This is a genomic window from Mycolicibacterium thermoresistibile, from assembly GCF_900187065.1.
Classification (GTDB): domain Bacteria; phylum Actinomycetota; class Actinomycetes; order Mycobacteriales; family Mycobacteriaceae; genus Mycobacterium; species Mycobacterium thermoresistibile.
The window spans coordinates 2,523,711-2,579,507 of sequence record NZ_LT906483.1; the positions used below are offsets into that span (position 1 = coordinate 2,523,711).

Here is a 55,797-nt window from a genome sequence, read left to right on the forward strand (position 1 = left end):
CCACCGCATCGGCTTTCCGCAGCGGTTTCGGTGACGACTACGGCATCGCCATCGCCGACGGCCCGATGGCCGGGCTGCTCGCCCGCGCGGTCGTGGTGATCGGCGCGGACGGCAAGGTGGCCTACACCGAACTGGTGCCCGAGATCGGTTCGGAACCCGATTACGACGCGGCGCTCTCGGCTCTGCAGTCGGCCTGAGATCGGCTTCGGGTTCTCGAGGCGATGACGCGCTGATCCGGGCCTGATCCGGGCCCGAATCAGCCGGCATCATGGGAGATCCGGTCCGACGGTCAACGTCCGGTCACGGTATGGCATCTCATTGGCCATGGGGCCCCGCGGAATTGGTTTGACCGGTACCCGGAGTTGTACAACTGGTTGGCGGTGACAGCCGGTCACCGAATTGGCCGATCCGTGGTGCCGTGCGCCACGGGCAGAGAAAGTTGACACCCGGATGAGACGCGTCTTCGCCCTCGTGATCAGTCTGGCGGTTCTGGTCGCGACGCCCGCGGTGGCGGTCGCGTACCCGTCCTACCCGACACGCAACCACCAGGCCGTCAAGGTCGTGTTGGAACGTGCGCTGTCGCAGCAGGGGGTGCCGTTCTCCTACGGTGGCGGCGACGCCTCGGGGCCGACCCGCGGCAGCGGCACCGCCGCCAACGCCATCGGCCTGGACCCGGCCGGGCGGGTCGTCGGGCTCGACCCGGCCCAGAACATCGTCGGATTCGACGCGTCGGGGCTGATGGTCTACGCGTTCGCCGGGGTGGGCATCAAGCTTCCGCGGTCGTCCGGTGAGCAGTACAAGGTGGGGTACAAGGTGACGCCCGACCAGGCGCTGCCGGGCGATCTGATCTTCTACGGCCCCGAAGGCACCCAGAGTGTGGCGTTGTTCCTGGGCAACGGGCAGATGATCGAGGCCACCGACCCGGTGGTGCGGGTGTCTCCGGTGCGTTTCGACAACATGGCCCCGTACCTGTCGCGCATCATCCCCTGACCCGATTCCCTGACCCGTCGACCGGCCCTGCTTGACACCGGCGGGTGGTGCTTGCACGCTGTGCGGCGTGACCGTCGACCGGGACAGGGATCGCGACGAGCTGGGCCGGCCGCGTAACGCCCGGCCCCGGGACGCGCTCGGCCGGCCGTTGCCGCCGGGTTCCGAAGGGGTGCCCGGCATTCCGGAGGATCTGGATCTGCCTCCCGCCGAGACGGTGCGCTGGGCGCAGGATCTGCTCGACCGGGGACTGGCGTTCAACGCGCACGAGGTGTTCGAGGCCGCCTGGAAGAGCGGTCCCGACGCCGACCGGATGCTCTGGCAGGGCCTGGCGCAGTTGGCCGTGGGCATCACCCATGTGCAGCGCGGCAACGTCACAGGTGCGGGCGCGTTGCTGCGCCGGGCCGCCGAGCGGCTCGCCACCGTCGATCCACCCACCCGCCACGGCATCGACATCGCCGGGCTGGTGCGGTACGCCGGCGCCCTGATCGCTGATCTCGAGGCCGGTGCCGCGATCGGCCCGGAACGACTCCGCCCCGTCCTGGTGGCGCCCTGACGGACCTGCCCGGCCCTAGACTTCGCATGTGGAGTGCGAATTTCGCCGGGCGTCGCCGCCGCCTGAGGGGTTGCTTCGCATCGAGGACTGTCTGGACGCCGACGGTCACATCGCGTTGCCGCCCGATGTCACCTTGCTGTCGCTGATCGAGCGCAATATCGCCGCGGTCGGGGACACGGTGGCCTACCGCTACCTCGACCACGCCCGCGACACCGTGGTCGAGCTGACCTGGGCGCACCTGGGTGTGCGGGTGGAGGCGGTCGGCGCACATGTGCAGCGGGCCACCGCCCCGGGCGACCGGGTGGCGATTCTGGCGCCGCAGGGGGTCGACTATGTCGCCGGCTTCTTCGCCGCGGTCAAGGCCGGCGCGATCGCGGTGCCGCTGTTCGCGCCGGAACTGCCGGGCCACGCCGAGCGCCTCGACACCGCGCTGCGCGACGCCCGGCCGGCGGCGGTACTGACCACCGCCGCGGTGTTCGACACGGTGTCGTCGTTTCTGACCCGGCTGGCACCGGCACAGCGCCCCCGGATCATCGTCATCGACGACGTCCCCGACGCGTCTGCAGCGGAATTCGCGCCCACCACACTGGATCTGGACGATGTCTCGCACCTGCAGTACACCTCGGGGTCGACCCGGCCGCCGGTCGGGGTGGAGGTGACGCACCGGGCGGTCGGCACGAACCTGGTGCAGATGATCCTGTCGATCGATCTTCTCGACCGGAACACCCACGGCGTCAGTTGGTTACCGCTCTACCACGACATGGGCCTGTCGATGATCGGCTTCCCCGCGGTGTACGGCGGGCACACCACCCTGATGTCGCCGACGGCGTTCGTGCGCCGGCCGCAGCGCTGGATTCGGGCACTGTCGGATGAGGCACGCCACGGCCGGGTGGTCACCGCCGCGCCGAACTTCGCCTACGAGTGGACCGCCCAGCGCGGCCTGCCCGGGCCGGACGACGACATCGACCTGCACGATGTGGTGCTGATCATCGGCTCGGAACCGGTGAGTATGGCGGCGATTTCGGCGTTCACCACGGCGTTCGCACCCTACGGGCTGCCGCCCACCGCGTTCAAACCGTCCTACGGCATCGCCGAGGCCACCCTGTTCGTGGCCAGCATCGCCCCCGACGCCGAACCCACCGCGATCCACGTCGACCGCGCCCGGCTGGGGGAGGGGTGGGCCGTGCCGGCGCCGGAGCCCGGCGACGACACCGTGTCCGTGGTGTCGTGCGGTCAGGTCGCCCGTAGCCAGTGGGCGGTGATCGTCGACGCCGACACCGGTGCGGAGCTCCCCGACGGTGCGGTCGGGGAGATCTGGTTGCACGGCGACAACATCGGCCGCGGCTACTGGCGGCGGCCGCAGGACACCGAGCGCACGTTCGGCGCGATCCTGCGGACCCGGTTGCCGGCGGGCAGCCACGCCGACGGGGTGCCGGACGGCTCCGCCTGGTTGCGCACCGGCGATCTCGGTTTCCATCTCGACGGTGAGTTGTACATCACCGGCCGCACCGCCGATCTCATCTCGGTGCACGGGCGCAGCCACTATCCGCACGACATCGAGGCCACCGTCGCCGAGGCGACGCCGTTCGTGCGGCGCGGTTACGTCGCGGCGTTCACCGTCGACCCGGACGACCGGCTGGTGGTGATCGCCGAACGCGCGGCGGGCACCGCGCGGGCCGACCCGCGGCCGGCGCTCGAGGCGATCCGGGACGCCGTGACACGGCGGCACGGCTTGCCGGTGTCCGACATCCGGTTCCTGCCGGCCGGTGCGATCCCGCGCACCACCAGCGGCAAATTGGCCCGCCGTGCGTGTCGTGCCGAATATCTCAGCGGCGCATACGATCCCTCGCCAACGGGTCAGACCGGCCAGGATTCCCGTCGGTAGGCCGAGTCCCAGAACATCCACTCGTACCGCGAGGTCGCGACGAAGTGCCTGCGGGCCTCCGCCTCGTCGGCGGGTGTCAGGGTCGGGCCGATCCGGTCGGTCAGCGCCAGCACCTCGGCACACGACTTGGTGAAGTCCTCGCCGGAGTAGCTGTCGATCCAGCGCCGGTAGCGCGGGTCGGTCGAACCACGGTCCAGCAGTTCCAGCCCGACCCGGGCGTAGATCCAGTAGCAGGGCAGCACCGCGGCCAGCCCGTCGACGAAGCTGCCGCCGAAGGCGGTGGCCAGCAGATAGCTGGTGTAGGCCTGGGTGGTCGGCGACGGCGGGGTGGCCGCGATCGCCGCCGGATCCAGGTCGAGATCGGGCAGCAGCGAATTGTGCAGTTGCAGTTCGACGTCGTAGATCTCGGCGGAGTGCCGGGCGAACATCGCGGTGTCGGCCTGGGTGGGTGCCTTGGCGGACACCACCGACAGGGCGCGCGCGTAGTCGCGCAGATACACCACGTCCTGGGCGACGTAGTGGGCGAACACCTCCGGATCCAGGCTGCCGTCGGTGAGCCCCTTGATGAACGGGTGGTCCAGGATCGCGGCGTAGATCGGTTCGACTTCGGCCCACAGGCGGCCGGACCAGGATTGCGGATCGGGTGCGGTGATCGACTCGTGCTTCACGCCACCATCATGGCCCGTCACCTGCCGATCAGGGGCACCACCCCGGTGGCACACCGGGCGGCTATCCGCCCCGCAGATAGTCCGCGAGGTGCCGGCCGGTCAGCGTCGACCGGGACGCGACCAGGTCGGCGGGGGTGCCCTCGAAGACGACGTGGCCGCCGTCGTGACCGGCGCCGGGACCGAGGTCGATGATCCAGTCGGCGTGGGCCATGACCGCCTGGTGGTGCTCGATGACCAGCACCGACTTACCGGCGTCGACCAGCCGGTCCAGCAGTGCCAGGAGCTGCTCGACATCGGCCAGGTGCAGGCCGTTGGTCGGTTCGTCGAGCACGTAGACGGTGGCCGCGTCCGCGCCCTTGTCACCGAGTCTGGCCGCCAGCTTCAACCGCTGCCGCTCGCCGCCGGACAACGTGGTGAGCGACTGTCCCAGACCCAGGTAGCCCAGCCCGACGTCGGCCAGTCGTTCCAGTATCCGCCGCGCCGCGGGCAGCGGGTGGGCGTCGGTGAAGAAGTCCAGCGCCTCGGTCACCGGCATGTCCAGCACATCGGCGATGTTGCGGCCCGCCAGTTCGTAGGCCAGCACCGACGCCTGGAAGCGTCGTCCCTCGCATTCCTCACAGGTGGTCTCCACGGTGGCCATCACACCCAGCTCGGTGTAGATGATCCCGGCGCCGTTGCAGAGCGGGCAGGCGCCCTCGGAGTTGGAACTGAACAGCGCCGGCTTGACGCCGTTGGCCTTCGCGAACGCCTTGCGGATCGGGTCGAGCAGCCCGGTGTAGGTGGCCGGGTTGCTGCGCCGGGACCCGCGCAGCGGGCTCTGATCGACGGTGACGACGCCGTCACGCCCGGCCACCGACCCGTCGATCAGGGAGCTCTTGCCGGAACCGGCCACCCCGGTCAGCACCACCAGCACACCGAGCGGGATGTCGACGTCGATGTGTTGCAGATTGTTGGTGTGGGCGTCGCGGACTGGGAGCACCCCGGTGGGGGTGCGCACCTTCTTCTTGAGCGCGGCCCGGTCGTCGAGGTGCCGTCCGGTCAGGGTTGCAGCGGCCCGCAGACCGTCGAGCGAACCCGCGAACACCACCTCACCGCCCTCGGCGCCGGCTCCGGGGCCGAGATCGACGATGTGATCGGCGATCGCGATCACCTCCGGCTTGTGCTCGACCACCAGCACCGTGTTGCCCTTGTCGCGCAGTCGCAGCAGCAGCTGGTTCATCCGGTCGATGTCGTGCGGATGCAACCCAATCGTCGGCTCGTCGAACACGTAGGTGACGTCGGTGAGCGGGGAGCCGAGGTGGCGGACCATCTTGACCCGTTGCGCCTCACCGCCCGACAGCGTGCCGGCCGGGCGGTCCAGCGACAGATATCCCAGCCCGATGTCGACGAACGACCGCAGGGTGTGGCGCAGCGATCCCAGCAGCGGCGCCACCGAGTCGTCCCGCAGGTCGTCCACCCAGTCGATGAGATCGCTGATCTGCCACGCCGAGACCTCGGCGATGTTGCGCCCGTTGATCTTCGACGACCTGGCGCGTTCCGACAGCCGGGTGCCGTCGCAGTCTGGGCAGGTGGTGAACGTGACCGCCCGTTCCACGAACGCGCGGATGTGCGGCTGCATGGCCTCCACATCCTTGCTGAGGAACGACTTGTGGATCTGCGGGATCAGCCCCATGTAGGTGAGGTTGACCCCGTCGATCTTGAGTTTGGTGGGCTCCTTGTACAGCAGCGCGTCGAGTTCCTTGCGGGTGAACTCGCGGATCGGTTTGTCCGGGTCGAAAAAGCCGCATCCCCGGAAGATGCGGCCGTACCAGCCGTCCATGGAGAATCCGGGGATGGTCAGGGCGCCCTCGTTGAGCGACTTGCTGTCGTCGTAGAGCGCGGTGCGGTCGATGTCGTTGATCACGCCGCGGCCCTCGCACCGGGGGCACATCCCACCGACGATCTCGAACTCCCGCCGCTCCTTCACGGTGCGGCCCCCGCGCTCCACGGTGACTGCGCCGGCGCCGCTGATCGATGCGACGTTGAACGAGAACGCCTGGGGGGAACCGATATGCGGTTCGCCGAGCCGGCTGTACAGGATCCGCAGCAGCGCGCCGGTGTCGGTGACGGTGCCGACGGTGGACCGCGGATCCGCGCCCAGCCGGTTCTGGTCGACGATGATCGCCGCGGTGAGCCCGTCGAGCATGTCGACGTCCGGGCGGGCCGGCGTGGGCATGAAGCCCTGGATGAACGCGCTGTAGGTTTCGTTGATCAACCGCTGGGACTCCGCGGCGATGGTGTCGAACACCAGCGAGCTCTTGCCGGACCCGGAGACACCGGTGAACACGGTCAGCCGGCGTTTGGGGATCTCGACGTCGATGTTCTTGAGGTTGTTCTGCCGGGCGCCGAGCACCCGGATGAGGTCGTGGCGGTCGGCGGGGTGGCTGTCAGTCGTCATCGGCGGCTGTCGGCGTTGACCGGTTGCACGGCGTTCAGTGTGCCGTCAGACACCCGGGCGCGCAACGTCCTGCGGTCGAACTTGCCGCTGGGCAGTGTCGGGATCTGGTCGGCGCGGGCCACCACCCAGCGGGTCGGCACCTTGTAGCTGGACAGCTGGCTACCGACCTGCGCCGCAAGCGAATCCACGTCGAGGCCGTGGTCACCGGAGTGCGTCGGCACCACGACGGCGCAGACCTGTTCGCCGCGGTCGGGATCGTCGACCCCGACCACGACGCACTGCGCCACCGCGGGGGACTGTTCGATGACCGCCTCCACCTCGAGCGGCGAGACGTTGGCACCGCCGGACTTGATCAGCTCGGTGGTGCGGCCGACGTAGAACAGCCGCGGATCGCCCGGTTTGCGGTAGACCCGGTCGCCGGTGTGGTACCAGCCGTCGGCGTCGAACACCTCCCAGCGTTCCCGTTTGTTGTAGCCGGCCATCACGCCGATACCGCGGACCAGCAGTTCGCCGACGGTGCCGTCGGGGACCGGGTCGCCGTTCCCGTCGACGATGCGCATCTCGGTGAACGCGAAACCGCCGGCGGTCTCGGACATGGTGCGGTGCACGGGGAAGCCGTCGGGCACATCGGTCATCGCGATGTCGAGCGGGCCGTGGCGCAGCATCGGCGCGCTGCCCAGGTCGCGCTCGTCGAAGGTGGGGTGGTCACGCAACCGGCGGGTGAAGGCCGGCCAGCCGACGACACCGGTGGCCCGTTCGGTCTCGATCAGGTCGAGCGCGGTCCCGGCGTCGAGCTTCGGCAGCACCAGCAGGGTGACGGGGTCGTGCAGGGCACCGGTGGCGGCCAGCAGACCGCCGATCCAGAAGAACGGCATCGCGCACAGGATCCGCGGCTCATCGGCTGTGCCGGCTCCTGATTCGGCTCCGGTGTGGGACCCGGTACCGGATCCGCGGGTGACCGCCCAGATCGCCGCCGGCCAGGTGGAGGTCTGCCGGACCAGGGTGCCGTGGGTGTGCAGCACCCCCTTCGGGTCGGCGGTGGAGCCGGAGGTGTGCACCATGACCGCGAGGTCGGCGGGGGACACCTCGGCCTCGACCGCGGACAGCAGTTCCGGCGCCGCCGTCGCGGCGTCGGGTTTCCACCGGGCCGCCCAGGGCCGGTCGGTCGGTTCGGTGAGCACGATGGTGCGCAGGTAGGGCGCCGCCGTCAGCGCGAGCTGTCCGGCCCGCTGCCCGGCGAGCTCCGGCCAGGCCTGCTCGAACCGGGCGGGGACGTCGATCGACAGCACGGTGCCCGGCGCGATCAACACCGCGATGTCGGCCAGCCGGACCACTTTCGCGATCTCGGCCGGTTGGTAGAGGGTGCTCAACGGGACCGCGAGCGCGCCGATGCGGGACACCGCCAGCCACCACACGATCCAGTCGGTCCCGTTGGGGAAGAACAGCCCCACGCGGGTGCCCTTGCCGACGCCTTCGCGCAACAGCCACCGGGCCAGCCGTGCGGACCGGTCGGCGGCCTGGCGGTAGCTGAGCCGTTCGGCCGGCGTCACCACGTAGGTGCGGTCACCGAACGTCTCCGCGGCGCCGGCCAGCAGCGCGGGAACGGTCAGCGCCGTCACCCGGTTCACCGGCCCCGCCACTGGGGGGTGCGCTTCTCCTGCCAGGCGCGGATGCCCTCGGCGACGTCCTCGGTGGCGCCGGCCACCTTGCGCATGGTCTCGCCGAACCGGACCGCTTCGATCCAGCCCATGTCGGCGCTGCGCCACGCCACCTCCTTGGTGGCGCGTTGCGCCAGCGGCGCGGCCTCGGTCAGGGTGCGGGCCCACGCCAGCGCCTGCTCCTGCAGCTCGTCCGGCGGCACCAGTCTCCACACCAGGCCGATCTCCTCGGCGCGCTGGGCGGTGATCGGTTTACCGGTGAGCAGCAGTTCCATAGCGTCCGCCCAGCGGACCCGCTGTGGGAGCCGGATCGCCCCGACGATGGTGGGCACCCCGATCCGCACCTCCGGGAAGCTGAACGTCGCAGTGGTGCTGGCGATGACGAAGTCGCAGAACAACACCCCGGTCAGCCCGTAGCCGACGCACGGTCCGTTCACCGCCGCGATGGTGGGCTTGAACAGTTCCATCCCGGATTCGAAGCTGTTGATGGTCGGCTTCTCCCAGAACGTGCCGCCGAAGGTGCCGACCGCGCCTTCGCTGTCCTTGAGGTCCGCACCGGCGCAGAACACCTCGCCGTTGGCGGTGAGGATGCCGACCCAGGCGTCCTCGTCGTCGCGGAACCGGTTCCAGGCCGCGTTGAGGTCCTGGCGCATCGCCCCGTTGATGGCGTTGCGCGCCTCGGGGCGGTTGAGGGTGATGGTGGCGATGTGGTCCCGCTGCTCGTAGGTGACCAGGCTCATGGTCTGCACCCTAAGCCCCGGACCCCAGTGCGGTGAGCACCTCGGCGGCCGCCCGTTCCCCGGAGGCGACGGCGCCGTCCATGTAGCCCATCGAGCGCACCGCGGTCTCCGCGCCGGCCCAGTGGATCGGACCGACCGCGCGCCGCAGCGCGGGGCCGACCTGGGTCCAGGTGTTGGGCGGCAGGAACGCGCCGTAGCAGCCCCGGGTCCATTGGTCGGCGGCCCACACCTTTTCGACGTAGTCGACGGGCCGGGCGGCGCGCGGACCGAACATCCGCGCGAAGCAGCCGATGACCGCCTCGCGGCGGGTGCGGGTGTCGGCTCGGCCCAGCTCCCGCGCCTGGCTGCCCTCCAGGAACCCGAGCAGTACCCCGGGGCGGCCCGAGGGTGGGGAGTTGTCGAAGAACACCTTCACCGGACCGGTGAATCCGACGCCCTGTCCGGACAGCCCGTCGGCCCGCCAGAACGGTTCGTCGTAGATCGCCATGCATTTGACCACCGAGCCGTTCGGCATGCGTTGGGTGAGCTGGTCCCGGTCGGCGGGCAGCGGTTCGTCGTAGTGCAGCCGGCCGGCCAGGGTGGGGCTCATGGCGACCACCACCCGTTCCGCCCGCACCGTCGCGGTGTCGGCCACCACCTGCACCCCGTCGCGGGTGCGGATCTCCCGCACCGGTGCGCCCAGCCGCACCGCGTCGCCGAGTTCGTCGGCCATAGCGGTCGAGATCTGTTGGGCGCCACCGATGATCCGGCTCTGCTGGGCGCCGCCGCGGGTGGTGATGAGTTGGCTCAGACCCTGATTCGAGCTGGTGTAGGTGAGCAGATGCAGCAGCGAGAGGTCGGCGGCGTCGGCGGCCCAGACGGCCTCACAGACCAGTTCGATGAACGCCCGGCCCACCGCGGTGCGCACATGGCGGTCGATCCAGCCGGCGACGGTCTGCCGATCCCACTGCGCGGCACGGGGGGCGGCCCACGGCGCGGCCGGGTCGATCCGCCGGGCCATCCGCTCCAGCCGGGTCAACGCGATCTGCAGGTCGGCCAGGTGCAGCGGGTTGGCCCTGGGAATCTCGCCGGTGTAGCGCCGCACCCGCCCGTTGTGCTCCCACAACTTCGCGCCCCGGTCGTAGGTGTCGAAGGTGGACAGGCCCAATTCGTCGATCAGGGCGCGGATTCGCTGATGACCCGGCCCGATCCACTGGCCGCCGAGTTCGACCACCGCGTCGTTTTCCGGGTCGGGGCCGTGCTCCAGGAAGTGGTTCAGGGTCCGGCCGCCTACCCGGTCGCGGGCTTCGAGCACCACCACATCCACCCCCGCCCGCCGCAGCGTGCGCGCCGCCGTCAACCCGGCGAGCCCGGCGCCGACCACCACCACATCTGTCCTGTCAGTCATCGTGCCTCCTGCCCGGTGAATGTAGTGAACCCGGCCGGTCCGTACCGTCGACTCTGTGCGCTGGATCGTCGACGCCATGAACGTCATCGGCAGCCGCCCGGACGGCTGGTGGAGGGACCGGCGCCGGGCGATGGACGATCTGGTGCGACGGCTGGAGCGGTGGGCCACCGCGGAAGGGCACTCGGTGACGGTGGTGTTCGAACATCCGACGCCGATCGAGTCGTCGGTGCTCACCGTCGCCCACGCGCCGCGGGCCGCCGCCGACGCCGCCGATGACGAGATCGTGCGGCTGGTGCGCACCGCCGACGACCCCGCGCTGATCACGGTGGTGACCTCGGACGCGGCGCTGGCCGAACGGGTCCGGTCACTGGGTGTCGCGGTCCATCCGGCCGCGAGGTTCCGCGCCCTCATCGACGGTCGGGGCGACGGCGGGTCTGCCGGGCGGCCGCGGCGGTCGCGCGATTCGCCGGATACTGACTACCGTTCAGGACAATGACCCAGGATCGAAGCACCGGCCGGGCGCGCCTCCGCGGCGGTCTGCGATTGGCCCTGCGCGGCACTCGCGATCCGGCCCCCGGCGCGGGTCAGCGCCGCGCCGCCGGCGGTCTCGATGAACTGCACACCCGCAAGGTGCTCGATCTCACCATCCGCCTCGCCGAGGTGATGTTGTCGAGCGGGTCGGGCACCGCGGACGTCGTCGCCACCGCACAGGACGTGGCCGAGGCGTATCAGATCAAGGACTGCGTCGTCGACATCACCTTCACGACGATCATCGTGTCGGCGCTGCCGAACGCCGACCATCCGCCGGTGACGATCGTGCGGTCGGTGCGGACCCGGTCGACCGACTTCACCCGGCTGGCGGCGCTCGACCGGTTGGTGCGTGAGATCACCTCCGGCGGGGTGTCGGTGCATCAGGCCCACGAGGCCATGGACGAGTTGTCCGAGCAGCCGCATCCGTACCCCCGCTGGCTGGCCACCGCCGGATGGGCCGGCTTCGCCTTCGGTATCGCCATGCTGATGGGCGGCACCTGGGTCACCTGTTTTCTGGCCGCGTTCACCTCGGCGGTCATCGACCGGGTGAACCGGCTGTTGAACCGGGCCGGCACACCGTTCTTCTTCCAGCAGGTGGTGGGCGCCACCATCGCGACGGTGGTCGCCGTGGCCGCCTACCAGTACGCCGGGCAGGGGGTGACCACCCTGGTGGCGACCGGCATCGTGGTGCTGCTCGCCGGGCTGACCCTGGTCGGTTCGATGCAGGACGCGCTCACCGGCCACATGATCACCGCGCTGGCGCGGCTGGGGGATGCGGTGTTCCTCACGGCCGGGATCGTGGTCGGCATCCTCGCCGGCCTGCAGATCGCTTCGCTGGCCGGGGTGGAGATCCAGTTGCGCGTCGACGTCGGGCAGACCTTCGTGGTGCCGACCGAGCCGAGAACGATCACCGTCGCGATCGTCGGGTCGGCGCTGGCCGGGATCTGCCTGACCATCGCCTGTTACACACCGATGCGCTCGGCGCCGATGACCGGGGTCGCGGCGGCGCTGGCCACGGTGGTGATCTTCGGTGTCGGTGCGGCCGGTCTGGGCCAGATCATGGCGACGTTCGTGGCGGCGATCAGCGTCGGTCTGCTGGCCACCCTGGTGTCGATCCGGCGGCAGGCGCCGGCGTTGGTGATCGCCACCGCGGGTATCACCCCGCTGCTGCCCGGCCTGGCGGTGTTCCGGGCGGTGTTCGCGTTCGCCGTCGAAGGACGGTTCAACGACGGTCTGGCGCAGCTGATGACCGCGTCGGCGATCGCGTTGGGCATCGGTAGCGGTGTGGTGCTGGGTGAGCTGGTCGGCTCCCCGCTGCGGTACGGGGCGGGCCGGGTCGGCGCGTTCTTCCGCAAGGACGGTCCGCCCGGGCTGCGTCGCGGTGTCGGCCGGGTGGTCCGGTTGCGGCCGAGCCCGGCCGCACCGCCGCAGGCCGGCAAGCTGGAGCCGCGGCTGCGGAGCCTGCCGCTGGAACCGGAATCCGAGATCGAGGCCGAGGACGCGCAGGCCGACAGACCCGCCGCGGAGGCCGAACCCGACGACCGGCCCGACAGCGAACGTCCCCAACCCCAGGACAGGCTCGAGGACAGGGCCGATCCCGGGGCCGATGACGGGGCCGGGCAGGAGCCCGGTAAGAACGGCGAGCCGCCGGACCGATAGCCACCGAGCCAGTACGCTGCGGACGTGCACGTCGATGTGATGGTGGTCCCGCAGCCGCTCGGCCGTGTCGGCGACACCGCCCGGCAGGTGCAACGGTGCGGTTTCTCCGGGTTGCTGTTGACCGAAACCGGCCGCACCGCCTATCTCAACGCCGCGGTGGCATCGCAGGCGGCACCCGGGTTGGAGTTGTCGACGGGGGTGGCGGTGGCCTTTCCCCGCAGCCCGTTCGTCACCGCGGCCGCGGCGTGGGAACTTCAGGAGGCGACCGGCGGAAAGTTCCGGTTGGGACTCGGGACCCAGGTCCGCACCCACGTGGTGCGCCGCTACGGTATGCCGTTCGACCGCCCGGGCCCCCGGCTGCGCGACTACGTGCGCGCGGTCAAGGCGTGCTTCACCGCGTTCCGGACCGGCACCCTGGACCACCACGGCGAGTTCTACGAGCTGGATTTCATCACCCCGCAGTGGAGTCCGGGCCCGATCTACGCACCGGACCCCAAAGTCGATGTGGCCGCGGTCAATCCGTGGATGCTGCGGATGGCCGGCGAGGTCGCCGACGGGGTGCACGTCCATCCGATCGGTGAACCCGGATACCTCACCCGGCATGTGCTGCCGAATGTGGCTGCCGGGGCGGCCAGATCGCAGCGGTCGCCCGATGACATCGCGCTCATCGTGCCGGTGCTCACGGTCGTCGGCGACACCGACGAGGAACGGCACACCGAACGGGAGCGGGCGCGCGCCGCGCTCAGCTTCTACGGCAGCACCCCGAACTACGCGTTCATCTGGGATGAGGCCGGTTTCGAGGGCACCACGGCGCGCATCCGCGAGAAGCAGAAGGCCCGCGACCACGCCGGCATGGCCGCGGTGATCACCGACGAGCATCTCGCGGTCTTCACCACCGAGTCGACCTGGGACGGTCTGGCCGACGCGCTGCGCGCCAGATACGGGGGCGTCGCGACCCGGCTCGTCTTGTACAACGCACAGAACACGCCGGAGCAGCTGGAACGGTACGGGGCGGTGGCCCGGCAACTTTCGGCCGACTGAAGCGCCGTTTCATCCGATGTTTGCCGTCCGGGGTGGGCGGTTATGGGTTGACCCGAACCCGGTTGCTCGGGCGCCGGTTGTCGTCGGGTAGTGAGGATGAGTTCTTGGCGCGTTATCTGCTGGCGGCCACCCCGCTCTCCGGGCATGTGGCGCCGCTGGTGCAGATCGGTGCGACGCTGCGATCGCGCGGCCACACCGTCACCGTGCTGACGACCACCGAGTTCGCCGACGCGGTGACACGAGCCGGTTTGCGGTTCACCGCACTGCCGGCCGGCACCGCCATCGACCCGCCCGCGGCCCCGCCGTGGTGGGCCCGGTACCTGCCGTCGCAGGCCCGGCGGTTCCTGCTGGGACGAGCCGAGCTGGACTCGGTGTACATCCGGCCCCTGGGACATCAGGCGGCGGCTCTTCGCTCCGTGCTGGACCGCGAGCCGGCCGACGCTGTCCTGGTTGACATGACGTTCACCGGTGCGGCGGCGCTGCTGCTCGACGATCGCCCACGCCCACCGCTGTTGGTGTGCAGCGTGGGCCCGCTGACCCTGTCCAGTGCCGACACCCCGCCGTTCGGGATGGCGTGGCAGCCGCGGCCCGGCGTCGACTACCGCGGTATGACCGCGGTGGCGCACCGGGTGATCATGGCGGGCAGCCGGCGGCGCTTCGACCGGGCACTGCGCACCGCCGGAGCCGGGCCGGCGCCGGTGTTTCTCAGCGATTGGCCCGCCTTGGCGGACCGGCTGATCCAACTGGGCGTGCCCGGCTTCGAATACCACCGCGGCGATCTGCCGTCCACCGTCGACTTCGCCGGCCCGGTGCTGCCCACCGGCCTCGACGGGGTCACCCTGCCCGCCTGGTGGGACGACATCCGGAGCGCCGCCACCGTCGTTCACGTCACCCAGGGCACCTTCGACAACACCGACCTCGATCAGTTGGTCGTGCCGACGCTGGAGGCGCTGACTGACCGGCCTGACGTGCTGGTGGTCGCCACCACCGGCGGCCGGCCGGGACAACGCTCGGGATTCCGGGTCCCGGGTAATGCCCGTGTCACCGGCTGGCTTCCGTACCGGATGCTGATGCCCCACGTCGACGTGATGATCACCAACGGCGGGTACGGCGGCGTGCAGTACGCGCTAAGCCACGGGGTGCCACTCATCGTGGCGGGGGAGACCTCCGACAAGGCCGAGATCGCGGCCCGGGTCGAGTTCTGCGGCGCCGGAATCGATCTCGGCACGGCAACGCCGACGGTGCGGGCGCTGCGGGCCGGTTTCGACCGCATCCGCGACCAGGACCGGTACCGCACCGCCGCACGTCGGCTGGCCCGCGAGATACGGTCCGCGGCGCCGTTGGACTCGATCGCCGCGACCCTCGAGCGGATCGTCGCCGCCGACGCGCTCAACCGGTCGGCGCGCACCGGAAGTGCCGGCGCACCAGATCCAGACTCAACGGATGATCGACCAGCGCCGCGGCCAGCACGGCCCCGAGTTCACTGATCGCCGGGTCCGCCTCCACACCGCGGGCGGCCAGCAGTTCGGACAACCACACGGCGGTCTCGGTGATCGGTCGGGTGTCCCCGGTGAGCAGGGCCGCCGACACCGCGTGCAGGGTCTGGGGCAGTGCCTCGCGCGCGACGGTGCGCAGCGAGGTCACCGCGGGGCCGGACGCCGCGCCGGTCGTCACCGTCCACTGCCGCCGGATGCCGTCGAGCAGCCGTGGCTGATCGAGGTCGAGGGCGCGTTGTTCGCGCGCGGGCGCGGCGGGCAGCGGCGGCGCCGGCGGCACCACGGTGGCCAGGGTGGTGATGACGTCCCGGGCTGCCCGGGCGTCGGGCGCCCACGCGGTAGCTCCCAGTGCGGCCGCCCGGAGTTCGTCGGCGCCCAGGGCCGCGCCGCCGACCATGACGGGCACCCCGGCCGCGGTGGCGGCCTCGATGAACCGGCGGGTGGTGGGCAGCGCGCCGAGCACCGAGCAGCTGGCCGCCACCGCGTCCGGCCCGAGATCCTGGATGTACCGGCTCAACCGCATCGGCGGCGTCGCCGGCCCCAGCTGGGTCGTCCGCCACCCGTCGGCCCGCAGCACGCAGGCGATGATCGCGGCCGGCAGCCAGTGCCATTCGCGTTCCGCGCAGGTCACGATCACGTGACCGGCGGTGACCGGCAGCTGGTTCAACCGCCGCGCGACGACGTCGGTGGCCGCCATCGCCATCGCGGTCGCGGCGTGTTCCTGCGCGACCGTCCATTCGCCGCGCTGCCAGCGTTCACCGATCGCGCGCTGCACGGGCGCCACCACCCCGGTCAACACGTCCGGCGGCGCCACCCCGTCGTCCAGCAGACGCTCGACCAGCCCGGCGACGGCGGTCCGGTCGTCGGCCGCCAGGGCGTTCTCGTAGTGCTGCCGCGCTTCCCGCAGCGGTGTCAGCGGACGCATGTGACGGCCACCATCGCCATGTCGTCGTGCGGGCGGCCGTCGAGGTACTCCATGACGTCCTGCTCCACCGCCTCGCACACCACTTCCGGTGCGGCGCCCGCGTACGCCGGCAGCAGGGCGTGCAGCCGCGCCATCCCGTACTGACCGCCGGCGCCCCACGCCTCATCGATGCCGTCGGTGAACATCACCATGGTGTCACCGCGGTGGAGTTCGAGAGCCGTTGCACCGTAACGCATGCCCGAGACCAGGCCGGCGGCGGTCCCGTACACCTCGGCCTGTTCGACGCGGCCGTCCCCGCGCACGATCAGCGGGGCCGGGTGGCCCGCGGTGGCCAGGTCCACCCCGACGCCCCCACCCGGACGCGCACGGATCCGCGCGCACAGCACCGTGACGAACTGCTTCACCCGCAGATCGCACAGCACACTGTTCACCGCGCCGAGCACGACGTCCGGGCTGCGGTCGAAATGTGCTGCGGTTCTGAGACTCTGACGGGTCTGGCCGGTCAGCGCGGCGGCCTCGACCCCTTTACCGCACACGTCGCCGATGGCGATCAACCAATCGTGGTCGCTGCCGGTGACGTCGTAGAAGTCGCCACCGATGTCGAGGTGTTCGGCGGCGGGCCGGTAGCAGGCCGCCAACCGGACACCGGGGATGTCCGGCAGGGACGGCGGATGCAGACTCTGTTGCAGCACCGACGCCACCCGGGCCTGCTCCTCGTAGAGCCGCGCCGAATCGAAGGCCACGGCCGCGCGGTCGGCGACCCGCGCCACCACGTCGAGTTCGTCGGCGCGGAAGCCGGTGTCGCCCCGTCGCAGCACGACCAACGCGCCGAAGGTGCTGCCGCGGGCGGTCAACCCCACCGCGACCACCTCGGCCGGCGCCAGCGCGACGGCGGACTGCTGGAACGGTTCGACGGGGATCAATCCGGCCAGGTCGGTGTCGTGGATCTGTTCGACGGATCCGCTGCGCAGCACCCGGCCCAGCGGCAGATCATCGAGGTCGGCGCGGCGGAGCGGAACCCCGGCCGGGGCCGCGTCACCCACCGCGACGAGCACACCGGCCCGCGGGTCCGGCAACACCACCATCGCCCAGTCCGCCAACCGGGGTTGGATGAGCGAGATCAGTCGCAGCGCGGTGCGGCGCAGGTTGAGCGATCCGCCGAGGGTTTCGGCCACATCGGCGATCACGCTCTCACCCATCGATGCCGGTGCGGTGTCGCCGATGTCGGTGTGGGCGCTCACCCGCGCCCGTTCTCAGCGGGTTTCCGCACCGATGACTCCAAGCGGGCTGGTTGTGCAACGAACCCGCACCACACTACCCGTGTTCGCCGGTCTGGCGCGCCAACCAGTCCTCGAACGTGGTGGGAGCGATCCGTGCGTCCGGTCCGGGCAGCAGCACGTTGCCGGCCATCCGCTCGTCGAAGATGCCCGACCAGGTCGGAACCAGCTCGATATCCCGGCCGCGTGCCGCGAACGTGCGCCGCGCCATGTCGACGAGGTCCTGGGTCTGCGGCCCGGCCACGTCGACGTGACGGCCCCGCGGTTCACCAGTCGCGATCTCAGCCAGAACGGCGGCGACGTCGTCGGGGTCGATCGGCTGGACCAGCAGCGGCGCGATGGTGGCGACCCCGTCCGGTTCGGTCCAGCCGGCCACCATCGCGGCGAAGTCGTGGAACTGGGTGACCGGAACGATCGTCCATCCCACCGGGCTCTCGGCGATCAGCCGTTCCTGTTCCCGTTTACCGGCGTAGTGCGGATTGCCCTCGACCCGGTGGATGCCGACGATCGACAGCAGCACGTGGTGGCGCACCCCGGCGCGCTGCTCGGCGGCGAGCAGATTGGCCGTGGTGGTGCGGAACTAGTCGACCGTCTGGTCCCGGCTGCCGGGCGGGGCGCTGATGGCGTCCACGACGGCGTCGACCCCGGTCAGGGCCGCGTCCAGACCCTCACCTGAGACCAGGTCGACACCGTGGGTGCGGCTGATGCGGACCACCTCGTGGCCGTCCCGCTCGAGCACCGACACGGTGCGACTGCCGATGTTCCCGGTGGCGCCGGCGACCGCGATACGCATGGTGGTGACTCTATCGGGCCGAGCCTTCTCGACCGGGCGTCACAGGCGGCCTGCCCGGAACTTCTCCAGCATGCGGCGGTCGCGTTTGGTGGGCCGCCCGGCACCGCGGTCCCGCACCGCCACCGGCGGCAGCGGCACTGCCGGTTCCGGTGGGGTGCGGTCGAGATAACAGGTCACCGCGTCGGCGGCCCCGACCCGCTTCTGGATCACCCGCACCACCTCGACGATGCGGGTGCGGCCGCCGATCCGGGCCTTCACCCGGTCACCCGGGACGACCGCCGAGGACGGCTTGGCCGGTTTGTCGTTGATCCGCACGTGTCCGGCCCGGCACGCTGCGGCGGCGTCGGGCCGCGTCTTGGCCAGCCGGACCGACCACAACCATCGGTCCACCCGGGTCGACTCCATGGCTCCCATGATGGAACATCGCCGCGAGATGCGTCACCGGCGGCCGGACTGATCATGGGCCGCAACACGTTCAGCCCGCACCGCGGCGCGTGTGTGCAGCCGCCGCTGTGCGGTCTCACAGGCGAGGGTGAGTCGGTGGTGTTGATCGTGCCGCCACTGCGGGATTCGGCCGGTTTTCGCGCAGTGGCCGCACATCCGACTGCGTGACCGCACACCCACCTCAGCCAGCGCACAGCCGGCTCAGCCGGTGCACCGTCGGCTGTTCGGCGATGAGTTCCGCGCCCGCACCGGGTCTGTGCCGGCGTGATCATCGTTGCGGGACACATCACCGTCGATCCCGGACAGCGAGCGGCGTACCTCGCGGGCCGTGTCAACGTCGTCGAACGGTGGGAATCGCCCCAGGCTCTCGAGGCGTTCCGGGACACGCCCATTGACGGCGAGCAACCCTCGAACCGTTTCGGACAGGGGCCTGAGGTAACACTGTGGCCATGAGTTCCCTGTTCCGTACCGCCGCGGCCACCGCGGCATCGGCCCTGGCCGCTGTGGCAGTCCATGACGTGTTCCAACGCCGGCGCGCGATCCTGCGCAACTTCCCGGTGATCGGGCACGCCCGCTATCTGCTCGAGTCCATCGGACCCGAACTGCGGCAGTACATCGTCGCCGGCGACGACGAGGAGCGCCCGTTCACCCGGGATCAGCGCCGTTGGGTGTACGCCTCGGCGAAACAGGAGAACAACTACTTCAGCTTCGGCACCGACAACGACATCGAGTACACCTCCGGCTACCCGGTGATCCGGCACCGCACCTTCGGCCGCTCGATCCCGGCGTCCGCACCGCGGGCAGCGCTGGACGTCGAACTGCCGGCGGCGAAGGTGATCGGCGCCGCCCGCAACCGCGCCCAGGCGTTCCGGCCCCAGTCGGTGGTCAACATCGGCGCGATGAGCTTCGGGTCGCTGTCCGGCAAGGCCATCGAGGCGCTCAACCGGGGCGCGGCGCTGGCCGGTTGTCTGCACAACACCGGTGAGGGCGGCATCTCCCGGTACCACCGACACGGCGGTGAACTCATCTTCCAGATCGGCACCGCCTACTTCGGCTGTCGTGACGCCGAGGGCCGGTTCGACCTCGCCCGGCTCAAGGATCTGGTGGCCGGCGCACCGGTCCGGGCGTTGGAGATCAAACTGAGCCAGGGCGCCAAACCGACGCTGGGCGGGGTGCTGCCGGCCGCCAAGGTGTCGGCGGAGATCGCCGCGACGCGTGGCATCCCCGAGGGCCGCGACTGCGTCAGCCCGTCGCGGCACGCCGAGTTCACCGACGCCGACAGCATGCTCGACTGGGTGGAGATGCTGGCCGCCGAGACCGGGCTGCCGGTGGGGATCAAGTCGGCGGTGGGCGATCTCGACTTCTGGGAGCAGCTCACCGATCTCATGCGCGACACCGGTCGCGGGGTCGACTTCGTGAGCATCGACGGTGGCGAGGGCGGCACCGGCGCGGCGCCGCTGATCTTCACCGACACCGTGTCGCTGCCCTTCCAACTCGGTTTCGCCGAGGTGTACCGGATCTTCGCCGAACGCGGTCTGCACGAGCAGGTCACGTTCATCGGCAGCGGCAAACTCGGCCTGCCCGACAACGCGGTGGTCGCGTTCGCGCTGGGCTGCGACATGGTCTACGCCGCGCGGGAATCGATGCTGGCGCTCGGCTGCATCCAGGCCAAGAAATGTCACACCGACACCTGTCCTACCGGGGTGGCCACCCAGAACGCCTGGCTGACCCGCGGGTTGGTGCCCGACGACAAGGCTCCGCGGGTCGCCAACTACATCAGGACGCTGCGGCGCGATCTGGTCAAGGTCGCCGAGGCGTGCGGGGTGGAACACCCCGGGCTGATCAGCGGCGATCTGATCGACATCCTCGACGGGCATACCAGCGCGAGATCGCTGTACGAGGTGTACGGGTACCAGCCGGGCATGGGTCTGCCGTCGGCCGAGGACCGCGCCGAGATCCTGCGGCTGATGGCGGACCGCGCCACACGGGGTGGGTCGGCCCCGCCGTCGCATTCCGCGCCGGCCCGGTGAGGCGTCAGGCAGGCGCGGCTGCCCGCAGATGTCGTGGCGTCACGCCGTCTTGCGGTGCAACCGACCGCCGATCCGCAGCCAGCGCACCTGTCCGGTGTCGTCGCGGACGAAGTCGGCGCGGCTGGGCAGCGGTTCGCCGTCGCGGTCCAGTTGCAGCACGTAGTCGTCCCGGTAGAACGCCAGATACGCGGGGGTGCCGGGCGGCGGGTCGGTGACGGGAGCACCGTCGTCGGAGAGCATCTGGTAGCGCAATCGGCCACGGTCGGCGGTGAGGACGGTGTCGGTGGCGTCCACCGAGCCGTCGACGCCGGTCTCGTAGGCGTGGTAACGCCCCTCGTAGTCGGCCAGTTCGGCGGGGGAGAGGTCGCGGACGGGCGCCGGCAGATTGTGCAGCCCGGCGAAATGGTCCAGCGCCCAGTCGGTGTACATCAGGTCCGCGACCAGCATCGCCCCGCCGTCGGAGTTGGTCAGCACCGTCATCGCGAAGTCCCGGTCCGGCACCAGGTAGAAACCCGAATGCTGACCGGACCAGGCCCCGCCGTGCTGGACGATGTGCACACCCTCGGCGCTGGGCCGCAGATGCCAGGTGACTCCCATCCCGTCGATCTCGACAGCCAGGGTTCCGCCCGGCCCCGGATCCGACCGCATCGCGGTCAGGGATTCCTCGCTCAGCAGGCCGAGATCCGGCAGTCCGCCGCCGTCGCCGAGATGGAAACGGGCGTAGCGCAACTGGTCGCGGGCGGTGGAGATCAGCCCGCCGGTCGGGTTGAGGCAGCGAGGCATGTACCAGGCGGACCGGTCGAACCTCGGAGCGCCGTCCGCCATGGTGTGCGGTTCGGCCACCGGCGGGCCTTCGAGGTTGTCGACGCTGAAACCGGTGTGCTGCAGGCCCAGCGGCTCCAACAGTTCGGTGCGGACCACACGTTCGTAGCCGGTTCCGGTCACCGCCTCGATGATGCGGCCGGCCAGGGCGATGGCCGCGTTGTTGTAGGCGAACGTGGTGCCGAGCGGCGTCTGCTGCGGCAGTGTGGCAATCGCCGCAACGTATTTCGCCAGTGCGTCCTCGCCGGAACCGGTGTCGACGAAGTAGTCGCCGTGCCAGCCCGGCGTGTGGTTGAGCAACTGCCGCACGGTGACCCGCTCGGCGACCGTCGGGTCCGCGGTGGTGAAGTCGGGCAGATACGTGCGCACCCGTTCATCCAGGTCGATCCGGCCGGCCTCGACCAGCCGCATCACCGTGGTTCCGGTGAACGTCTTGGTGGTCGAGCCGATGCGGAACAGGGTGTCGGGGGTGACCGGTTCGGGATCGTCGACGTTGGTGACCCCGAAACCGCGGAGGTGTTCCACACCGTCGTGCCACACGCCCACCGCCACACCGGGCACCCCGTGGCGGTCCATGAGGTCCTGGATCTTGGCGTCGAGTTCGGCGAACAACCGGTCGCCCGAATCGGAGTCCTCGCGACGTCCGCATCCGGTGGTGGCGCCGGACACCGCACCGGCCAGCAGCGCACCCGCCACCACACCCCCGGTGGCGCGGAGCATCGACCGCCGGGACAGCCGCATCACCGGGCCGCCCCTGTGGTGGGGTACGTGTTGGACGCGCTAATCATGTTGCACCGCCTCGGATCTGCGCATATTGACTTCGCCGTCGATAATTGCCACATCATAGCAACGGACGTGCTCGCCGACAGTGCATCTCGCCCGACTACGCGTGAATGTCTTGCGACAAGTGGCCTGTGCGACACTGGCGGCCATGGCGGATCTCCAGATGTCAGAGTCGATTTTCATCGCAGCGTCGCCCGAGCAGGTGTACGCGCTGGTCTCCGATGTGACCAGAACCGGCGAGTGGAGCCCGATCTGCAAGGCGTGCTGGTGGGACGAGGGCGACGGACCGGAGGTCGGCGCTTGGTTCACCGGCCGCAACGAGACCCCCGAACGCACCTGGGAGACCCGCAGCCAGGTGGTCGCCGCGACCCCGGGCCGGTCCTTCGCCTGGCAGGTCAACGGCGACTTGGTGTATTGGGCCTACACCATGGAACCGCGGGACGGCGGCACCCTGCTGACCGAGTCCTGGAAGGTGCTGCCCGCGGGCATCGCCGCCTTCCGGGAGCGCTTCGGGGAGCAGGCCGAAGCCGAGTTGGAGGCCCGGCGGCTGGCGGCCGAGACGGGTATTCCGGCGACGCTCGCCGCGATCAAGGCGATCGCCGAGGCGTCCTGACCGCCAGACCGGCCGGTCCTCTCACTCCGTGAGATCTCAGTCTGTGGCGTCGAGGATCGAGATCGCGAAGATCAGCGAGTCGCCCGGCTGGATGCCGGCGGCGGGCTGACCGTCGGGGTAGCCGTCCTCCGGCGTCATCGCCACCGCGACGGTCGATCCGACGGTCTGGCCGGCGATGGCCTTCTGGAACCCGGTGATCACCCCGTCGAGCGGGAAGTTCACCGGGGTGCCCCGTTCGAAGCTGGTGTCGAACACCGTGCCGTCCCGGCCGTTGACGCCCAGGTAGCACACCAGCACGTCGGCGGTGTCCGCGACGACCGGCCCGTCGCCGTCCTGCAGCACCTCGACCCGGGTCTCGGAGACGCTGAACGGTCCCTCGACGGTGACCAGCGGAGCAGCCTCATCGGTGGGTCCGGTGACCGCGATGCTGCCGGTGTCACCGGTGAACGTCCAGTCCGGTGCGACGTCCTCGCCCGGTGCGGCGGTGGGGCAGCTCTGTGCGACGGCGGTGCCGGTGGGTGACGTCGTCATGGTCGACGTGGTGGTGTCCGATGTCGTGGTGGCCGACGTCGAGTCGCTGTCGGAACCGCACGCGCTGAGCGTCAGGGCCAGCGCCGCGGCGCCGGCGACGATCGCGCCGGGAATCGCGAGGGGAGAAGACACACGAGATGAGTTCACGGTCAGCCACGCTACCGCCGTGTCGAACCCCGGTGCCGCCAGCCCCATCAGCCGGGTGGAACAGCACCGTCGCTTGACTCCGCCCGCTTCGGGCAGGCGGTGGGCACCGGCGATAATCGTTCGGATGGACGTTCGGTTGGACAGCGTGGGTAGTGACGCCGCACGCGCCGGGGCGATGGCGCAGGTGCGGCGCCGGTTCGCCCTCACTCCCGGCGAACTGGCCCAGGCTGCGGTGTTCGCGGCGCTGATCGCGGCGCTGGGGCTGCCGGGCACGATCACGCTGGGCGCCAGCGGGGTGCCGATCACTTTCCAGACGCTCGGGGTGATGCTGGCCGGGTCGATCCTGGGGCCGCGCAAGGGTGTGCTGGCGGTCGGGCTGTTCACCGTCCTGGCGATCGCCGGGCTGCCCATTCTCGCCGGTGCGCGCACCGGGCTGGTGTCGTTGGCGTCGCCGACAGCCGGGTTCTTCGTCGGTTGGCTGCCCGCGGTGTTCGTGATCGGGGCGCTGACCGCGCTGATGATGCCGCGCTACCGGGTGGGCTGGGGCATCGCGATCAACATTCTCGGCGGCATGGCGGTGATCTATTGCTTCGGCGCCGCCGGGCTGTTGATCCGGACCGATCTGTCCTGGTGGGCGGCGGTGACCAGCAGCGGCATCTACGTCCCCGGTGACCTGGCCAAAGCGGTCATCGCCGGTGTTGTCGCCGCGCAGGTGCACCGCACCCGGCCGGGACTCGTCGCACCGTGGCGGCGGCGCCGCTCGTTCGATGGTTGACCAACAGCCGGACTCGGTTGTCTTCGAGGACGTTTCGCACTCCTACGGCGACCGGAAGGTGCTCTGCGACGTGTCGCTGGTGCTCACCGAGCGCCGGATCGGCATCGTCGGCGCCAACGGCAGCGGGAAGTCGACGTTCGCGCGGATGATCAACGGTCTGGTGCTGCCCGACCGGGGAACGGTGCGGGTCTGTGGGCTCGACACCCGCCGGCACACCCGCCGGGTCCGCCGCCTGGCGGGGTTCGTGTTCACCGACCCCGACCGGCAGATTCTGATGCCGACGGTCGCCGAGGACATCGAACTGTCGCTGTCACGGCACCGGCTGACCACCGACGAGCGGCGGGATCGGGTCCACGAGGTGTTGGGCAGGTTCGGGTTGGCCGGTCACGCCGACCATCCCGCCCATCTGCTCTCCGGTGGGCAGAAGCAGCTGCTCGCGTTGGCGTCGGTGCTGGTCACCGAACCGCGCATCGTGGTGGCCGACGAGCCGACGACGCTGCTCGACCTGCGTAACACCCGGATGATCCGGGATGCGTTCGCCGCCCTGGACCATCAACTCGTCGTCGTGTCTCACGATCTGACGCTGCTCGACGACTTCGACCGGGTGATAGTGTTCGACGAGGGCAGGGTGGTCGCCGACGACGCACCCGCCGCGGCGATCGACGCCTATGAGCGGATGATGCTGCGATGAGCACGTTCGGGCAGTACCAGCCCGGCTCGTCCCCGCTGCATCGGCTGCCGGCCGGGGTGAAACTGGTCGCGCTCGCCGTGTCGATCGCCCTGATGGCGGTGTGGGTGCAGACCCCGGCGGATCTCGCGGTGGCCGCGCTGGGCGTCGCGGCGCTGGTGGCGGCCGCCGGTCTGCGGCCCCGGGCCCTCACCGCACAGCTGCGGCCGGTGCTGTGGGTGGTGGCGGTCATCTTCGGCTTTCAACTGCTGTTCACCGACTGGCGGCGCGCTCTGGTGGTGTGCGGCATCCTGCTGTTGTCCGTCGTGCTGGCCGCCGTCGTCACCGTCACCACCCGGGTGACCGCCATGCTGGCGGCGTTGACGGCGCTGATGAGGCCGCTCGGGCGGGTGGGTTTTCCGGTCGATCAACTCGCCCTGGCGTTGGCGCTGACCCTGCGCACGATCCCGTTGATGATCGACACCGTGCGGCAGGTCGAGGAGGCCCGCCGGGCGCGGGGTCTGCGGTTCTCGCCCCGCATCGTGCTGGCGCCGGTGATCACGGCGGCCCTCGACACCGCGGACGGTTTCGCCGAGGCGCTCACCGCACGGGGATTGGACTGACCCGAGCCCCGGTCACCTCTCACCACACCGCGTCGACGTTCTCGCCGATCTGCTGGGCGATCCGCACCGCCGAGTCGCCCGGATCGGCGCTGCACGTGTTGACGTCGCCGATGATGTTGTTGCGCAGGACCAGCGCACGCCCGCATCCCCAACCGGGATGTCCGGCGTCACGTTGGACCGTGATGGCTTTCAGGATGTCGCCGTCCCTGGTGAGCTCGGCGACGTACCACTTGGTGCCGCTCTGGGTGTGGCGGTACTCGTGGCAGGCCGGCCACTGCTCGGCGGACGCCTCGAAGAACGCGCGCGCCGTCTCGGCCAGCGGGAACAACACCACGGCCTGTTTGGCGTAGTGGGTGAAGTTGTCGCCGTTGTTGAGGCTGTGATCGCGGGCCGCCCGGTATCCGCTGTCGGCGTAGACGTCGGCCTCACCTGCGCCGTCGAGGGCGAGGCACTCCGGCGGCGCCATCGTGTTGCTGTGATCGCTCAGCGAGGTCTGACTGGAGATGATCGCCATGTCGGTGGTGCCCATCGCGGCGTTGACCTGCTCGGGGCTGAGCAGCAGCCCGGGCAGTTCACGCTCGACCAGTGGCCGTGGAATCAGGGTTTTCGTCGTGCTCGGCGCGGTCGTCGACTCGGCGTGACCTGTGCTTCCACAGCCCGCGACGAGAACACCCATGACTGCGACGGCAACGGCTGCCAAAGACTGCCGCATACGTCCCTCCCCAGTCCAGTCCGTGTGCGCCCGGCAGGTCCCCTCGAATGGGCGCACAACCTGAATTGTGCTTCAGAATTTCCGGCCCGGAAAGGAGAGGGGGGGGTCATTTCGTCATAACAATGGCGGTCCTTCTTGATGACGATTTTCGTTCACTCGTGCAGATGCAGCCGTTCTCCGTGCGGACCGAGAATCATGATCGCCTCCACCGGGCCGTCGACCGCGCCGAACCAGTGCGGCGTCCAGGTCGAGAACTCCACGGCCTCACCGGGTTTGATGACGAAGTCGCGGGAGTCCAGGATGAGCCGCATGTGCCCGGAGAGCACGTAGACCCAATCGTGGCCCTCGTGCACCGGCAGTCCGGCCGGGGGAGTGCGGCGGCGCGCGCTGATCCGGATCTTGAACGCGTGCAAACCGCCGGCCGGGCCCTGCCGGGTGAGCGGCCAGTAGGTGACGCCGTGGCTGGTGTGGGCGCTGCCGCGGACCCGCGGATCCTCGGTGTCCGGCGCGCGCAGCAGGTCATCGGTGCTGACCGACAGGGCTGCGGCGAGGCGGGGCAGGTGATCGATGGCGAGCCTGCGCTTGCCGGACTCGAGCCGGCTCAACGTGGACACGTCGATCTGGGCGCGGGTGGCGACGTCCTCGAGGGTCAATCCGCGCTGTTTGCGCAGTTCCCGCAGGCGTTGCCGGATCCGGTCCTCGATCCGGCCCTCCCGCTGATTTGCCTCCATGGCAAATAAGCTTGGCATCCTGCGGGTCGGTGGGCAAGCTGGGCGCATGACGATGTCAGAAGCACGGCAGCATTGGGAAAGCCGGTACGCGGAGAAGGATCGGATGTGGAGCGGGCGGGTCAACGCGCGGCTCGCGGAAGTGGCGGGGGAGCTGCCGCCGGGACGAGCGTTGGACGTCGGTTGCGGTGAGGGCGCCGACGCGATGTGGCTGGCCGAGCGAGGCTGGCAGGTCACCGCGGTGGACATCTCGCAGACGGCGCTGGACCGCGCGGCGGCCGAGGCGGCCTCACGTGGCCTGACCATCGACTTTCAGCGGCACGAACTACCGGCCACCTTTCCGGACGGACAGTTCGAGCTGGTGTCGGCGCATTTTCTGCACTCCGAGGTGGAGCTGGACCGGGTGCGGATTCTGCGGCGGGCCGCCGAGGCGGTGGTTCCGGGTGGGCTGCTGCTGATCGTGGATCACGGCGCACCGCCGCCGTGGGCTCCCGATCATGTCCACGAGTTCGAGTTCCCGTCGGCCCAGGAGGTGGTGGAGTCGCTGCAGCTTCCCGAGGGCCAGTGGGAGCTGCTGCGGGCCGAGCCGGTGAAACGGGATGCTGTCGGCCCGGACGGGCAGCAGGGCACGTTGATCGACAATGTGATCATGCTGCGCCGCCGGTGAGATGTCGGTGAGATGTCGCCGGTGCGAAGTCACGGGAACGAGTGGCCGCACCGCTGACCTTGCGGCTCACCTCGGCTGACCGGATCAGCCTCCACGAGCGCTCTCCACAGTCACAAGGTCAGTCGGTGCGTCAGCAATGACGTTAGTGCCTCGCCGAGGGTGGGTCGGACACCAATTTCGGTTGCCGGCCTCAGAACACCATCGATGTGGTCCGGCGGGACGCAGATGAGGCTGAAGCGCGCGACGACCACGGCGCCGTCAGCCGGACCGCGTCGTATCCCGGTTGCGTCACCCGCACGGTATCGGCCATCGGGTGTTGCGACGACTTCCACCGGATTTGCGGGATATGCTCGGCCCGACGTGAGCACGGCCGGGGTGGGCGCCGGCAGTGCTTGGCGACGACGGAGGTTGCATCATGCGGGCCGTACGGACTCTCGCCGCGCTGCTGCTCGCGGTGTTCGCTGTCTCCGCCGGCCCGTCCGCGGCCGGGCAGCCGCCCGACCTGGCTGCGGCGCTGGACCGGGCGATCGAGCTGCGACTGGACCAGATGGGTGTTCCCGGCGCGATCGTGAGCCTGTCGATTCCCGGCAAGATCGAGTACACCAGGGCCTTCGGGGTAGGTGACACCGCGACGGGCACGCCCATGCTGGTGGACAACCATCACCGCATCGGAAGCGTCACCAAGACCTTCATCGGAACCGCGATCCTGCAGCTGGCCGATCAAGGCCGAATCCGGTTGAGCGATCCGATTTCCCGGTATGTCGAAGGGGTCCCGTCCGGTGATGTGATCACGCTCGACATGCTGGCTCGGATGCGCAGCGGCCTGGCCGACTACACCGAGACCGACGAGTTCGTCGAACGGTTGTACCGCGAGTCACCGTCGGGTCCGGATGCGTTCGCCGTGACGCCGCGGGAACTGGTCGAGTCCGCGTTCGCGCGACCGTTGAACTTCGCACCCGGAAGTGAGTTCGAGTACTCCAACACCAACACCGTGCTGCTCGGCATGGTGGTGGAGAGGGTGTCGGGCGTACCCCTGGCGCGGTATCTGCAGGACAACATCTTCGGCCCGGTGGGGCTTACGCAGACCAGTTATCCGGCCGACGGCCGGCTACCCGCGCCGTATACGCACGGGTACAACCAGGGGCCGGACGGTGCGATCGTGGACACCACGCTGTGGAACCCGGCGTGGGCGGACGCCGCGGGCAAGATCGTGTCGAACGTGCACGACATGCGCACGTGGGCGAGGGCGCTGGGCAGCGGGGCGCTGCTGCGGCCGGACACGCACGCCGAGCGGATCCACGGCGGATCGTCGGTGGTCCCGGGTGTCGACTACTCGTTCGCGATCTTCAACGCCCAGGGCTGGCTGGGGCACAACGGTGACATCCCGGGCTACGCGACGGTCGTGGTGTACCTGCCCGAGCGCGACGCGACCCTGGTCGTGTTTGTCAACTCCGATGTGCCCGAGCCGCATTCGGCCGGTCAGATCGCCTACGTCGTGACGGAAATGGTCACCCCGGAGCACATCTACGAACTCGGGCCGCAACCGCCGCAGATGCTCGACGAACCGGCCGCCTGAGATTCCTTCGGCGCGAATCGCCTCATCGCTGCGGTGAGTGGAGGACAATCGCGGCATGTCCACCGCACTCTGGATCATCGTTGCGGTATTCGCCGTCTGTCTGGTCGCCGCCGGGCTGCTGCGGATGCGGGCCTGGCTGCGGCGTCCGGCACCGCCTGAGGTGATCGAGGCGGCACGCCGCCGCCGCGAGGAGGAAGACGACGAGCGACGGTAGCCCGCCGGTCCTGTCAGCGATGTTCCGGCTGCCTGCCGCCCCACTGAAACCAGCCGCGCAATGCCTGCTCAGGCTGTTCCACCGCAGCAGACGCCCGGGTCGCCGGCCTCGGTCTCGGCGCGGGTTCGAGGACCGGCGCCGAAGGTCTCGGAGTCGGCGAGCACGGTGTAGACCTCCCACTTCTCCCCGGCTGGGCCGGTCACCCACACCTTGTCCTGGGTGGCGAAGCAACAGGTGGTCCCGAGCTCCTCCTCGGTGAACAGACCTTCGCCGGCGAGCCGGGCGATCTCGGTGTGCACCTTGTCGCTGGAGTCGACCTCGATGCCGAGATGGTTGATGGTGCCGCCCTTGCCGGGGTTCTCCAGCAGCACCAGCTTCAGCGGCGGCTCGGCGATGGCGAAGTTGGCGTAGCCGGGCTTCACCTTCGCCGGGGGGACACCGAAGAGCTTGCTGTAGAACGTGATGGCCGTGTCGAGAGCGTCGACGTTGAGCGCCAACTGGATGCGCGACATGATCAGACTCCCCACTGGGATGAGACATATATCGAATTGATCCCCGCGTCCAGAATCCCACCTTTTCGATATATGTCAAGACTTATGGCATTGTGTATTCATGCCCAAAGCACTGCCCGTGATCGACATGTCCGACCCGGTGTGCTGCGCCCCGGTGGCCGCGGGCCCGCTGAGCGACGCCGACGCCCTGGAAGTGGCGATGCGGCTCAAGGCACTGGCCGACCCGGCACGGGTGAAGATCATGTCGCTGTTGTTCAGTTCGCGCTCGGGGGAGGCGACCAGCGGGGATCTGGCGGCGACGCTCGACCTGGCCGAGTCCACCGTCAGCCACCACATCGGCCAACTCCGGAAGGCCGGCATGGTGGTCTCCGATCGGCGCGGGATCAACGTCTTTCACCGGGTGAAGCCGGAGGCACTGCAGGCGCTGCGTGCGGTGCTCGACCCGAACTGCTGCCGGTAGAGCGTCGGATCGCCGGACTCGGTGCGACTGCGACAGGGCAGAGCGACCGACGCGGTGACGATTCACCCGACGCTGCTGACGATCGCCATGACCAGTCCGCCCAGGGTCAGCACGCCGACCATCACCGCGGCGGCGATCGCCAACTGTCGACGGTGCCGGCGGGCGGCGGCGATCGCCACCGCGATACCGGCGAGGATCAATGCCGAATACGCCGCCAGACCCACCGTCAGCGTCGCCGTTGCCGCGGCACTGGCCAGAGTCACGTTGTGCATGCCGTGAGCCTACGGCGCGACCAGGAGCACCTCGCCGCGGGACAGCGCGCCGGCGGGAGGAGGCCCCGTCGTCCGGGGGTGGTGTGGAGATCCGTGCGATGCGGAATCCCGCCCCGCTTACTTGGCCCGCTTACTTGACATAATGTGGCTTATCGGCGTTTATGGTAGGCCGACACAGATTGGGTCGAATCCCTCGATCCCTTGGCGGATCCGCGTCGGTCGCGTAGCATCCCTATCTTCGCCATCGAGCGCGGAGTCACCCCGGAGCGTCGACGATGCCCAACCACCATCCATCGCGATCATGGCGCGGGTGCGCCATGTGCAAGCCGCACAAGCGCCGCGGTTACGGCCGGGCCGTCAAGGACCCGGTTGCCGTCAAGCGCCGCCTCGGCCTGAAGCGCCGGTACTCACGGCGCACGGTCGGGACCGACTGAGCTTCCCCGCAACCCCCGTCCGCACCGTCGGTAATTCGTCACAGTGACGAAACCATGGCGACTGTCGGGATGGCGAATTCTGTTGCTTTCCTGTCGAAGTCGCCGCTCATGACGCCCAGCCCGATTCAGAACCCGGCCCGATTCAGAACTTGCCGTCGAGGTACTCCGCGTACGCCGGCAGATCGAGCTGACCGTGCCCGGACAGTCCGATGACGACGACCTGCTCGCGCGGGTCGTCGGCGACCTGCGCTGCGGCCGCCGCGATGGCATGCGTCGATTCCGGCGCGGGCACGATTCCCTGGGACCGGGCGAACTGCACACCTGCGGCGAACGCATCATGTTGCGAAATAGCAACGGCCTCAACCAAACCGAGTTCAACGGTATGGCTGAGCGCGGGCGCCATCCCGTGGTAGCGCAGCCCGCCGGCGTGGATCGGGTCGGGAACGAAATCCATGCCGAGGGTGTGCATTTTGAGCAGCGGGGTCAGACCGGCCACATCACCGTGGTCGTAGCGGTACTCACCCTGGGTGATCGACGGGCACGCCGCCGGTTCGGCGGCCACCACCCGCGGATTCGAGCGGCCGTGGATCTTCTCCCGCAGGAACGGAAACGCCAGCCCGGCGAGGTTCGAACCGCCGCCGGCACAACCGAAGACGGCATCGGCACCGCCGGGTTCCACCAGCGCGAGCTGATCGACGGCCTCCTGACCGATGACGCTCTGGTGCAGCACTACGTGGTTCAACACGCTGCCGAGCGCGTAGCGGGTGTCCGGCTCGGACGCGGCGACCTCGACCGCCTCGCTCACCGCCATGCCGAGGCTGCCGGTGGTGTTCGGATCGGAGGCGAGGATGGCCCGCCCGGCCTCGGTGAGATCCGACGGGCTCGGATGCACCGTGCCGCCGTAGGTACGGATCAGGTGACCCCGGTACGGCTTGGAGTCATAGGACGCGCGGACCTGCCACACCTCGATGTCGAGGCCGAACTGGGCCCCGGCGAATGCCAGCGCGCTACCCCACTGCCCGGCTCCTGTCTCCGTGGTCAGCTTCCGGACACCGTCGATGCTGTTGTAGTAGGCCTGCGCCACCGCCGAGTTGGTCTTGTGGCTGCCCACCGGGCTGACGCCCTCGTACTTGACGTAGATCCGCGCCCCGGTGTTCAGCGCCTGCTCGAAGCGACGGGCCCGGATCAACGGCGACGGCCGCCACATCGCGTAGATCTCCCGCACCGGTTCCGGGATCGCGATGTAGGTCTCGGTGGACACCTCCTGCGCGATCAGCCCGCTGGCGAACAGCGGCGCGAGGTCGTCCGGTCCGACCGGTTCCCTGGTGGCGGGATGCAGGTGCGGCGGGATCGGCTCATCGAGTTCGGCCGCCAGGTTGTACCAGTGTGTCGGCACCCCGACGGTGACCAGATCCGGATGGGTGGCGTCAGCCTGCTGAGTCATGCCGGATACTGTAATCCTCCGGTCTTATCACCCGGACCGTACCCGCATCCGGCCCGCCGTGTCCGCCCCTCCCCTCGCACAGCCCCGGTTTCCGTGCGCTATGTCGTCACTGTGACGATAAGGGAGTCTTGCCCCCGGGTGCTGTCAGGCCGGTCCCGAACCGTACGGACGCGTGATGATCTCCAGGTAGTGCCCGGCGGGGTCCTGGAAGTACACGCCGCAGCCGCCGTCGTTGTGGTTGATCTCGCCTTCGCGCATGCGGCGGGGATCGGCCCAGTGCCGGATACCTTGTTCGCGGATGCGCCCGTAGATCGCGTCGAACTCGTCTTCGGACACCAGGAACGCGTAATGCTGCGGGCGGATGTCGTCGCCGTCGGGGACCTGGGCGTAGTCCAGGGTGACGCCGTGGTTGAGTTCCACGGCCAGGAAATGACCGAACTCCCGCGGCGCCGGCAGTCCGAACAGGTCGGTGAGGAAGTACGCCGACTCCGCCCGGTCGTAGGCGGCGACGATGGTGTGGTTGAACGTGATGGCCATGCGGGTCCAGTCAACCACCGCGACGGCCGAACGACAACGACGTCCCGACGGGTTGCCGAGGTCAACCGCTCACCAGCGCAGCAGCGCGGCCACACCCTCGGCGTCGCGAAGTTCACCCTTGGCCGCCCCTTCCACGGGGCTGACCGTGGCCCGGGTTTCCAGCGCCCGTTCGATCAGCCGCTCGGTGAAGCGCGGATCCTTCGAGGCCTCTCCGGTCGGTCCGACCTCATCGCCGGCGTACAGCGATCCGTCCGCACCGACCGAGCCCACGTACCGGACCTCCGGGTCATACACCAGGTGGGCGACCCTGCCGGCGTTCAACGCACCGGCCACCTCGGACAGGCCCAGGGCGCTGCGGCGATGACCGGTCGCCTCGCGGATCCGGTCGACGAGCTGCTTCTCCCGCTCCCGGTGCTGTTCGTGCGCCCACTCGGTGACGGTGGCGGCCAGCTCGGCGTCGTCGAGGCCGCTGAGCACCCGGGTGTCACCGAACACGTTGTCGCGCAACGGCGGCGGGAACTTCGCGACCGCCGATTCGGTCCACCGCGGCCCGCCACTGAGCAGAATCCGTTCCCACCCACGCTGCCCGGCCAGCTCGGTGGCCACCCCGATGATCTCCTCGACGAAACGTTCGGTCAGCACCCGCTCGCGGGCCTGACGCTGCTCCCGGACCGGGGCGTTGAACTGTCCGGGTGGTCCGCCGCCGATCTGTCCGGCGCGTTCGTGCGGCGCCTCGACATAGGGCTGCTCCATGACGCTCACGGTCTGCAGGGTCCCGACCCGCCATTCGAGCAGCCGCGCCTCCTGGGTGGCGAGGATGATGACACCGGCCGGCCGGCCTTCATCGAGTGCCTCGAGCAGTGGGTGGATGAACGGGCCGTCGTCCAGGACCAACCGGTTGGCCACCGGCATCGCGATCTCGTGGCGTTCGGTCCAGCCGTCTCCCAGCCCGAAGAAGGCGACCCGGCCGCGGCCCGGGAACATGGGGCTGGTCATCCACTCGATCTGCGTCCACACCCGTTCCAGCGCGGCCGTCACGTCACGGCCGCGTTCCGATTTGTCCTCGGCCATCCGGCGCTGCAGTTCACGGAACCTGTTCTTCAGGTCGGTGGCCACCCCGCTCAGGTTGGGGTCGGGCTTGGGGTCGGCGTCCACATACACCGACAACACACCGATCTTGTCTGTCCGCCGGGAAAGGTCCCGCAAACTGTCCGCGTCGAGCCGCTCGAGGGCTACCACGACCCACCCCCTGCTCCGTGTCATCCACCGTCAACCGCTGTAGTCGGCTGTCTTCATCGACTGTCGACGTGCACAACGCCGACACGTCCTACGGTATGCCGGGCGTTGCCGTGCCGACGGGGAATTTGCCAACGAACCGAAAGCTCTTGAGAATTCCCCCTCTCGGTGCATAGCCTGGAGTATGGCTCTGCGTTGGTATCGCCGACCTCGGCTGGTGGTGCTCAACCCCAACGATCCCATTCTGGAGGCAGCGCGCGCCATCGAGGAGAACCGGATCGGCGCCGTGGTCATCCAGAAGGGCGGCCGGCTGGTCGGCATTGTGACTGACAGAGATCTCGCCGTTCGGGCGTTGGGCCGCGGGCTCGACCCGAACACGACCAAGATCGCCGAGGTGATGACGGAGTCGCCGATCACCCTCACCCCACGGGACAGCACCGACGACGCGATCCGGCTGATGCGCGAACGCAACATCCGTCGCATCCCCCTGGTGGAGCATGACCGGGTCGTCGGCATGGTGACGCTCGACGATCTGATCCTCGACGAGGCCGCGCCGCTCGAGGAGCTCGCCGCGATCGTCGAAGCGCAGATCGGTGAGGGCGGTCCCGCCGACAGCGACCGTTCACCGGCGCGTCGGCGCCGCCTGGTGCGCGCCGAGGCCACATTGAACCGCCTGGTCAAACAGGTCCAGGAAGACGCCGGATTGGAGGATGCCGATCAGGCCCGCGCGGCACTCGACATCGTCGTCGGCGCGCTGGTCCGGCGGCTCACGCCGGGCGAGGCGAAGGACTTCATCTCGCAGCTGCCGTCGCTGTTGAAGCCGCACCTGCAGACGTTGCCGCCGGGGCCGGATCGGTCCGTCACCCGGGAGTCGATCGAAGGCGACCTGGTCGCGCGGTTGGGGGTGGACCAGTCCCGGGCGACGTCCGTGCTCGCGTCGGTCGCCAACACCGTGCTGGACAGCATCAGCCCGGGTGAGGCCGACGAAGTGCGCCGCCAACTGCCGAAAGAGCTGCAGGACGTTCTCGCCGCTCCCGCTGCGGGTTCGTGACAGCGCGACCGGCCCGGCGACGTCCCGACGACCGGGCGGTGTCACCACTGGCCGTCGGTGACCACATCTGACCCGGAACCGCCCAGGGTGATCACCGATGTCGGCTCGACCGGCGTGAACGGCTCCTCCTCGAGGCCCAGCACATCGCCGACGGTCTTCACCGTCGCCAGCGCGTCCGGAGCCGCGAGATCGTCAGCGTCGGCGTCGTAATAGTCGAACCACGGCAGACCCGCCTCCACATAGGCCTCCCGGTCGACCGGCGTCGGCGGCGGCGCTTCCCCGGTGATGGCGGTCCACTGTGCGGCCGAGCACAAGTGGACGAACACCCGCCGCGCACTGTGCTCGTCGTAATCGGACAGCGGCCGGTCATCGGCATAGACCTCCTGGCGCATCCGCCCGCCGGCACCCAGACCCATATCGGCACCGCCGGTCGCGGGTGGCCCGGCGTAGATGTCCGGGCAGGCGAGCACCTCGCACGCGAGGGCATCCCGCCACTCCCGCAGCGCCCGCTGCGTCAACCCCACGGCCCGGAGTTGCACTCCGCCATGGGTTTCCTGCCCGGTGACCTGACCTTCGACGGTGGCGCCGGAACCGAGCGGCGCGGCGACGAACTGACGGATGAACCCGTCCCCGGCGTTGATGCCGTCCAGCCACGGCTGGTCGGGCAGCACGACGTAGTTCTGCGGGTCCCCGACGAGTCGGTCGATCCAGGGCAGGCCGCTGACGGCGCAGACCTTGCCGACCCCGACCTGCAGGGCAGCAGGTTCCTCGGCGGAGAACGACAGCCACATGGCTTCGCGCTGATAGATCGGCAGCATGACACCGCCGCGGGCCAACCAGTCCGCCGGTGCGGTGTCCGGATAATCGGCCACTCTGCGCAGCGGGAAACGGCCCAGCCCGGGCGGAAGCGGATGCAACCCGGTCTCGGGAATCCTCAGCGTCCGCTGGAATGTCACTCGCACCGCGCCGAGCGTCAACTGATCCCCGGCGATCCGCACCGCCCCGTCCGTCATGAAATTCCTCCCGTTCGACGTTGCGGTCATGAAAGCACGCGGCACCGACAACACCGGTCGATGCGGCCGAGCAGGCGCCGTGAACTCCGCCCGCGGCCACTCCCGTACTACGAGTGGTAGTAGGAGCCGTTGTAAAATCCGGCCGTGAGCTATCCGACCATCGGTGCAGGCAGGCTGCGCGGCGCCCTGGTCGGTTTGTGTTCAGCCGTCTTGTCCGCGGCGGCGCACGGCATCGCCGGCGGCCATCTGCCCGGTGGCGGGGCGCTGCTGCTGTTCGCGTTGACGTGCGCGGTCATCGGCGCGCTATCGAGCGGGGTGTTCGCCGGGCGACCCTCACATCACATCCTGAGAGTCAGCGGCGCGCTGATCGCCGGTCAGGCCGGGGGCCACTTCGCTCTGGTCGTCGCCGACGGTTCCGGTCTGCATTGCCCGACGGCTTTCTCACCGGAGATGCTGGTCGCCCACGGCCTCGCCGCACCGGTGTGCGCGTTGTTGATCAGCCTGGTCGAGCACCTCTACGCGGTGTGTGTATCGGCGCTGTCCTGGCTGCGGTTGTTCTTCGTCGACAGCAGCCATCCGCCGGCCGTCGCACCGTCCCGGCCTACCGAGTCTGTCGCGGTGCGCCGCTTCGTGCTCACCCCGTGCGGGATGCGCGCACCCCCGGCCTTCGCCTGCGCGTAGCGCGCTCCCCCTGAAATTCGGTGTGTCGAACCGCGACTGCGAGCGGTGCGACACCCGGAGGTTTCTCACCCTGTTCCCCGTGGTTTCCCGGGGCGGGGGATCTGACCACAGTCCATCGGTGTGGCACCGCCATGCCACCGACGAGTTTCGCGTCGCCTCCAGCCGGCGACGCCACGAGGAAGGTCGATGTTCGTTTCCAAGAAGATCGCCGGGTCAGTGCTCGGACTCACCATCGCCTCGACGACGGCGCTGGGAACGTGGACGTTCTATGACCCGCCAGACGACGGTGTGACCGCAACGCACACCGCCGACCACCCAACCGCCGCCGGGCGGGACGACTCCCACCGCCACGGGTCGGGGCACGCCGGCCACGTCCACGGGGGCCATGAAACCCACGGCCACAGGCATCACGCCGACCACCTGTCACACCACCACCACGGCGGCGACGGTCACCACCGGCATGGTTCCCACCACGAGCATTCCGCCGGGGGCCACGATGGTCACGGCGGCTCACACGGTGCTCATGCCCACGGGGACCACGCGATGATGGCTGCGGGGCACGGCGGTCACGGCCATGGCGGGCACGGCGCCCACGCTGAACACGGCGGCCATGAGGGGCACGGGGGCCACGGCGGGCACGGCACCCACGCTGAACACGACGGCCACGGGGGGCACGGCGGCCACGGCGGACACGGCAGTCACGGAGGACACGGCAGCCACGGAGGACACGGCGGTGGCAGCGACCATGACGACCACACCGACCATGGCGACCACTCCGATCACGGGGACCGCGGAGGGCACGGCGGCGATCACGACCATGGTGATCACGGTGATCACGGTGACCATGACGATCACGACCACCATGGCGACGGCGCGGGTTCGGACCATGACACGCCCGGCGGCTCCGACGACTTGGACACCGAAGAGCCCGACCTCCCTGGTCACGACCACGATCAGGGCGGTGACCACCACACTCCGCACCCCGGATCCGGCGGCAGCGCCACGGCTGAATCCGGTCCCCGGCCGGTCCGCGCGCAGATCCGGACATCGCGCCCCTCGACCCCGGTTTCCAGAGGTCACGACAGCAGCCGATCCTCGCCGGAATCATCTGCAGCCGGCAATGATTCGCTCACGAAGCGGGATCCGGACGACTGACTGGCGACCGTTGGTGAGCGGGGTGGAGATCGTCGCACCTCCGACCCTCCGCCCCGCTCTCAGCCGCGCTACTCCAGCCAGTCGTTACCCGCCAGCCCCAGCTGCGTCACGTCGAGGCTCGGCGTGATCCCGGATTCCGGTGCCAGGCCGTGCTTCTCCAGCACCGACCGCAGGATCTCGGCGGCGTCGATGTTCAGCGGGCTGGACACCCACATCGCGTACGGCAGGTTGATGAACCGGTTCTCCCGGACCGCCCGGAGGTTGCGGCTGGCCGGATTGGCGCGCAGCGCCGCGATCTTCTCCTCGACGGTCTGGCCCGGATAGTCGACGAACACGATGAGATCCGGGTCCGCGGTGGCGATGCGCTCCCAACTCACCGTGGTCCAGGTGTCGCGGACGTCCTCGGTGGCATTGCGCGCGCCGGCGGCGTCGATGATGCCCTGCGGCCCACCGAACATCCCGGACGAGAAGATGGTGTCGGTGCCGCTGTCGAACAGGAAGACCGTCGGCTTGCGTTCGGGCTGCGGTGCGGCGCGCAGCTTTTCGAGTCGCTCGGCGATGTCGTCGGCGGCCCGGGCGCCCTGTTCGGCGTTGCCGGTGATGATGCCGATGTTGCGTAGATCGGTGTCCAGCGCGACCCAGGGATCCATGGTGCCGCGAGCCGCCTGGCCCGGCATCTGCCGGCACGCCTCGGACAGCTGATACACCGCGATCCCGTACCGGTCCAGAATCTCCGGGGTGATGCCGCGTTCCTCCCCCATCCCGTAGTTGTACCCGGCGAACAGCACCTGCGGTTGGGCGCCGACGATGTTCTCCAGCGTCGGACGCGACGGTGCGACCTCGTTGAGATCGTCGACCTGCGAACCGTATTCGAGGCGCAGCACGTCGACGTCCCGGGCCATCGAGCTGACGGCGACCATCGAATCCCGGGCGCCGGCGGCCAGCGTGATGGCGATCATGCCGCCGTCGTTGACGAACAGCCGCTCCACCGGATGCGGGAAGGTGACCTGCTCTCCGCAGTTGTCGACGGTGACGGTATCGGTGGTAACCGCCCCCGAATCCGAACCGCATCCCGCCATCAGGCTCGCGGCGATCCCGAACACCGCCAACAACCGAGAAGTCTGTGCCACAGTCATCTTCCTCTGTCAGATTTTCGTCGCGGATCGCGACACCGAATCGGCGTGGGAGAACAGCAGATGCGCACGCCCCGTCGTGGGGTGGCGGACGACGTCGCCGACGACGTCGAACACCTGTCGGAGCAACTCGGGCTCCAACACCTCGGCCGGCGGTCCGTGAGCGAGCACCCGGCCGTCGGCGACGACCGCGACCGCATCGAAATACCGCAGCACCAGGTCGAGGTCGTGCATCGCGGCGACCACGGTGCAGCCGAGCTCGTGAAGGATCTGCAACAGCCGCAGCTGCCATGCGGCATCGAGATGGTTGGTGGGTTCATCCAGCACCAGCACCGGCGTCTGCTGCGCCAACGCCCTGGCCAGCACCACCCGGTGGCGTTCCCCACCGGACAGCCGCGAACAGGGCCGGTCGGCCCAACTGCCCAGACCGACGACGGTCAGGGCCGCCCGCACGACGGTGCGTTCGGCCAGATCGGATCCCGACCACGGCGTGCGGTAGGGAATGCGCCCCAGGCCGACCGCCTCCCCGACGGTCAGCTCGCCGGACGGCTGTTCCTCCTGCCCCACCACCGCGATGGTTCTGGCCCGCCGCCGCGCCGACATCCGGTGCAGATCCTCATCACCGACCCGGACGGTGCCCGAAGCCGGTGTGTCCAGACCCGACAGCACCCGCAACAGCGTGGACTTCCCGGCCCCGTTCGGACCCACAACGGCCAGTCGGGTGCCGGCGGGAACCATCAGATCGACTTCGGACACAATGGTTCTGGCGCCCCGGCGACAATCCACACCGTGTGCGCTGAGCGGTGCGCTGGTCAGCGTGGCGATCATGTGGCGCCTCCGAACTCGTAGCGGCGCCGCCCCATGAGGAACAGGAACACCGGAGCGCCGATGAGACCGGTGACGATGCCCAGCGGCATCTCCCGCGGTGCGGCCAGTTCCCGGGAGACCACATCCACCCACACCAGAAACAGCGCTCCCGCGCACACCGTCACCGGAAGCATGGCGCGGTGCGTCGCGCCGACGATCAGCCTGGCTGCGTGCGGCACGATCAGCCCGATGAAACCGATGCCGCCGGCCACGGCCACCAACACACCGACGAGCACGCCCTGCATCGCGAACAGCCCGTTGCGCAGGGCCCGCACCGGGACCCCGAGCGATGCCGCGGTGTCGGACCCGGCCGCGTACGCGTCCAGCCACGAATGGATCAGCAACGCCCCGACCAGACCGATCGCCACCACGGCCGCGGCGAGCGGAACTTTGGCCCAGGTCGCCCCGGCGACGCTGCCGAGCAGCCAGAACATCACGCTCTCGGCCGCATGCGGATCCCCGGCGGTGAACACCAGCAGCGAGGACACCGCCATGTAGGCCGAGGACAGCACCACACCGGACAGGATCAACCGCAGCGCGGTGAGTCCGCCCTGGGCGCGGGCCACCGTGTAGACGGTGAGGGTCGCCGCCATCGCGCCGAACAGCGCCCCACCCGACAGCGCCCACACGCCGAACCCGGACAGCACGCCCAGCGTCATGACGGCCGTGGCGCCCACCGCCGCACCGGCGGACACCCCGAGCAGGTACGGCTCGGCGAGCGGGTTCCGGACGAGGGCCTGCATCAGCGCGCCGGCCAGGGCCAGACCGGCGCCCACGACGGCCGCCAGGATCGAACGCGGTAACCGCAACTCCCAGATGATGACGGCATACCCCGCATCGACCTCGGCGCCGGTGAGCCGTCCGAGCACGGTGCGCCACACCTCGCCCAGCGGAATGTGCTCGGCCCCGAAAGCGATCGACACGATGATGCTCACCACGGTGAGCACCGCGAGCACCCCGGTCAGGACTCCGGGCGACATCCGCCGAGCAGTGGGAACCGACGCTGCGCCGGTTCGATCACCCGTTCGCTCGGGCAGGGTCAGGGACACAGTGTCCGCACCCGGTGCTCCGGGCGGCGCTTCGAACGGCCGGATCGCCTGGATGAGTGCCGCCTGGCAGGTCGTCGTGGACACGGCACGGACACGCTGTGCGGAGGGCCGAGCGTCATCACGGATATCGCCTCTGTATGCCGGGGTATCTGATCGCGAGATACCGGTGGACACCAGCGAGGACGGCAGGTCTTCGGACTCGGGATCGCCCGGACGCGACGCCTTCCCGGATTGCTCCAGTGGCCGATGTCGGGTCCGTCCCCCATACCGCTGCGCGCCAGTCCCGGATTCGCACCGGGTTCCCTGGCATCCGCGTTGTACGGATGCGACCGTCCTCGAGGGCCGAGACTATCAAGCGTCTCCGGTCCCGTGCCGTCACCGGCCCGAATCGACCACCGCCACCACGTGGCCTTCGTCCGCGGATTGCTTGATCCCGGCCGCGATGACGAGGGCCGACAACACGACGGCGACCAGGAGAAGTGCCGCGACGTCGCCCCACAGATGCCCGATGTCGTGTCCGCCGCCGAGCGACTGGACCGCCATGATCGCGGCGTGGACGGCGCTGGAGACGACGGTGAACCAGATCAGGCTGAGGTGTGCCCCGGGCCGGCGGGCGGCGTTCCACAGGAACAGGCCCAGCGTCGCATACAGGCCGACGATCATCATGAAGTAGTCGGACTGGTACGGAGCGCCGGAATGCCATGACCAACCCGACGGCCACACCACCGCCAACGGATACAGCAGCATCACCGCCCCGAACACGACGAGCGCGATCTGCAGGAGCCTGTGGCTGATTGAGGGTGACTCGATTGAGGGTGACTGGGCCGACGGTGACAAGGCGCTCCCCAGGACGTGACGGACAGGCGGATTCAGTTTGGGTAAGCCACCACGTTGATGAGCACACCGTACGCCCGGCCCTCCCGCGACGCGGCGAAATCCTCTTCCGCGACGCGGCGAGATCGTCGACGCGCTTCCACGGCCTTCCATGGCGTGTTTGCATGGGGATCGCCGCCCCGCGGGCGTCGCTCGCTAACGTGTCCGCATGGTGCACCCGGCATTGACGATTCCCCCGCGGTGGGAGGACGTCACCCCCGAATGGATGACGGCCGCGATCTCGACCCGGCACCCCGGGGCGACCGTCGAACGGGTCACCCTCCTCCTGCGTGACGACGGGACCAATCGCCGGGCCCGCTTCGAACTGGCTTATGCGTCCGGCACCGGTCCCCGCCGGGTGTTCGTCAAGGCCGAGTCCGGCGTGCCCGGACGACGCGAGATCCACTACGAGAACGGCAACCTGTTCAACGAATCCTGGCTCTACCGAGCGCTGCTCGACGGGCGCACCGAACTGCCGCTGGAACATCCGCGCGCCTACGCCGTCGCGATCGATGAGTCCGCGCTCGACTACGTCATCGTCTTCGAGGATCTGCTCGAGCGCTCCGCCGATCCGCGCGACCCCACCCGCCCCCTGACGGCCGATCAGGTGGCCGACGGGTTGCAGGGGCTGGCCCGGCTGCACAGCCGGCACTGGAACCGGGTCGGCGACGAACCCGAACTCGCCTGGGTGCAGCCCTTCAGGCCGACCCGCGGCTGGACCGCGCCGATGACCGCGGCGCTGCCGCACGGCATCACCGCCGCCCGTGACGTGCTGTCCGACGCGGTGACTCACCTCGACGCCGACGGTCTGGTCGACGTGTGGACCGCCTACATCGGCGGCCTGGGCACCGGTCCGCAGACCTTCCTGCACGGTGACCCGCACATCGGCAACACCTACCTGCTGCCCGACGACACGGTCGGGTTCCTGGACTGGCAGGTGGTCCGCAGCGGGCACTGGTCCCACGACGTGGGCTATTTCCTGCAGAGCGCGTTGACCGAGGCCGACCGGCGCGCTCACGAGGCCGCCCTCCTCGCCCACTACCGGAATGCGTTGCAGCTCCCCGAGATCCGACGGCCCACCGCGGAGGAAGCGTGGCTGCGATACCGCGCCTCGGCCGCCCACGGGCTGCCGGTGTGGCTGATCACGCTGCTCAGCGATGCACACCCGACCGAACGCAGCCGCGCCCTGGTGCAGCGTTTCGCCGCGGCGTTCACCGATCTAGACACCCCCGCCGCGGTGCAGACGCTGCGCCGTACGTGACCGACCGAGAAAGAGATCCGCACATGGCATCGACCTGGACCGCCGACCGGCTCGGCGATCTGACCGGCCGGCGCATCATCGTCACCGGCGCCACCAACGGTGTGGGCCTGGGCACCGCTCGGCTGCTGGCCCGCGCCGGCGCACACGTGATCATGGCGGTGCGCAACACCGACCTCGGAGCGCGACGGTGCGCCGAGATCGGCGGCTCCACCGAGGTGATCGAACTGGATCTGGCCGATCTGTCCTCGGTGCGCTCGTTCCCGGACCGGCTCGCCGGACCGGTCGACGTGTTGATCAACAACGCGGGCATGATCGCCCAGCGACGCCGCGACAGCGTCGACGGTTTCGAGATCACGTTGGCGACCAATCTGCTGGGGCCGTTCGCCCTCACCAATCTGCTGTTCGACCGGATCGGATCGAAGATCATCACGGTCGCCTCCGATGCGCACCGCGCGGCCCGGCTTCATCTGCACGACATGCACTTCCGCAGCACCCGGTGGTCGCCGATGGGCGCGTACACCCATTCCAAACTCGCGGTCATGTTGTGGGGGCTGGAATTGGACCGTCGACTTCGGGCGGCCGGCTCACCGGTGACGAGCTATCTGACCCATCCGGGCTGGGTGTCGTCGAATCTGTCCAACGTGTCCCGGTCACCGGTGCTGGCGGCCGCGCACCGGATCGTCACCTCGGCCGCCGGAGTTCTGGGCAACGACATCGAGGCCGGGGCGGCGCCGACGCTGTACTGCCTCACCGAACCGATCCCTCCCGGCAGCTATGTCGGTGTCGCGGGCCGGTTCGGTCTACGGGGCGGGCCGGTGCTGATCGGCCGTTCTCCCGCCGCCTGCGACTACACGGCCGCAGCCGATCTGGTGGCCTTCGCCGAACGGGAGACCGGCACCGAATCACCGGTGTGACACGTCACGCCCGGGGGTGGTCACGCCGTGAAGGTGATGTGCAGCTCGGTCAGGCCCCGCAGCAGAAACGTCGGCTCGTACCGGTACGTGCGGTCACCGGCGGGTCCGTGCACGGTGTCGTCGATCGCCAGATCGCGCATCCGGTCCAGCACCCGTTCCACGGTGATCCGCCCCTCCACCCGGGCCAACGGGGCGCCGGCGCAGCTGTGGATCCCCCGCCCGAACGCGATGTGTTCCCGCACATTCCTGCGGTCGGGCCGGAACTCGTGCGGCTGCTCGAACTTTCGCGGATCCCGGTTCGCCGCGCCCAGGCACAGCATCAGCACGGTCCCGGCCGCGATCCGCACCCCACCCAGTTCGGTGGTCTTGCGGGCCAACCGGAAGTCCACCTTGGTCGGGCTCTCCATCCGCAGCGACTCTTCGATGAAAGTCGGGATCAATGACCGGTTCTCGCGCAACATCTGTTGATACTCGGGGCGTTCGCCCAGCGTCTTGATCGCCGAGCTGAGCAGTTTGGTGACGGTTTCCTGCCCGGCCGCGAACAGGAACGTGGCGGGCCGGACCACCTCGAGCAGTTCCGGTGTGGACCCGTCGGGATAGGTCGCCGCGGCCATCCCGCTGAGCACATCGCCGCGGGGTTCGCGGCGGCGCTCGGCGATGTACTCGCTGAACTTGTCGTCGAGGTACTCCAGCGGGTTGAGCCCCACCGGTTCGCCGTCGAGCGCTCCCACCCGCGAACCCGGCCGCGCATCCGCGCCGAGTGCCTGACGGAACTCCGCCCGGTCCTCCTCGGGGACGCCCAGCAGGTCGATGATCGCCATCGTCGCGAACGGTTTGGCGTATTCGGACAGGAATTCGCAGCGGCCGGCGGCGATGAACTCGTCGAGCTGGCGGTCGGCCAGCTGCCACATGAAATCCTCGTTCTCCTTGAGCCGCCGCGGTGTCAGCAGTTTGGTCAGCAGCGATCTGGCCCGGGTGTGCTGCGGCGGATCCATCACCACCATGTGCTCGTGGATGGGGAACTCGTGGCGGTGCGCCTCGATCTGCTCGCTGATGTCGTCGCCCTCGGGTTCGAACGGCAGCGGTGGGAACGGCCCGCCGATCGCGTTGACGGCCGAGAAGCACTCGTGGTTCTTGAACGCCGCCAGCACCTCCTCATACCCGGTGACCGCGACGACGCCGTGGTGCGGTTCGCGGAACACCGGCCCCTGCGACCGCAGGTACTCGTAGTACTCGTACGGGTTCTGGCTGACGGCCTCGTCGGAGAAGTAGTCCACGGCGGCGAGATCGGTCATGGCTCGTTGTCCTCCCGGTCGCGGCGCGGCACCGTCCCACGCCCCACCCGACACATTTTGATCAGTCGATTAAACTGTTAGGGTGAGCCATGCCTACCACGCGCCAGAACCGGCGGTCAAGCGATTCCGGGTCGGTCGACACCGGTGCGCGCAGCCGCCTCATCGAGGCCACCGCGCAGATCATGCGTGAGGAGGGCTACGCCGCGGCCACCTCGCGGCGGGTCGCCGCCCGCGCCGGGGTCAAGCAGGCGCTGGTCTACTACTACTTCCCGACCATGGACGATCTGTTCGTCGAGGTGCTGCGCACCGGTGCCGAGGCGGCGCTGGAACGCATGCGCACCGCGCTCACCGACGACGATCCGTTGCGGGCGTTGTGGGAACTCAACAGCGACACCCGCCTCACCAGCCTGAACAGCGAGTTCATCGCCCTGGCCAACCATCGCAAGGCGATCCGCGCCGAACTCAAGGCCTACGCCGAGCGGGTCCGTGACATCGAGACCGCGGCGGTGACGGTGGCGCTGCGCGCCCGCGGCGTCGATCTCGACGACCACCCGCCGGTGGCGGTGTCCATGCTGATCGCCCAGATCGCCCGCAGCCTGTGCAACGAACGCGCCGTCGGGGTCACCCTGGGCCATGACGAGCTGCGGGCCTTCATGGACCGGCTGATGACCCAGCTCGGCGCGCCGGCACGGGCCTCGGCGCCGCCGCCCGCCCAGCGCTGATCACCGCCCCCCGACACCGGCGGCCGCCCAGCGGCCGGAAAGGCCTTCCCGACTGATCGAGTGACCAGAACCGGGGTCGGTGCGCGGCGGCCGTCGGGTGGGGCATACCGCGGTGGTCACCGGTCCCACCGGTCCCGGCGGTCGGCCGGGACCGGTGCGGCCGGAACCTCAGCGCCCTGACCGTCGCTCTTGCCGGCCGACCAGCCGAGGCCTTCGCAGATCCCGTCGGTGGGCAGCGAGAGCCGGTTGGGCAGCGGGATTCCGACTCCCGGAATGCTCGGCAGATTCAGTTCCGGCGGCGAGAACAACGTGGACGTCGCCGCGGCCACGCCGGGCATCGCCGCCGACGCGGAACCGGAGGCGGTCTCCAGCACCGCGGCTTCCGGGGTGCCCGGCGCCGGCGGGGGTGGTGGCGGCACCACGCTGGTGACGGTGTTGGCCGTCGTCTGCAGCGGTAGCAGCAGGCTGGGCAGCAGGCCGGATCTGGCCGCCGAGGTGCCCGACGGCGGCGCGGCCGGCGGCACCACCCGGGTCGCCTGGTTCAGCACGTCGGCGGCCGGACCGGTGGGCGGTGTCGGCGGCACCACGGCCTCGGTGTCACTGCGGCCGGTCGCCGGCGGCGTCGGTGGCTGCGGATTGCCCGGCGCCTCCGCCGAATCCTCGGTCCGCGTGCCGGGCCCACCGGGATGCGGCGGGGTGGCGGCGTCGATGTCACCGCCCGCGGGGACCGGCGGGGCGGGCGGAGCGGGCGGGCCCGCATCGGTCACCGCGGCGGGCACCGCCGCCGGCGGTGCGGGCGGGGCCGGAGCACCCGCGCCGGCACCCTCGGCGGCCGCCGCGGCCGGACCCGGAGCAGCCGACACCGCCGGCACTCCTTCACCCCCGGCCGCGCGCACCTCACCGGATTCGGCGGGCGGACGGCCGGTTTCGGCACCGGAGACCGCACCAGCGCCCTCACCGCCTCCGCCGCCGGCAGTGCCCTCGGTGCCCTCGGTACCCTCCGGGCGGGGCCCCTCGTCGGACGGCCGGGCCTCGGTCTCCACCGAACGGGCCGCATCCTCGACCACTGCAGCCGGAGCCGGCGGAGCCGCAGCCCCGGCGGCGGTCTCCACCGGGGCGCCCGCGGCGGCAGGCGGTGCGGGCGGGATCGCCGCCCCGGCGGCGTCCTCGACAGGGGCGCCCGGCGCCGGCGGGGCCGGCGGGGTCACCACCTCGGCCGCGTCGTCGGCCGCGGTACCGGGACCGGTCGGGGTCGGCGGCGTCGCGCCGTCGACGGCGTCCTCGACCGGAGTGCCCGGCGCCGGCGGGCCGGGCGGGGTCACCACCTCGGCCGCGTCGTCGACCACGGCGCCGGGACCGGGGGGATGCGGCGGGGTCGCGACCTCGACCGAGTTCTCGACCTCGACGGGCGGGCCGTCGACCGGTGGGGTGGCGACCTCGGCCCGGTGGTCGATCTCGGCTCCCGGGATCTCCACCTCGGCCGGAACCGAGGTTTCGGCGGCGTGCTCGATCGGGGCGGTCGGGCCCGGCGGAACCGGTGGGGTCCCGGCCTCGGTGGCGACCGACGCGTCGACGCCGGGAACGGACGCCTCGGCGGGTGGTCCGGTCACCTCGACGTTGTGGGCGATCTCCGGGCCACCGATGGTTCCGCCGGGAAAGCCCGGCAGTTCCAGCATGTTCGAGCCGCCTCCGCTGACCTCACCGGGCGGGACGGGCGGTGAGAACACCTCGAGCGCGGTGGAGGTCTCCGAACCGGGGGTCGGCGGCGCCGGCACGGTGACGTTCTGCGACGACTGGTCGATGACGGCGCCCGGCTCGCCCGGAGTCGGAGGTGGGGCGATCTCGCCGCCCCCGCCGCCACCGGCAGGCGGTGACGGCGGACCGGGCGGGATCTCGGCGTCGTCGCGTTCCTCGACCTCGGCGGGCGGTGCCGGCGGACCCGGCGGCGTCTCCACATCACCACCACCGCCACCACCAGCAGGCGGAGCCGGCGGACCCGGCGGCGTCTCCACATCACCACCACCGCCACCACCAGCAGGCGGAGCCGGCGGACCCGGCGGCGTCTCCACATCACCACCACCGCCACCACCAGCAGGCGGAGCCGGCGGACCCGGCGGCGTCCCCGCATCGCCACCACCGCCACCACCAGCAGGCGGAGCCGGCGGTCCGGGTGGGGTCGCGTCTGCGGCGGCGGTGTCGATCGGCGCACCCGGGGCCGGCGGCTCCGGCTCGGCCGCCCGGGCAGCAGACTCCACCCGAGCGCCGTCATCGGGCGCCGGTGTGTCGGATCCGCCGCCCTCGCCGCCTCCGGCTCCGCCGCCGGGGGGCTGTGATTCCCGCGGCCGCTCGGTGTCGCGGGAGGCGTCCTCGATGCGGGCATCCGGCGCCGGGGGCGCGGGCGGCGTCGCGGCGCCGCCTCCCCCACCGCCGGCAGCGGGCGGACCGGGTGGTGCCGGTGGAACCACCAGTTCGATCGGATGGCTCACCGGGGCACCGGGAGTCGGCGGGCCGGGCGGCACCCCGACACCACCGCCACCACCGCCGGCTCCCGGTGGAGTCGGCGGACCGGGCGGGACGCCGATGCCGCCGCCACCACCGCCGGCTCCCGGCGGGGTGGGCGGACCGGGCGGGAGTGCGGTCCCGCCGCCACCGCCGCCCGCTGCGGGCGGGCTCGGCGGGCCGGGCGGAACCGCGGTGCGGGACTGATTCGTCACCGGCGCCCCCGGTGTGGGAGGGCCGGGCGGAACCGATGCGCCGCCGCCGCCGGACGCGGGCGGCACCGCCGCCGGCGGCGTCGGCAACAGCATGTCGGTGAAGGTGTGCGCCGCGGCCTCCGGCGACTCCGGCAGCTGCGGTGGATTGGTCACCAAGGTCTGGAACAGACTCACGCAGGGCACCCCGGGACTCGGTGCCGCCATCACCGGCGACGGATCGAGTACCGGAATTGCCAAGTACACCCCCGCAGTCGCGAATGCGGCAAGGGCAAGGCGATTTCTGGTGCTCGACATGTGTACCCCGTTCTCTGACGCCAACGTCAGCAAAGTTAGGCGCGTTGCTGGAGTTACCGGAGTGACACGGGTGTAGTTTATGAAACCGTTGTCAAGGAGAAGTCGCGCGGTGATCGCCCTGTGTTTGCGCAGGTGAGTCGACCTGCACCGGCCTGATCGCCGGGGCAGGTTCGTCGTTGTCTGCGCGGCACCGTTCCGGGGCACCGCGGTGCCTCCGGTGACCGGGTCCGGCGGTAGCGTTTGCAGCCATGTCCGATCGCACAGCCGGCCTGACCACCGCTGCCGAACAGGCGCACCGCTTCCTCACCGGACTCGACGATCGCCCGGTCGGCGCACGAGCGGACGCCGCCGCCGTCCGGGGCCTGCTGGACGGCCCGCTGCCCGAGCACGGCGAGGATCCGGACCGGGTCATCACGGCGTTGGTCGACGGTGCCGAGCCCGGTCTGGTCGCCGGCGCCGGTCCGCGCCACTTCGGTTTCGTGATCGGCGGGGTGTTGCCGGCCGCGCTCGCCGCCGACTGGTTGGTCTCGGCCTGGGATCAGTGCGCGGCATTCCATTCCCTCTCCCCCGCGGCCGCCGCGATCGAGGAGATCACCGCGGCGTGGATTCTCGATCTGTTAGGTCTGCCCGACACGGCCAGCGTCGGTTTCGTCACCGGTGGGCAGGGGGCCAACACCACCTGCCTGGCCGCCGCCCGGCATGCGGCGCTGGCGAAGGTCGGTTGGAATGTCGAGCGGGACGGCCTGATCGGCGCACCACCGCTGCGTGTCGTGTGCGGCGAGCAGGCCCACGTCACCATCGACACGGCGCTGCGGTTGCTGGGGCTGGGCGACTCGACCTCCGTCAGGGTCCCCGCCGATGATCAGGGACGTATGGATCCCCAAGCGTTGCAACGGATTCTGGCGTCCAGCAGCGAGCCGACGATCGTCTGCGCCCAGGCGGGCAACGTGTCGACCGGTGCGTTCGATGATTTCGGTCCGATCGCCGACGCCTGCGACGAGCACGGCGCCTGGTTGCACATCGACGGCGCGTTCGGCCTGTGGGCGGCTGCGGCACCGGGTACCCGCCACCTGACCCGGGGTGTCGAGCGGGCCGATTCCTGGGCCGTCGACGCGCACAAGTGGCTCAACGTCCCCTACGACGCCGCGATGGCGATCGTCGCCGATTCCGAGGCGCACCTGGCCGCGATGAGCCTGGCCGGCCCCTACCTGGTCACCGATCCGGTGCACCGCGACAGCACCAACTACGTGCCGGAGAGCTCCCGCCGCTCGAGGGCGGTCCCGGTGTACGCGGCGCTGCGCTCGCTGGGCCGCAGCGGACTCGCCGAACTGATCGAGCGGAACTGCGCCCAGGCACGGCGGATGGCGCGCCGGTTGCAGGACATTCCGGGCGCCAAGATCCGCAACGACGTGGTGCTCAACCAGGTGTTGCTGCGGCTGCCCGGCGGCGACGACGCCAACCGCGCCGCGGTGGCGGCGGTGCAGCGCGACGGGACCTGCTGGCTGGGTGGCACCACCTGGCGGGGCGAGTACGTCGTGCGGCTGTCGTTCTCCAACTGGTCCACCACCGACGACGACATCGACCGTTCGGCGGAGGCGATCGCGGTCGCGGCCCGGTCGGTGGCGGCCGCGGGCTAACGCACGTCGGCCAGACCGGGCCCGGAGAACTCGATCTGGGCGGCCGGGTTGCTCACCGCGGTGGTCAGGCCGCTGCCGAACAATCCGGCCGAATCGAACAGCGCGGCGGTTCCGACCGCCACCCCGTCCTGCGCCACATGGGAATCCGCCTGCACGCCGATCGTTTCACCGACCGGGAGCCGGGCCAGCCCGACGGTGAGGTCACCGTTGATGTAGCCCACGCCCCGGCTGCCCAGGTTGGTCACGAAGCTCGTCGCCTCGGCCGCCATCGCTGCGCGGATGAACGCTGAATTGCGCTGTCCCGCAATGACTTCGATGGGACGGCTGATGTACTGCTTGCGCGACGTGTTCTGATGTTCGCCGGGTGTGGGGTGCCACCCGGCGGCCTCGCTGCCGATCTGCGCCCGCACCTGCTCGGCCTGCGGTGGAAACTCGAATTCGCGTGGCGGACACCACAGTTCACCGGGTGGTGCCGCGGAGCGGCGATACTGCAGCAGGCTGGCGCGGGCCACCGTCCGGCCCTCCTGGATGATGTCGCACTCGGCGCTGCGCACCCGGTGCCCGTCCCGCACCAGGCGCGTCCGCACCGTCGTCGGCACCCCCCGCGCGGCGCGGAACAGATCCACCGTGAGCCGGCTCGGATGGAACTCCGGTGCCCCGTACCGCCGCTCCAGACAGGAGGCCGCCAGCCCGACCAGGGCCGGTCCGTTGAGGTGATCCTCGCCCCAGTGGCTCTGCGCGAACGGCGTCGGCTGGAAGCCACCGTCGATCACGGTGAAATGCGCAGGGCGCTCCGATGTCTCGTCGGAAGTCGACATTCCGGCATCTTCGCACAGGCGCGCGGCGACCCGGCCGCGACGTCCCGTCAGGGCGGCCGGTCAGCGGCGGTTCAGCCACCAGATGCGGCCGGACAACAGCGTCGCGAACCCGCACCACAGCGGATACGGCAGCAGCAGCGCACCGATCTCGGGCCGCGCCTGCACCGCGCGCCGGGTCAGGTCGGCGCTGCTGGCCGCGAGCAGGCCGGCTGTCACGGTCGCGGCGCCCAGCCGGCGGCGGTTGAAGAACACCCATGACCACCCGCCGTTGAGCGCGAGGTTCACGGCGAGCGCGATCCGGTAGGCGCGCGCCTCGGCGGGCTCCCCCAGCTCCTCGAGGCGGTCGATGGTCGCCGCCGACACCCCGGCGATATCGGTGTAGAGAATCGGCCAGACGATCGGGAAGGCCTGCGCCGGGGGCTGGAAGCCGGGCTTCTTCAGCCGGGCGAACCAGCGGGACCGCGCCGCCGGCCCGGTGGCCAGTCCGCCGACGGTTCCGGTGAGGGCGACCGCGGCGGCGGTGGTGGCGAGGGTGGACAACCGCATTCGGGCTCCTGACTCGAGAGTGTGCATCTCTCTGGTAGCCCGAACGCATCCGGATCAACCCTGCTGGATCAACCCTGCCGGATCGACCCCGGGGGTCCGTGGGACCCTCGCAGACGATGCTTACAAGGGAAGTCGACGATCGGAGCGGTGGGTGTCGGTAGCGGATGCGGTGCGGCGTGACGCACCCTCCGGCACTCCGGTCCGCCGCCCTTTCCTGCTGGTCACCGCGCTGGCGGTGGTGGTGCTCACGGTCGCGGTGCTGCAGACCGCGGTGGTTCCCGTGCTCGGCATCATGGCCGAACAACTGCACACCTCGGCCACGGCGGTGAGCTGGGCCGTCACCGCCAACCTGCTGGCCGCGGCGGCCGCCACGCCGCTGCTGGGACGCCTCGCCGACCTGTACAGCAAGCGCCGGGTGCTGCTGGCCGTGCTCGTGGTGGTGCTGGCCGGTTCGGTGTTGGCCGCGACCACCGCGTCGCTGCCGCTGTTGATCACCGCCCGGGTGCTGCAGGGCGCCTCGTTCGCGCTGTATCCGATCAGCATCGCGATCCTGCGTGACGAACTCCCGCCGGACCGCCTCGGCCGGGCCATGGCGGTGATGTCCGGCACGCTGGGCTTCGGCGGTGGCGCCGGCCTGGTCGTGACCGGTCTGCTGATGACCGACGGCGCCGTCTATCAGCGGGTGTTCTGGCTGTGCACCGCGTTCACCCTGGCCGTCATCGTCATCGCCGTGCTGATCGTGCCGGTCCGGCACCGACGTGCGACCGGCACGCTCGACTGGTTCGGCGCCGCCGGCCTGGCGTTGGGCCTGTCGCTCGGCCTGTTGGCGATCACCCAGGGCAGCCACTGGGGGTGGACGTCGCCGTCCACGCTCGGCGCCGCCGCCGCCTCGGTCGTGATCCTGGTCGGCTGGTGGTGCTGGGAGCAGCGCGCCGCCCACCCGTTGGTGTCCACCCGGATGTTGTCCCGCCGCCCGATGCTGCTGACCAACCTGGCCACGATCTTCGTCGGCATGGGCCTGTACTTCGCGTTCCTCGGCATCACCCTGTTCGTGCAGGTGCCGCGGGATCAGGCGGGATTCGGCTTCTCGGCGACCGTGCTGCAGGCCAGCGTGGTGTATCTGCTGCCCGGCGCGTGCACCGGGTTCGTGGTGGCACTGGTCAGCGGGCGGTTCATCGACCGGTACGGAGCCCGGCCGGTGCTGATGGTCGGGGCACTGGCCGGCATCGGCGGGTTCGTGTTCATCGCGGTGGCGCACACGCACACCTGGCAGGTGATCGCCGCGGCCGTGCTCACCAACGCCTACATCTCCCTGGGCTACGGCGCGTTGCCGGCGCTGGTCGTCGGCGAGGCGCCGCCGGGTGCGACCGGGATCGCCACCGGGATGAACGCGATCGCCCGCACGATCGGCAGTTCGGTGGCCGCGGCGCTGGTGGCGGTGGCGGTGGCGGGTTCGACCACCGCAGCGCCGTCGGAGGCGGGGTTCACCGCGATCTTCGCCGGCGGCGCGGTGACCGCGCTGTTCGCGATGCTGCTGATCGGGCTGTCCCGCACCGGCCGGCCGGCCTTCGAGACCGTCGAGGCGCGTCAGGAGTCGCGGGCCATGAACCACGAGTGGGGCTGACGACCGCACCCCCGCCGTGCCTCCCGGCCGCCGGATCGTACGGTCACGACAACGCCGCGAGGTTGGTAACCGACCTGCGGACGTCGGATTCCAGCACCTTGGCCACGAGCTTGCCGATCCGGGTGTTGAGCAGCCCGCCGGACAGGTCGGCGACCACCCGGAAGGTGGTGCCCGATCGGTTCTGTCCGACGCACAGCGTCAACGCGATACACACGCCGCCGCGGCCACGGCCCACCAGTTCGATCTCCTTGGGCTCGTCATAGCGGGTCACCCGCCAGTGGATGACATTGCGGAAACCCTTCACCTTGATCAGCGACGACACACAGGTGCCGACCTCGATCTCGCTGGGGACCGCGCTGCGCCAGCCACCGAAGATGGTGAGCCAGTCGTCGAAGCGCCGCAGGTCCGACGCCCGCTGCCAGGCTTGTTCCGGGGTCAGATCCGACGACACCTCGACGTCAACCGTTGCCATGTCAGTCCACTACCCCACCGTTCGGTACGGATAAACGGTGCCGATGATTTTCGTCTCCCACCACACCCGGCCAGAACGGTGCTGGTCACGGGCGCGCCGAGGACGCCCACGCCGTGCCGGCCCGGTCGCGGGGTCGGCGCCCAGCGGATGTGCGGGTATTGTTCGACAGCGTTGTCAGTTGTGAAGAAGATCAGCGCGCCGGCTGAAGAAACCGCGAGGAAGATGGATGCCGATGCGCGCGCCGCATGAATCCGAACCCCTGCCCATGGCGGGGCTGGGCGCCGTACCCACCGGCCAGACCCAGCCCATCTCGCTGCTGTTGGTCGAGGATGACCGGGCGGACGCGCTGCTGGTCGAAGAACTCATCGCCGACACCAACGCCGACATCCGGGTGACGTGGGCGGCCAGCGTCGCCGACGCGCAACACCGCCTCGCCGCGGACCGGCCCGACTGCGTGCTGCTCGATCTCAACCTGCCCGACGCCGACGGCATCGACGCGTTGGACCGCATCTGCGGATACGACGCGACGATGCCGATCGTGGTGCTCACCGGGCTGATCGACGAACACTTCGGTGTGTTGGCCGTCGCCTCCGGCGCCCAGGACTACCTGATCAAGGGTCGGGTGGAGCCCGAATCGCTGCGCCGCTCGGTGCTGTACGCCATCGAACGCAAACGCCACGAGCTGACGGCGGTGGACCTGCAGGCGAGCAGGTTGCAGGCGCAGGAGAACGCCCGCCTGGAACGGGGGCTCCTGCCCTCCCCGCTGCTGTTGGACGAACCGGGTTTCGACATCGTCGCGCAGTACCGGCCCAGCCATCAGCATGCGCTGCTCGGCGGCGATTTCTACGACTTCGTCCAGACCCCGGACCAGACCCTGCACGTGATGGTCGGCGATGTCTCCGGACACGGTCCGGATGAGGCCGCCGTCGGAGTCGCCCTGCGAATCGGTTGGCGTGCACTGACTTTCGCCGGGCTGCGGGGCAACGAGCGGATGTGGCAGCTGGAACGCATCCTGCGTGCGGAACGCCCCGGCAGAGGCATTTTCGCCACGGTGCTCAGCATCGCGCTGTCGCCGAAGGACCTCACCTTCACCGCGGTGCGCGCCGGCCACCCGGGCCTGCTGGTGCACGGGCCGGACACCGTCGACTGGCTGGAGCCGCCGGCCGGCCCGGCGCTGGGGCTGAAGGGCACCGACTGGCCCACCAACGAATACGAGCTGCCGGCCGGCCACGGCCTGCTGCTGCTCACCGACGGTCTGTTCGAGGGCCATTCCGGCCGGGGCTATGAACGGCTCGGCGAAGAGGGTCTGCTCGACCTCGCCCGCAGCCACGCGGCGCTGCCCGGCGCCGAATTCGTCCACGCCCTCATCGACGACGCCGAACACCGCGCCCAGGCGGTCGGCGGGATCAGC

General features: G+C 70.2%; 54 protein-coding genes, 1 pseudogene and 1 riboswitch (2 of these 56 running past the window's edge). Of the genes and pseudogenes, 25 read left to right on the forward strand and 30 right to left on the reverse strand.

Annotation, left to right across the window (positions count from 1 at the left end; translation table 11 throughout):
• The 4 genes from tpx to CKW28_RS11780 form a co-directional block, all read left to right on the forward strand.
• Positions 1 to 197, forward strand: the final stretch of a protein-coding gene (tpx, locus tag CKW28_RS11765) for a thiol peroxidase (protein WP_003927586.1). Its footprint begins 304 nt before the window's first position; only the last 197 of its 501 coding nucleotides appear in the window; its start codon lies off the left edge, out of view; it ends in the stop codon at positions 195 to 197.
• 253 nt (positions 198 to 450) lie between these two features.
• The gene (ripD, locus tag CKW28_RS11770; RefSeq protein ID WP_040548208.1) at positions 451 to 990 is read left to right on the forward strand and encodes an NlpC/P60 family peptidoglycan-binding protein RipD; all 540 of its coding nucleotides are present in this window, start codon (positions 451 to 453) and stop codon (positions 988 to 990) included.
• Positions 991 to 1,057: 67 nt separating this feature from the next.
• Positions 1,058 to 1,543: a DUF309 domain-containing protein gene (locus tag CKW28_RS11775; RefSeq protein ID WP_003927588.1), complete on the forward strand. Its 486-nt coding sequence runs from the start codon at positions 1,058 to 1,060 to the stop codon at positions 1,541 to 1,543.
• A gap of 28 nt (positions 1,544 to 1,571) precedes the next feature.
• Positions 1,572 to 3,428, forward strand: a complete 1,857-nt coding sequence (locus tag CKW28_RS11780) for a fatty acyl-AMP ligase (protein WP_050812082.1) — start codon at positions 1,572 to 1,574, stop codon at positions 3,426 to 3,428.
• Here the strand turns inward: CKW28_RS11780 and tenA are convergent.
• The 5 genes from tenA to CKW28_RS11805 all read right to left on the reverse strand — a co-directional run bounded on the left by tenA (position 3,401) and on the right by CKW28_RS11805 (position 10,318).
• Positions 3,401 to 4,096 (reverse strand): thiaminase II, encoded by a 696-nt coding sequence (tenA, locus tag CKW28_RS11785; RefSeq protein WP_003927590.1) that lies wholly within the window; start codon positions 4,094 to 4,096, stop codon positions 3,401 to 3,403. The two genes, CKW28_RS11780 and tenA, sit on opposite strands and share 28 nt — an antisense overlap.
• A gap of 61 nt (positions 4,097 to 4,157) precedes the next feature.
• Entirely contained in the window at positions 4,158 to 6,533 is a 2,376-nt protein-coding gene (locus tag CKW28_RS11790) for an excinuclease ABC subunit UvrA (RefSeq protein ID WP_003927591.1), read from the reverse strand.
• A complete protein-coding gene (locus CKW28_RS11795) occupies positions 6,530 to 8,152 on the reverse strand; it encodes a class I adenylate-forming enzyme family protein (protein WP_435405792.1) in 1,623 nt (540 codons plus the stop codon). The genes CKW28_RS11790 and CKW28_RS11795 overlap by 4 nt, the downstream gene beginning before the upstream one ends.
• A 5-nt stretch (positions 8,153 to 8,157) precedes the next feature.
• Positions 8,158 to 8,931: an enoyl-CoA hydratase/isomerase family protein gene (locus tag CKW28_RS11800; RefSeq protein ID WP_003927593.1), complete on the reverse strand. Its 774-nt coding sequence runs from the start codon at positions 8,929 to 8,931 to the stop codon at positions 8,158 to 8,160.
• A gap of 10 nt (positions 8,932 to 8,941) precedes the next feature.
• Complete coding sequence (locus CKW28_RS11805; protein ID WP_040548210.1) at positions 8,942 to 10,318, reverse strand: flavin monoamine oxidase family protein; 1,377 nt, start codon at positions 10,316 to 10,318, stop codon at positions 8,942 to 8,944.
• A 55-nt stretch (positions 10,319 to 10,373) separates the two neighbouring features.
• Between CKW28_RS11805 and CKW28_RS11810 the strand changes: the two genes are divergently transcribed.
• From CKW28_RS11810 to CKW28_RS11825, 4 genes are read left to right on the forward strand one after another with little or no spacing between them, the layout of a single operon-like run.
• A complete protein-coding gene (locus CKW28_RS11810) occupies positions 10,374 to 10,814 on the forward strand; it encodes an NYN domain-containing protein (RefSeq protein WP_050812083.1) in 441 nt (146 codons plus the stop codon).
• Complete coding sequence (locus CKW28_RS11815; protein ID WP_003927596.1) at positions 10,811 to 12,508, forward strand: threonine/serine exporter family protein; 1,698 nt, start codon at positions 10,811 to 10,813, stop codon at positions 12,506 to 12,508. Before CKW28_RS11810 ends, CKW28_RS11815 begins: the two co-directional genes overlap by 4 nt.
• A gap of 24 nt (positions 12,509 to 12,532) precedes the next feature.
• Complete coding sequence (locus tag CKW28_RS11820; protein WP_003927597.1) at positions 12,533 to 13,549, forward strand: TIGR03617 family F420-dependent LLM class oxidoreductase; 1,017 nt, start codon at positions 12,533 to 12,535, stop codon at positions 13,547 to 13,549.
• Between the two features lie 47 nt (positions 13,550 to 13,596).
• The gene (locus tag CKW28_RS11825; RefSeq protein ID WP_234784905.1) at positions 13,597 to 15,036 is read left to right on the forward strand and encodes a glycosyltransferase; all 1,440 of its coding nucleotides are present in this window, start codon (positions 13,597 to 13,599) and stop codon (positions 15,034 to 15,036) included.
• On the opposite strand, the gene CKW28_RS11830 is transcribed toward CKW28_RS11825, so the two are convergent.
• From CKW28_RS11830 to CKW28_RS11845, 5 genes and pseudogenes are all read right to left on the reverse strand, one after another.
• Entirely contained in the window at positions 14,939 to 15,970 is a 1,032-nt protein-coding gene (locus tag CKW28_RS11830; protein WP_003927599.1) for a cobalamin B12-binding domain-containing protein, read from the reverse strand. The two genes, CKW28_RS11825 and CKW28_RS11830, sit on opposite strands and share 98 nt — an antisense overlap.
• Positions 15,958 to 17,211 carry a PP2C family protein-serine/threonine phosphatase gene (locus CKW28_RS11835; RefSeq protein ID WP_003927600.1) on the reverse strand — a complete coding sequence of 418 codons (1,254 nt, stop codon included), beginning with the start codon at positions 17,209 to 17,211 and terminating at the stop codon, positions 15,958 to 15,960. Before CKW28_RS11835 ends, CKW28_RS11830 begins: the two co-directional genes overlap by 13 nt.
• Before the next feature lie 73 nt (positions 17,212 to 17,284).
• A pseudogene (locus tag CKW28_RS11840) lies at positions 17,285 to 17,809 on the reverse strand (SDR family oxidoreductase); the annotation flags it as partial.
• Between the two features lie 18 nt (positions 17,810 to 17,827).
• On the reverse strand, positions 17,828 to 18,040 hold the full coding sequence (locus CKW28_RS24110) for an NAD-dependent epimerase/dehydratase family protein (RefSeq protein ID WP_234784903.1): 213 nt from the start codon (positions 18,038 to 18,040) through the stop codon (positions 17,828 to 17,830).
• A 39-nt stretch (positions 18,041 to 18,079) separates the two neighbouring features.
• Positions 18,080 to 18,445, reverse strand: a complete 366-nt coding sequence (locus CKW28_RS11845; protein WP_003927601.1) for an RNA-binding S4 domain-containing protein — start codon at positions 18,443 to 18,445, stop codon at positions 18,080 to 18,082.
• 488 nt (positions 18,446 to 18,933) lie between these two features.
• On the opposite strand from CKW28_RS11845, the gene CKW28_RS11855 reads away from it, so the two are divergent.
• Positions 18,934 to 20,514, forward strand: a complete 1,581-nt coding sequence (locus CKW28_RS11855; protein WP_003927603.1) for an FMN-binding glutamate synthase family protein — start codon at positions 18,934 to 18,936, stop codon at positions 20,512 to 20,514.
• A 39-nt stretch (positions 20,515 to 20,553) separates the two neighbouring features.
• Here CKW28_RS11855 and CKW28_RS11860 read toward each other — a convergent pair whose 3' ends face one another.
• On the reverse strand, positions 20,554 to 22,077 hold the full coding sequence (locus CKW28_RS11860) for a serine hydrolase domain-containing protein (RefSeq protein ID WP_003890645.1): 1,524 nt from the start codon (positions 22,075 to 22,077) through the stop codon (positions 20,554 to 20,556).
• Between the two features lie 190 nt (positions 22,078 to 22,267).
• On the opposite strand from CKW28_RS11860, the gene CKW28_RS11865 reads away from it, so the two are divergent.
• Positions 22,268 to 22,732: an SRPBCC family protein gene (locus CKW28_RS11865; protein WP_003890644.1), complete on the forward strand. Its 465-nt coding sequence runs from the start codon at positions 22,268 to 22,270 to the stop codon at positions 22,730 to 22,732.
• A 36-nt stretch (positions 22,733 to 22,768) separates the two neighbouring features.
• Here the strand turns inward: CKW28_RS11865 and CKW28_RS11870 are convergent, their stop codons facing one another.
• Entirely contained in the window at positions 22,769 to 23,395 is a 627-nt protein-coding gene (locus CKW28_RS11870; protein ID WP_003890643.1) for an FKBP-type peptidyl-prolyl cis-trans isomerase, read from the reverse strand.
• Positions 23,396 to 23,585: 190 nt separating this feature from the next.
• Here CKW28_RS11870 and CKW28_RS11875 point away from each other — a divergent pair, with 190 nt between their 5' ends.
• From CKW28_RS11875 to CKW28_RS11885, 3 genes are read left to right on the forward strand one after another with little or no spacing between them, the layout of a single operon-like run.
• Positions 23,586 to 24,185, forward strand: coding sequence for a biotin transporter BioY (locus CKW28_RS11875; RefSeq protein ID WP_192810953.1), 600 nt, complete (start codon positions 23,586 to 23,588; stop codon positions 24,183 to 24,185).
• Entirely contained in the window at positions 24,178 to 24,876 is a 699-nt protein-coding gene (locus tag CKW28_RS11880) for an energy-coupling factor ABC transporter ATP-binding protein (protein ID WP_003890641.1), read from the forward strand. Before CKW28_RS11875 ends, CKW28_RS11880 begins: the two co-directional genes overlap by 8 nt.
• Positions 24,873 to 25,475, forward strand: a complete 603-nt coding sequence (locus CKW28_RS11885) for a CbiQ family ECF transporter T component (protein WP_003890640.1) — start codon at positions 24,873 to 24,875, stop codon at positions 25,473 to 25,475. Before CKW28_RS11880 ends, CKW28_RS11885 begins: the two co-directional genes overlap by 4 nt.
• A gap of 19 nt (positions 25,476 to 25,494) precedes the next feature.
• Here the strand turns inward: CKW28_RS11885 and CKW28_RS11890 are convergent, their stop codons facing one another.
• Positions 25,495 to 26,187, reverse strand: coding sequence for a sensor domain-containing protein (locus tag CKW28_RS11890; protein ID WP_040548217.1), 693 nt, complete (start codon positions 26,185 to 26,187; stop codon positions 25,495 to 25,497).
• 152 nt (positions 26,188 to 26,339) lie between these two features.
• Entirely contained in the window at positions 26,340 to 26,918 is a 579-nt protein-coding gene (locus CKW28_RS11895) for a type II toxin-antitoxin system RelB family anti-toxin (RefSeq protein WP_003927607.1), read from the reverse strand.
• Positions 26,919 to 26,964: 46 nt separating this feature from the next.
• Here CKW28_RS11895 and CKW28_RS11900 point away from each other — a divergent pair, with 46 nt between their 5' ends.
• The 3 genes from CKW28_RS11900 to CKW28_RS23860 all read left to right on the forward strand — a co-directional run bounded on the left by CKW28_RS11900 (position 26,965) and on the right by CKW28_RS23860 (position 29,372).
• A complete protein-coding gene (locus CKW28_RS11900) occupies positions 26,965 to 27,582 on the forward strand; it encodes a class I SAM-dependent methyltransferase (RefSeq protein ID WP_040548219.1) in 618 nt (205 codons plus the stop codon).
• Between the two features lie 415 nt (positions 27,583 to 27,997).
• Positions 27,998 to 29,158, forward strand: coding sequence for a serine hydrolase domain-containing protein (locus CKW28_RS11905; protein WP_003927609.1), 1,161 nt, complete (start codon positions 27,998 to 28,000; stop codon positions 29,156 to 29,158).
• A 55-nt stretch (positions 29,159 to 29,213) separates the two neighbouring features.
• The gene (locus tag CKW28_RS23860; protein WP_003927610.1) at positions 29,214 to 29,372 is read left to right on the forward strand and encodes a hypothetical protein; all 159 of its coding nucleotides are present in this window, start codon (positions 29,214 to 29,216) and stop codon (positions 29,370 to 29,372) included.
• A 68-nt stretch (positions 29,373 to 29,440) separates the two neighbouring features.
• On the opposite strand, the gene CKW28_RS11915 is transcribed toward CKW28_RS23860, so the two are convergent.
• Positions 29,441 to 29,884 (reverse strand): ArsI/CadI family heavy metal resistance metalloenzyme, encoded by a 444-nt coding sequence (locus tag CKW28_RS11915; RefSeq protein ID WP_040548336.1) that lies wholly within the window; start codon positions 29,882 to 29,884, stop codon positions 29,441 to 29,443.
• 100 nt (positions 29,885 to 29,984) lie between these two features.
• Between CKW28_RS11915 and CKW28_RS11920 the strand changes: the two genes are divergently transcribed.
• The gene (locus tag CKW28_RS11920) at positions 29,985 to 30,344 is read left to right on the forward strand and encodes an Rv2640c family ArsR-like transcriptional regulator (protein WP_003927612.1); all 360 of its coding nucleotides are present in this window, start codon (positions 29,985 to 29,987) and stop codon (positions 30,342 to 30,344) included.
• 62 nt (positions 30,345 to 30,406) lie between these two features.
• Here the strand turns inward: CKW28_RS11920 and CKW28_RS11925 are convergent, their stop codons facing one another.
• The 4 genes from CKW28_RS11925 to CKW28_RS11945 all read right to left on the reverse strand — a co-directional run bounded on the left by CKW28_RS11925 (position 30,407) and on the right by CKW28_RS11945 (position 34,270).
• Positions 30,407 to 30,616, reverse strand: coding sequence for a hypothetical protein (locus tag CKW28_RS11925; protein ID WP_003927613.1), 210 nt, complete (start codon positions 30,614 to 30,616; stop codon positions 30,407 to 30,409).
• 576 nt (positions 30,617 to 31,192) lie between these two features.
• On the reverse strand, positions 31,193 to 32,494 hold the full coding sequence (locus tag CKW28_RS11935) for a TrpB-like pyridoxal phosphate-dependent enzyme (protein WP_003927615.1): 1,302 nt from the start codon (positions 32,492 to 32,494) through the stop codon (positions 31,193 to 31,195).
• A gap of 144 nt (positions 32,495 to 32,638) precedes the next feature.
• Positions 32,639 to 33,031, reverse strand: a complete 393-nt coding sequence (locus CKW28_RS11940; RefSeq protein ID WP_003927616.1) for a VOC family protein — start codon at positions 33,029 to 33,031, stop codon at positions 32,639 to 32,641.
• Between the two features lie 69 nt (positions 33,032 to 33,100).
• A complete protein-coding gene (locus CKW28_RS11945; RefSeq protein ID WP_003927617.1) occupies positions 33,101 to 34,270 on the reverse strand; it encodes an MSMEG_1130 family ribosome hibernation factor in 1,170 nt (389 codons plus the stop codon).
• A gap of 181 nt (positions 34,271 to 34,451) precedes the next feature.
• Between CKW28_RS11945 and CKW28_RS11950 the strand changes: the two genes are divergently transcribed.
• The gene (locus CKW28_RS11950; RefSeq protein ID WP_234784901.1) at positions 34,452 to 35,318 is read left to right on the forward strand and encodes a CBS domain-containing protein; all 867 of its coding nucleotides are present in this window, start codon (positions 34,452 to 34,454) and stop codon (positions 35,316 to 35,318) included.
• Positions 35,319 to 35,359: 41 nt separating this feature from the next.
• Here the strand turns inward: CKW28_RS11950 and CKW28_RS11955 are convergent, their stop codons facing one another.
• A complete protein-coding gene (locus CKW28_RS11955; protein WP_003927619.1) occupies positions 35,360 to 36,331 on the reverse strand; it encodes a hypothetical protein in 972 nt (323 codons plus the stop codon).
• Between the two features lie 144 nt (positions 36,332 to 36,475).
• On the opposite strand from CKW28_RS11955, the gene CKW28_RS11960 reads away from it, so the two are divergent.
• Positions 36,476 to 37,012 (forward strand): hypothetical protein, encoded by a 537-nt coding sequence (locus CKW28_RS11960; protein ID WP_003927620.1) that lies wholly within the window; start codon positions 36,476 to 36,478, stop codon positions 37,010 to 37,012.
• A 510-nt stretch (positions 37,013 to 37,522) separates the two neighbouring features.
• On the opposite strand, the gene CKW28_RS23580 is transcribed toward CKW28_RS11960, so the two are convergent.
• The 5 genes from CKW28_RS23580 to CKW28_RS11985 form a co-directional block, all read right to left on the reverse strand.
• Positions 37,523 to 37,984, reverse strand: a complete 462-nt coding sequence (locus CKW28_RS23580; protein WP_003927621.1) for a hypothetical protein — start codon at positions 37,982 to 37,984, stop codon at positions 37,523 to 37,525.
• Positions 37,985 to 38,235: 251 nt separating this feature from the next.
• On the reverse strand, positions 38,236 to 39,303 hold the full coding sequence (locus CKW28_RS11970; RefSeq protein ID WP_197700582.1) for an ABC transporter substrate-binding protein: 1,068 nt from the start codon (positions 39,301 to 39,303) through the stop codon (positions 38,236 to 38,238).
• 9 nt (positions 39,304 to 39,312) lie between these two features.
• Positions 39,313 to 40,128 (reverse strand): ABC transporter ATP-binding protein, encoded by an 816-nt coding sequence (locus CKW28_RS11975; protein ID WP_003889342.1) that lies wholly within the window; start codon positions 40,126 to 40,128, stop codon positions 39,313 to 39,315.
• A complete protein-coding gene (locus tag CKW28_RS11980) occupies positions 40,125 to 41,147 on the reverse strand; it encodes a FecCD family ABC transporter permease (protein ID WP_003927623.1) in 1,023 nt (340 codons plus the stop codon). The genes CKW28_RS11975 and CKW28_RS11980 overlap by 4 nt, the downstream gene beginning before the upstream one ends.
• 236 nt (positions 41,148 to 41,383) lie before the next feature.
• A riboswitch (cobalamin riboswitch) is annotated at positions 41,384 to 41,565 on the reverse strand.
• 26 nt (positions 41,566 to 41,591) lie between these two features.
• Entirely contained in the window at positions 41,592 to 42,026 is a 435-nt protein-coding gene (locus CKW28_RS11985; protein ID WP_308210498.1) for a DUF6632 domain-containing protein, read from the reverse strand.
• Positions 42,027 to 42,258: 232 nt separating this feature from the next.
• Here CKW28_RS11985 and CKW28_RS11990 point away from each other — a divergent pair, with 232 nt between their 5' ends.
• Positions 42,259 to 43,350: a phosphotransferase family protein gene (locus CKW28_RS11990; RefSeq protein WP_003927625.1), complete on the forward strand. Its 1,092-nt coding sequence runs from the start codon at positions 42,259 to 42,261 to the stop codon at positions 43,348 to 43,350.
• 23 nt (positions 43,351 to 43,373) lie between these two features.
• The gene (locus CKW28_RS11995; protein ID WP_003927626.1) at positions 43,374 to 44,264 is read left to right on the forward strand and encodes an SDR family NAD(P)-dependent oxidoreductase; all 891 of its coding nucleotides are present in this window, start codon (positions 43,374 to 43,376) and stop codon (positions 44,262 to 44,264) included.
• Between the two features lie 20 nt (positions 44,265 to 44,284).
• Here CKW28_RS11995 and CKW28_RS12000 read toward each other — a convergent pair whose 3' ends face one another.
• Positions 44,285 to 45,559: a cytochrome P450 gene (locus CKW28_RS12000; RefSeq protein WP_003927627.1), complete on the reverse strand. Its 1,275-nt coding sequence runs from the start codon at positions 45,557 to 45,559 to the stop codon at positions 44,285 to 44,287.
• Between the two features lie 89 nt (positions 45,560 to 45,648).
• Here CKW28_RS12000 and CKW28_RS12005 point away from each other — a divergent pair, with 89 nt between their 5' ends.
• Positions 45,649 to 46,281 (forward strand): TetR/AcrR family transcriptional regulator, encoded by a 633-nt coding sequence (locus CKW28_RS12005; RefSeq protein ID WP_003927628.1) that lies wholly within the window; start codon positions 45,649 to 45,651, stop codon positions 46,279 to 46,281.
• Between the two features lie 116 nt (positions 46,282 to 46,397).
• Here the strand turns inward: CKW28_RS12005 and CKW28_RS24305 are convergent, their stop codons facing one another.
• Positions 46,398 to 49,169, reverse strand: coding sequence for a hypothetical protein (locus CKW28_RS24305; RefSeq protein WP_162292333.1), 2,772 nt, complete (start codon positions 49,167 to 49,169; stop codon positions 46,398 to 46,400).
• Positions 49,170 to 49,537: 368 nt separating this feature from the next.
• Between CKW28_RS24305 and CKW28_RS12015 the strand changes: the two genes are divergently transcribed.
• Positions 49,538 to 50,926: a pyridoxal phosphate-dependent decarboxylase family protein gene (locus CKW28_RS12015; protein ID WP_003923733.1), complete on the forward strand. Its 1,389-nt coding sequence runs from the start codon at positions 49,538 to 49,540 to the stop codon at positions 50,924 to 50,926.
• On the opposite strand, the gene CKW28_RS12020 is transcribed toward CKW28_RS12015, so the two are convergent.
• Entirely contained in the window at positions 50,923 to 51,744 is an 822-nt protein-coding gene (locus CKW28_RS12020; RefSeq protein ID WP_003923734.1) for an acyl-CoA thioesterase domain-containing protein, read from the reverse strand. The two genes, CKW28_RS12015 and CKW28_RS12020, sit on opposite strands and share 4 nt — an antisense overlap.
• A 60-nt stretch (positions 51,745 to 51,804) precedes the next feature.
• Positions 51,805 to 52,290 (reverse strand): TspO/MBR family protein, encoded by a 486-nt coding sequence (locus CKW28_RS12025; protein ID WP_003923737.1) that lies wholly within the window; start codon positions 52,288 to 52,290, stop codon positions 51,805 to 51,807.
• A gap of 151 nt (positions 52,291 to 52,441) precedes the next feature.
• Here CKW28_RS12025 and CKW28_RS12030 point away from each other — a divergent pair, with 151 nt between their 5' ends.
• The gene (locus CKW28_RS12030) at positions 52,442 to 53,914 is read left to right on the forward strand and encodes an MFS transporter (RefSeq protein ID WP_234784900.1); all 1,473 of its coding nucleotides are present in this window, start codon (positions 52,442 to 52,444) and stop codon (positions 53,912 to 53,914) included.
• A 43-nt stretch (positions 53,915 to 53,957) separates the two neighbouring features.
• Here the strand turns inward: CKW28_RS12030 and CKW28_RS12035 are convergent, their stop codons facing one another.
• Entirely contained in the window at positions 53,958 to 54,386 is a 429-nt protein-coding gene (locus tag CKW28_RS12035; RefSeq protein ID WP_003923740.1) for a type II toxin-antitoxin system Rv0910 family toxin, read from the reverse strand.
• Positions 54,387 to 54,618: 232 nt separating this feature from the next.
• On the opposite strand from CKW28_RS12035, the gene CKW28_RS12040 reads away from it, so the two are divergent.
• Positions 54,619 to 55,797, forward strand: partial view of a PP2C family protein-serine/threonine phosphatase gene (locus CKW28_RS12040; protein ID WP_081475410.1) — the 5' portion only. It continues 39 nt past the right edge of the window; only the first 1,179 of its 1,218 coding nucleotides appear in the window; it begins with the start codon at positions 54,619 to 54,621; its stop codon lies off the right edge, out of view.

What these genes read in the sequence shown, in the direction of transcription:
- CKW28_RS11880 (WP_003890641.1), top strand. Translation starts at nt 24,178, where the DNA reads ATGGTTGACCAACAGCCGGACTCGGTTGTCTTCGAGGACGTTTCGCAC.
- CKW28_RS11790 (WP_003927591.1), bottom strand. Translation starts at nt 6,533, where the DNA reads ATGACGACTGACAGCCACCCCGCCGACCGCCACGACCTCATCCGGGTG.
- CKW28_RS11895 (WP_003927607.1), bottom strand. Translation starts at nt 26,918, where the DNA reads ATGGAGGCAAATCAGCGGGAGGGCCGGATCGAGGACCGGATCCGGCAA.
- CKW28_RS11830 (WP_003927599.1), bottom strand. Translation starts at nt 15,970, where the DNA reads ATGCGTCCGCTGACACCGCTGCGGGAAGCGCGGCAGCACTACGAGAAC.
- ripD (WP_040548208.1), top strand. Translation starts at nt 451, where the DNA reads ATGAGACGCGTCTTCGCCCTCGTGATCAGTCTGGCGGTTCTGGTCGCG.
- CKW28_RS24110 (WP_234784903.1), bottom strand. Translation starts at nt 18,040, where the DNA reads ATGCGTATCGCGGTCGCCGGCGCCACCGGGAACATCGGCAGTCGCACC.
- CKW28_RS11900 (WP_040548219.1), top strand. Translation starts at nt 26,965, where the DNA reads ATGACGATGTCAGAAGCACGGCAGCATTGGGAAAGCCGGTACGCGGAG.
- CKW28_RS12000 (WP_003927627.1), bottom strand. Translation starts at nt 45,559, where the DNA reads ATGACCGATCTCGCCGCCGTGGACTACTTCTCCGACGAGGCCGTCAGC.
- CKW28_RS11875 (WP_192810953.1), top strand. Translation starts at nt 23,586, where the DNA reads ATGGCGCAGGTGCGGCGCCGGTTCGCCCTCACTCCCGGCGAACTGGCC.
- CKW28_RS11935 (WP_003927615.1), bottom strand. Translation starts at nt 32,494, where the DNA reads ATGACTCAGCAGGCTGACGCCACCCATCCGGATCTGGTCACCGTCGGG.
- CKW28_RS12020 (WP_003923734.1), bottom strand. Translation starts at nt 51,744, where the DNA reads ATGTCGACTTCCGACGAGACATCGGAGCGCCCTGCGCATTTCACCGTG.
- CKW28_RS11905 (WP_003927609.1), top strand. Translation starts at nt 27,998, where the DNA reads ATGCGGGCCGTACGGACTCTCGCCGCGCTGCTGCTCGCGGTGTTCGCT.
- CKW28_RS12015 (WP_003923733.1), top strand. Translation starts at nt 49,538, where the DNA reads ATGTCCGATCGCACAGCCGGCCTGACCACCGCTGCCGAACAGGCGCAC.
- CKW28_RS11970 (WP_197700582.1), bottom strand. Translation starts at nt 39,303, where the DNA reads ATGACTGTGGCACAGACTTCTCGGTTGTTGGCGGTGTTCGGGATCGCC.
- CKW28_RS11920 (WP_003927612.1), top strand. Translation starts at nt 29,985, where the DNA reads ATGCCCAAAGCACTGCCCGTGATCGACATGTCCGACCCGGTGTGCTGC.
- CKW28_RS11890 (WP_040548217.1), bottom strand. Translation starts at nt 26,187, where the DNA reads ATGCGGCAGTCTTTGGCAGCCGTTGCCGTCGCAGTCATGGGTGTTCTC.
- CKW28_RS23860 (WP_003927610.1), top strand. Translation starts at nt 29,214, where the DNA reads ATGTCCACCGCACTCTGGATCATCGTTGCGGTATTCGCCGTCTGTCTG.
- CKW28_RS11885 (WP_003890640.1), top strand. Translation starts at nt 24,873, where the DNA reads ATGAGCACGTTCGGGCAGTACCAGCCCGGCTCGTCCCCGCTGCATCGG.
- CKW28_RS11940 (WP_003927616.1), bottom strand. Translation starts at nt 33,031, where the DNA reads ATGGCCATCACGTTCAACCACACCATCGTCGCCGCCTACGACCGGGCG.
- CKW28_RS11805 (WP_040548210.1), bottom strand. Translation starts at nt 10,318, where the DNA reads ATGACTGACAGGACAGATGTGGTGGTGGTCGGCGCCGGGCTCGCCGGG.
- CKW28_RS11990 (WP_003927625.1), top strand. Translation starts at nt 42,259, where the DNA reads ATGGTGCACCCGGCATTGACGATTCCCCCGCGGTGGGAGGACGTCACC.
- CKW28_RS12005 (WP_003927628.1), top strand. Translation starts at nt 45,649, where the DNA reads ATGCCTACCACGCGCCAGAACCGGCGGTCAAGCGATTCCGGGTCGGTC.
- CKW28_RS12025 (WP_003923737.1), bottom strand. Translation starts at nt 52,290, where the DNA reads ATGCGGTTGTCCACCCTCGCCACCACCGCCGCCGCGGTCGCCCTCACC.
- CKW28_RS11800 (WP_003927593.1), bottom strand. Translation starts at nt 8,931, where the DNA reads ATGAGCCTGGTCACCTACGAGCAGCGGGACCACATCGCCACCATCACC.
- CKW28_RS11860 (WP_003890645.1), bottom strand. Translation starts at nt 22,077, where the DNA reads ATGCGGCTGTCCCGGCGGTCGATGCTCCGCGCCACCGGGGGTGTGGTG.
- CKW28_RS11915 (WP_040548336.1), bottom strand. Translation starts at nt 29,884, where the DNA reads ATGTCGCGCATCCAGTTGGCGCTCAACGTCGACGCTCTCGACACGGCC.
- CKW28_RS11925 (WP_003927613.1), bottom strand. Translation starts at nt 30,616, where the DNA reads ATGCACAACGTGACTCTGGCCAGTGCCGCGGCAACGGCGACGCTGACG.
- CKW28_RS11865 (WP_003890644.1), top strand. Translation starts at nt 22,268, where the DNA reads ATGGCGGATCTCCAGATGTCAGAGTCGATTTTCATCGCAGCGTCGCCC.
- CKW28_RS11975 (WP_003889342.1), bottom strand. Translation starts at nt 40,128, where the DNA reads ATGATCGCCACGCTGACCAGCGCACCGCTCAGCGCACACGGTGTGGAT.
- CKW28_RS11855 (WP_003927603.1), top strand. Translation starts at nt 18,934, where the DNA reads ATGAGTTCCCTGTTCCGTACCGCCGCGGCCACCGCGGCATCGGCCCTG.
- CKW28_RS11980 (WP_003927623.1), bottom strand. Translation starts at nt 41,147, where the DNA reads ATGTCGCCCGGAGTCCTGACCGGGGTGCTCGCGGTGCTCACCGTGGTG.
- CKW28_RS11950 (WP_234784901.1), top strand. Translation starts at nt 34,452, where the DNA reads ATGGCTCTGCGTTGGTATCGCCGACCTCGGCTGGTGGTGCTCAACCCC.
- CKW28_RS11815 (WP_003927596.1), top strand. Translation starts at nt 10,811, where the DNA reads ATGACCCAGGATCGAAGCACCGGCCGGGCGCGCCTCCGCGGCGGTCTG.
- CKW28_RS11845 (WP_003927601.1), bottom strand. Translation starts at nt 18,445, where the DNA reads ATGGAGTCGACCCGGGTGGACCGATGGTTGTGGTCGGTCCGGCTGGCC.
- CKW28_RS11955 (WP_003927619.1), bottom strand. Translation starts at nt 36,331, where the DNA reads ATGACGGACGGGGCGGTGCGGATCGCCGGGGATCAGTTGACGCTCGGC.
- CKW28_RS11995 (WP_003927626.1), top strand. Translation starts at nt 43,374, where the DNA reads ATGGCATCGACCTGGACCGCCGACCGGCTCGGCGATCTGACCGGCCGG.
- CKW28_RS12035 (WP_003923740.1), bottom strand. Translation starts at nt 54,386, where the DNA reads ATGGCAACGGTTGACGTCGAGGTGTCGTCGGATCTGACCCCGGAACAA.